The 57,671-nt window shown below is 39.2% G+C and carries 63 protein-coding genes, 1 pseudogene and 1 riboswitch; of the genes and pseudogenes, 48 read left to right on the forward strand and 16 right to left on the reverse strand.

Translation table 11 applies throughout. The features are described from left to right. Positions 1-64: 64 nt before the first annotated feature. Positions 65-268 (reverse strand): DUF1657 domain-containing protein, encoded by a 204-nt coding sequence (locus OSJ91_RS02230; protein WP_101224998.1) that lies wholly within the window; start codon positions 266-268, stop codon positions 65-67. 528 nt (positions 269-796) lie between these two features. Here OSJ91_RS02230 and OSJ91_RS02235 point away from each other — a divergent pair. Genes OSJ91_RS02235 through OSJ91_RS02245 form a run of 3 tightly spaced genes read left to right on the forward strand, consistent with a single transcriptional unit; the run spans position 797 to position 2,523 of the window. Next, complete coding sequence (locus OSJ91_RS02235; protein ID WP_241663407.1) at positions 797-973, forward strand: hypothetical protein; 177 nt, start codon at positions 797-799, stop codon at positions 971-973. Next, positions 970-2,247, forward strand: a complete 1,278-nt coding sequence (locus OSJ91_RS02240; protein ID WP_413015127.1) for an ammonium transporter — start codon at positions 970-972, stop codon at positions 2,245-2,247. Before OSJ91_RS02235 ends, OSJ91_RS02240 begins: the two co-directional genes overlap by 4 nt. A 48-nt stretch (positions 2,248-2,295) precedes the next feature. After that, the gene (locus OSJ91_RS02245; protein ID WP_350301032.1) at positions 2,296-2,523 is read left to right on the forward strand and encodes a hypothetical protein; all 228 of its coding nucleotides are present in this window, start codon (positions 2,296-2,298) and stop codon (positions 2,521-2,523) included. A 334-nt stretch (positions 2,524-2,857) separates the two neighbouring features. On the opposite strand, the gene OSJ91_RS02250 is transcribed toward OSJ91_RS02245, so the two are convergent. Beyond that, a complete protein-coding gene (locus tag OSJ91_RS02250; RefSeq protein ID WP_350302769.1) occupies positions 2,858-3,190 on the reverse strand; it encodes a hypothetical protein in 333 nt (110 codons plus the stop codon). Between the two features lie 354 nt (positions 3,191-3,544). Here OSJ91_RS02250 and OSJ91_RS02255 point away from each other — a divergent pair, with 354 nt between their 5' ends. From OSJ91_RS02255 to OSJ91_RS02275, 5 genes and pseudogenes are all read left to right on the forward strand, one after another. After that, a complete protein-coding gene (locus OSJ91_RS02255; RefSeq protein ID WP_350301033.1) occupies positions 3,545-4,201 on the forward strand; it encodes a 5-bromo-4-chloroindolyl phosphate hydrolysis family protein in 657 nt (218 codons plus the stop codon). Further along, on the forward strand, positions 4,198-5,370 hold the full coding sequence (locus tag OSJ91_RS02260) for a toxic anion resistance protein (RefSeq protein ID WP_309079306.1): 1,173 nt from the start codon (positions 4,198-4,200) through the stop codon (positions 5,368-5,370). Before OSJ91_RS02255 ends, OSJ91_RS02260 begins: the two co-directional genes overlap by 4 nt. 11 nt (positions 5,371-5,381) lie before the next feature. Then, positions 5,382-5,951, forward strand: coding sequence for a nitroreductase family protein (locus OSJ91_RS02265; RefSeq protein ID WP_350301034.1), 570 nt, complete (start codon positions 5,382-5,384; stop codon positions 5,949-5,951). A 622-nt stretch (positions 5,952-6,573) separates the two neighbouring features. Continuing rightward, positions 6,574-6,651 (forward strand): annotated as a pseudogene (locus OSJ91_RS02270) (SEC-C metal-binding domain-containing protein); the annotation flags it as partial. Positions 6,652-6,984: 333 nt separating this feature from the next. Then, the gene (locus tag OSJ91_RS02275) at positions 6,985-7,983 is read left to right on the forward strand and encodes a S8 family peptidase (RefSeq protein WP_034306043.1); all 999 of its coding nucleotides are present in this window, start codon (positions 6,985-6,987) and stop codon (positions 7,981-7,983) included. A 46-nt stretch (positions 7,984-8,029) separates the two neighbouring features. Here the strand turns inward: OSJ91_RS02275 and OSJ91_RS02280 are convergent, their stop codons facing one another. Next, a complete protein-coding gene (locus tag OSJ91_RS02280; RefSeq protein WP_350301036.1) occupies positions 8,030-8,692 on the reverse strand; it encodes a YcnI family copper-binding membrane protein in 663 nt (220 codons plus the stop codon). An 18-nt stretch (positions 8,693-8,710) separates the two neighbouring features. Continuing rightward, entirely contained in the window at positions 8,711-10,345 is a 1,635-nt protein-coding gene (locus OSJ91_RS02285) for a copper resistance protein CopC (RefSeq protein WP_485890911.1), read from the reverse strand. Positions 10,346-10,646: 301 nt separating this feature from the next. Here OSJ91_RS02285 and OSJ91_RS02290 point away from each other — a divergent pair, with 301 nt between their 5' ends. Next, positions 10,647-12,137 carry a cadherin-like beta sandwich domain-containing protein gene (locus OSJ91_RS02290; protein WP_485890912.1) on the forward strand — a complete coding sequence of 497 codons (1,491 nt, stop codon included), beginning with the start codon at positions 10,647-10,649 and terminating at the stop codon, positions 12,135-12,137. A 51-nt stretch (positions 12,138-12,188) separates the two neighbouring features. On the opposite strand, the gene OSJ91_RS02295 is transcribed toward OSJ91_RS02290, so the two are convergent. The 3 genes from OSJ91_RS02295 to OSJ91_RS02305 all read right to left on the reverse strand — a co-directional run bounded on the left by OSJ91_RS02295 (position 12,189) and on the right by OSJ91_RS02305 (position 15,200). Then, positions 12,189-13,820, reverse strand: coding sequence for a PAS domain S-box protein (locus tag OSJ91_RS02295; protein WP_485890913.1), 1,632 nt, complete (start codon positions 13,818-13,820; stop codon positions 12,189-12,191). A 114-nt stretch (positions 13,821-13,934) separates the two neighbouring features. Continuing rightward, complete coding sequence (locus OSJ91_RS02300) at positions 13,935-14,591, reverse strand: TVP38/TMEM64 family protein (protein WP_413015137.1); 657 nt, start codon at positions 14,589-14,591, stop codon at positions 13,935-13,937. A 123-nt stretch (positions 14,592-14,714) separates the two neighbouring features. Next, a complete protein-coding gene (locus OSJ91_RS02305; RefSeq protein WP_048686195.1) occupies positions 14,715-15,200 on the reverse strand; it encodes a QueT transporter family protein in 486 nt (161 codons plus the stop codon). A 6-nt stretch (positions 15,201-15,206) separates the two neighbouring features. Continuing rightward, positions 15,207-15,251, reverse strand: a riboswitch (PreQ1 riboswitch). Positions 15,252-15,421: 170 nt separating this feature from the next. Between OSJ91_RS02305 and OSJ91_RS02310 the strand changes: the two genes are divergently transcribed. Together OSJ91_RS02310 and OSJ91_RS02315 are read left to right on the forward strand one after the other, a co-directional pair. Beyond that, positions 15,422-15,943, forward strand: a complete 522-nt coding sequence (locus tag OSJ91_RS02310) for a YbaK/EbsC family protein (protein WP_413015139.1) — start codon at positions 15,422-15,424, stop codon at positions 15,941-15,943. 137 nt (positions 15,944-16,080) lie between these two features. After that, positions 16,081-16,893, forward strand: coding sequence for a hypothetical protein (locus tag OSJ91_RS02315; protein WP_485890914.1), 813 nt, complete (start codon positions 16,081-16,083; stop codon positions 16,891-16,893). A gap of 81 nt (positions 16,894-16,974) precedes the next feature. Here the strand turns inward: OSJ91_RS02315 and OSJ91_RS02320 are convergent, their stop codons facing one another. After that, complete coding sequence (locus tag OSJ91_RS02320) at positions 16,975-17,271, reverse strand: DUF3892 domain-containing protein (protein WP_101224982.1); 297 nt, start codon at positions 17,269-17,271, stop codon at positions 16,975-16,977. A gap of 312 nt (positions 17,272-17,583) precedes the next feature. Here OSJ91_RS02320 and adhP point away from each other — a divergent pair, with 312 nt between their 5' ends. Further along, complete coding sequence (gene adhP / locus OSJ91_RS02325; protein WP_342605667.1) at positions 17,584-18,597, forward strand: alcohol dehydrogenase AdhP; 1,014 nt, start codon at positions 17,584-17,586, stop codon at positions 18,595-18,597. Positions 18,598-18,639: 42 nt separating this feature from the next. On the opposite strand, the gene OSJ91_RS02330 is transcribed toward adhP, so the two are convergent. From OSJ91_RS02330 to OSJ91_RS02340, 3 genes are read right to left on the reverse strand one after another with little or no spacing between them, the layout of a single operon-like run. Beyond that, complete coding sequence (locus OSJ91_RS02330) at positions 18,640-20,070, reverse strand: sigma-54-dependent transcriptional regulator (protein WP_485890915.1); 1,431 nt, start codon at positions 20,068-20,070, stop codon at positions 18,640-18,642. Positions 20,071-20,074: 4 nt separating this feature from the next. Next, positions 20,075-21,688 carry a GAF domain-containing sensor histidine kinase gene (locus tag OSJ91_RS02335; RefSeq protein WP_485890916.1) on the reverse strand — a complete coding sequence of 538 codons (1,614 nt, stop codon included), beginning with the start codon at positions 21,686-21,688 and terminating at the stop codon, positions 20,075-20,077. A 12-nt stretch (positions 21,689-21,700) separates the two neighbouring features. Then, positions 21,701-22,849, reverse strand: a complete 1,149-nt coding sequence (locus OSJ91_RS02340; protein ID WP_350301045.1) for an iron-containing alcohol dehydrogenase — start codon at positions 22,847-22,849, stop codon at positions 21,701-21,703. Positions 22,850-23,120: 271 nt separating this feature from the next. Here OSJ91_RS02340 and OSJ91_RS02345 point away from each other — a divergent pair, with 271 nt between their 5' ends. The 26 genes from OSJ91_RS02345 (at position 23,121) to OSJ91_RS02470 (ending at position 41,563) form a co-directional block, all read left to right on the forward strand. After that, a complete protein-coding gene (locus tag OSJ91_RS02345; protein WP_485890917.1) occupies positions 23,121-24,524 on the forward strand; it encodes a M28 family peptidase in 1,404 nt (467 codons plus the stop codon). A 235-nt stretch (positions 24,525-24,759) separates the two neighbouring features. Beyond that, on the forward strand, positions 24,760-25,185 hold the full coding sequence (locus OSJ91_RS02350; protein WP_485890918.1) for a YwqH-like family protein: 426 nt from the start codon (positions 24,760-24,762) through the stop codon (positions 25,183-25,185). Continuing rightward, a complete protein-coding gene (locus OSJ91_RS02355; protein WP_034312186.1) occupies positions 25,185-25,472 on the forward strand; it encodes a YwqI/YxiC family protein in 288 nt (95 codons plus the stop codon). The genes OSJ91_RS02350 and OSJ91_RS02355 overlap by 1 nt, the downstream gene beginning before the upstream one ends. Next, positions 25,469-27,319: a ribonuclease YeeF family protein gene (locus OSJ91_RS02360; RefSeq protein WP_485890919.1), complete on the forward strand. Its 1,851-nt coding sequence runs from the start codon at positions 25,469-25,471 to the stop codon at positions 27,317-27,319. The genes OSJ91_RS02355 and OSJ91_RS02360 overlap by 4 nt, the downstream gene beginning before the upstream one ends. Before the next feature lie 25 nt (positions 27,320-27,344). Next, positions 27,345-27,821 carry a hypothetical protein gene (locus tag OSJ91_RS02365; protein ID WP_289321966.1) on the forward strand — a complete coding sequence of 159 codons (477 nt, stop codon included), beginning with the start codon at positions 27,345-27,347 and terminating at the stop codon, positions 27,819-27,821. Between the two features lie 215 nt (positions 27,822-28,036). Then, entirely contained in the window at positions 28,037-29,353 is a 1,317-nt protein-coding gene (locus OSJ91_RS02370; RefSeq protein ID WP_350301051.1) for a pre-toxin TG domain-containing protein, read from the forward strand. Between the two features lie 24 nt (positions 29,354-29,377). After that, positions 29,378-29,848, forward strand: coding sequence for an SMI1/KNR4 family protein (locus OSJ91_RS02375; RefSeq protein ID WP_350301052.1), 471 nt, complete (start codon positions 29,378-29,380; stop codon positions 29,846-29,848). A gap of 217 nt (positions 29,849-30,065) precedes the next feature. Next, positions 30,066-31,130: a hypothetical protein gene (locus OSJ91_RS02380; protein WP_350301053.1), complete on the forward strand. Its 1,065-nt coding sequence runs from the start codon at positions 30,066-30,068 to the stop codon at positions 31,128-31,130. An 11-nt stretch (positions 31,131-31,141) separates the two neighbouring features. Beyond that, complete coding sequence (locus OSJ91_RS02385) at positions 31,142-31,393, forward strand: hypothetical protein (RefSeq protein ID WP_350301054.1); 252 nt, start codon at positions 31,142-31,144, stop codon at positions 31,391-31,393. Positions 31,394-32,201: 808 nt separating this feature from the next. After that, positions 32,202-32,441 (forward strand): DUF2247 family protein, encoded by a 240-nt coding sequence (locus OSJ91_RS02390; RefSeq protein WP_485890920.1) that lies wholly within the window; start codon positions 32,202-32,204, stop codon positions 32,439-32,441. Between the two features lie 277 nt (positions 32,442-32,718). Further along, positions 32,719-32,787 carry a hypothetical protein gene (locus OSJ91_RS02395; protein WP_485891831.1) on the forward strand — a complete coding sequence of 23 codons (69 nt, stop codon included), beginning with the start codon at positions 32,719-32,721 and terminating at the stop codon, positions 32,785-32,787. Positions 32,788-32,903: 116 nt separating this feature from the next. Continuing rightward, positions 32,904-33,260 carry an Imm3 family immunity protein gene (locus tag OSJ91_RS02400; protein WP_350301058.1) on the forward strand — a complete coding sequence of 119 codons (357 nt, stop codon included), beginning with the start codon at positions 32,904-32,906 and terminating at the stop codon, positions 33,258-33,260. Between the two features lie 176 nt (positions 33,261-33,436). Then, positions 33,437-33,871, forward strand: coding sequence for a hypothetical protein (locus OSJ91_RS02405; protein ID WP_350301059.1), 435 nt, complete (start codon positions 33,437-33,439; stop codon positions 33,869-33,871). A 149-nt stretch (positions 33,872-34,020) separates the two neighbouring features. Then, positions 34,021-34,260 carry a hypothetical protein gene (locus OSJ91_RS02410; RefSeq protein ID WP_413015173.1) on the forward strand — a complete coding sequence of 80 codons (240 nt, stop codon included), beginning with the start codon at positions 34,021-34,023 and terminating at the stop codon, positions 34,258-34,260. Positions 34,261-34,570: 310 nt separating this feature from the next. Next, positions 34,571-34,726 (forward strand): deaminase domain-containing protein, encoded by a 156-nt coding sequence (locus OSJ91_RS02415; protein WP_485891832.1) that lies wholly within the window; start codon positions 34,571-34,573, stop codon positions 34,724-34,726. Positions 34,727-34,753: 27 nt separating this feature from the next. Then, positions 34,754-35,110 (forward strand): Imm3 family immunity protein, encoded by a 357-nt coding sequence (locus OSJ91_RS02420; protein WP_485890921.1) that lies wholly within the window; start codon positions 34,754-34,756, stop codon positions 35,108-35,110. Between the two features lie 285 nt (positions 35,111-35,395). Next, positions 35,396-36,418 carry an ADP-ribosylglycohydrolase family protein gene (locus tag OSJ91_RS02425; protein ID WP_485890922.1) on the forward strand — a complete coding sequence of 341 codons (1,023 nt, stop codon included), beginning with the start codon at positions 35,396-35,398 and terminating at the stop codon, positions 36,416-36,418. Positions 36,419-36,547: 129 nt separating this feature from the next. Further along, entirely contained in the window at positions 36,548-36,937 is a 390-nt protein-coding gene (locus OSJ91_RS02430; RefSeq protein WP_350301063.1) for a hypothetical protein, read from the forward strand. A 108-nt stretch (positions 36,938-37,045) separates the two neighbouring features. Beyond that, the gene (locus OSJ91_RS02435) at positions 37,046-37,321 is read left to right on the forward strand and encodes a hypothetical protein (RefSeq protein WP_350301064.1); all 276 of its coding nucleotides are present in this window, start codon (positions 37,046-37,048) and stop codon (positions 37,319-37,321) included. 247 nt (positions 37,322-37,568) lie between these two features. Further along, positions 37,569-38,591 carry an ADP-ribosylglycohydrolase family protein gene (locus tag OSJ91_RS02440; RefSeq protein WP_485890923.1) on the forward strand — a complete coding sequence of 341 codons (1,023 nt, stop codon included), beginning with the start codon at positions 37,569-37,571 and terminating at the stop codon, positions 38,589-38,591. A gap of 148 nt (positions 38,592-38,739) precedes the next feature. Then, positions 38,740-39,126, forward strand: coding sequence for a hypothetical protein (locus tag OSJ91_RS02445; RefSeq protein WP_485890924.1), 387 nt, complete (start codon positions 38,740-38,742; stop codon positions 39,124-39,126). A gap of 145 nt (positions 39,127-39,271) precedes the next feature. Then, positions 39,272-39,688, forward strand: coding sequence for a hypothetical protein (locus OSJ91_RS02450; RefSeq protein ID WP_377451240.1), 417 nt, complete (start codon positions 39,272-39,274; stop codon positions 39,686-39,688). Between the two features lie 113 nt (positions 39,689-39,801). Beyond that, positions 39,802-40,029, forward strand: coding sequence for a hypothetical protein (locus OSJ91_RS02455; protein ID WP_485890925.1), 228 nt, complete (start codon positions 39,802-39,804; stop codon positions 40,027-40,029). Between the two features lie 59 nt (positions 40,030-40,088). Continuing rightward, complete coding sequence (locus tag OSJ91_RS02460) at positions 40,089-40,574, forward strand: hypothetical protein (RefSeq protein ID WP_350301068.1); 486 nt, start codon at positions 40,089-40,091, stop codon at positions 40,572-40,574. A gap of 152 nt (positions 40,575-40,726) precedes the next feature. Beyond that, positions 40,727-41,056 (forward strand): hypothetical protein, encoded by a 330-nt coding sequence (locus OSJ91_RS02465; protein ID WP_485890926.1) that lies wholly within the window; start codon positions 40,727-40,729, stop codon positions 41,054-41,056. A 63-nt stretch (positions 41,057-41,119) separates the two neighbouring features. Beyond that, entirely contained in the window at positions 41,120-41,563 is a 444-nt protein-coding gene (locus OSJ91_RS02470; RefSeq protein WP_485890927.1) for a hypothetical protein, read from the forward strand. 134 nt (positions 41,564-41,697) lie between these two features. Here OSJ91_RS02470 and OSJ91_RS02475 read toward each other — a convergent pair whose 3' ends face one another. Next, complete coding sequence (locus tag OSJ91_RS02475; RefSeq protein WP_485890928.1) at positions 41,698-42,954, reverse strand: DUF445 domain-containing protein; 1,257 nt, start codon at positions 42,952-42,954, stop codon at positions 41,698-41,700. A gap of 290 nt (positions 42,955-43,244) precedes the next feature. After that, positions 43,245-44,222 carry a bile acid:sodium symporter family protein gene (locus OSJ91_RS02480; RefSeq protein WP_137018575.1) on the reverse strand — a complete coding sequence of 326 codons (978 nt, stop codon included), beginning with the start codon at positions 44,220-44,222 and terminating at the stop codon, positions 43,245-43,247. Between the two features lie 320 nt (positions 44,223-44,542). On the opposite strand from OSJ91_RS02480, the gene OSJ91_RS02485 reads away from it, so the two are divergent. The 4 genes from OSJ91_RS02485 to OSJ91_RS02500 all read left to right on the forward strand — a co-directional run bounded on the left by OSJ91_RS02485 (position 44,543) and on the right by OSJ91_RS02500 (position 48,468). After that, the gene (locus tag OSJ91_RS02485; protein WP_485890930.1) at positions 44,543-45,220 is read left to right on the forward strand and encodes a response regulator transcription factor; all 678 of its coding nucleotides are present in this window, start codon (positions 44,543-44,545) and stop codon (positions 45,218-45,220) included. Further along, complete coding sequence (locus OSJ91_RS02490; protein WP_485890931.1) at positions 45,217-46,596, forward strand: sensor histidine kinase; 1,380 nt, start codon at positions 45,217-45,219, stop codon at positions 46,594-46,596. The genes OSJ91_RS02485 and OSJ91_RS02490 overlap by 4 nt, the downstream gene beginning before the upstream one ends. Positions 46,597-46,687: 91 nt before the next feature. After that, positions 46,688-47,794 carry an ABC transporter permease gene (locus OSJ91_RS02495; protein WP_485891833.1) on the forward strand — a complete coding sequence of 369 codons (1,107 nt, stop codon included), beginning with the start codon at positions 46,688-46,690 and terminating at the stop codon, positions 47,792-47,794. Beyond that, the gene (locus tag OSJ91_RS02500; RefSeq protein ID WP_485890932.1) at positions 47,791-48,468 is read left to right on the forward strand and encodes an ABC transporter ATP-binding protein; all 678 of its coding nucleotides are present in this window, start codon (positions 47,791-47,793) and stop codon (positions 48,466-48,468) included. The genes OSJ91_RS02495 and OSJ91_RS02500 overlap by 4 nt, the downstream gene beginning before the upstream one ends. A 161-nt stretch (positions 48,469-48,629) precedes the next feature. Here OSJ91_RS02500 and bioC read toward each other — a convergent pair whose 3' ends face one another. From bioC to bioF, 3 genes are read right to left on the reverse strand one after another with little or no spacing between them, the layout of a single operon-like run. Beyond that, a complete protein-coding gene (gene bioC / locus OSJ91_RS02505; RefSeq protein ID WP_485890933.1) occupies positions 48,630-49,451 on the reverse strand; it encodes a malonyl-ACP O-methyltransferase BioC in 822 nt (273 codons plus the stop codon). Further along, entirely contained in the window at positions 49,441-50,190 is a 750-nt protein-coding gene (locus tag OSJ91_RS02510) for an alpha/beta hydrolase (RefSeq protein ID WP_485890934.1), read from the reverse strand. The genes bioC and OSJ91_RS02510 overlap by 11 nt, the downstream gene beginning before the upstream one ends. Further along, the gene (gene bioF, locus OSJ91_RS02515; RefSeq protein ID WP_485890935.1) at positions 50,187-51,386 is read right to left on the reverse strand and encodes an 8-amino-7-oxononanoate synthase; all 1,200 of its coding nucleotides are present in this window, start codon (positions 51,384-51,386) and stop codon (positions 50,187-50,189) included. The genes OSJ91_RS02510 and bioF overlap by 4 nt, the downstream gene beginning before the upstream one ends. 417 nt (positions 51,387-51,803) lie before the next feature. On the opposite strand from bioF, the gene OSJ91_RS02520 reads away from it, so the two are divergent. The 6 genes from OSJ91_RS02520 (at position 51,804) to OSJ91_RS02545 (ending at position 57,572) form a co-directional block, all read left to right on the forward strand. Further along, complete coding sequence (locus OSJ91_RS02520; RefSeq protein ID WP_350301079.1) at positions 51,804-52,643, forward strand: YitT family protein; 840 nt, start codon at positions 51,804-51,806, stop codon at positions 52,641-52,643. 154 nt (positions 52,644-52,797) lie between these two features. After that, on the forward strand, positions 52,798-52,983 hold the full coding sequence (locus OSJ91_RS02525; protein ID WP_034305959.1) for a hypothetical protein: 186 nt from the start codon (positions 52,798-52,800) through the stop codon (positions 52,981-52,983). A 362-nt stretch (positions 52,984-53,345) separates the two neighbouring features. After that, entirely contained in the window at positions 53,346-54,635 is a 1,290-nt protein-coding gene (locus OSJ91_RS02530; RefSeq protein WP_101224963.1) for an ABC transporter substrate-binding protein, read from the forward strand. A gap of 166 nt (positions 54,636-54,801) precedes the next feature. Continuing rightward, a complete protein-coding gene (locus OSJ91_RS02535; protein ID WP_098370419.1) occupies positions 54,802-55,662 on the forward strand; it encodes a carbohydrate ABC transporter permease in 861 nt (286 codons plus the stop codon). After that, positions 55,662-56,480, forward strand: coding sequence for a carbohydrate ABC transporter permease (locus tag OSJ91_RS02540; RefSeq protein ID WP_101224962.1), 819 nt, complete (start codon positions 55,662-55,664; stop codon positions 56,478-56,480). The genes OSJ91_RS02535 and OSJ91_RS02540 overlap by 1 nt, the downstream gene beginning before the upstream one ends. 57 nt (positions 56,481-56,537) lie before the next feature. Continuing rightward, positions 56,538-57,572, forward strand: coding sequence for a LacI family DNA-binding transcriptional regulator (locus OSJ91_RS02545; protein WP_413020213.1), 1,035 nt, complete (start codon positions 56,538-56,540; stop codon positions 57,570-57,572). Positions 57,573-57,671 lie beyond the last annotated feature (99 nt).

Genomic DNA, 57,671 nt, shown 5'->3' on the forward strand with positions numbered 1-57,671 from the left:
AGAAAAGAAATGAATGGATATAAAAAAGGCTGGTTGCCTTAACCAACCTTTTTTATATGAATGATTATTGTTTATATTGAGGTTCCTCGTTTTGTATCTCTTCTATGCGAGGAGTGATGCTGTCCACAATCGTTTGTGTTTGTTGGGCAGCTTGCTGGTACAGTTGTTTGGCTTGCTCGTTATCTGTTGAAAGGGCGAAGGTTTCAAAGCTCGCTTGAGCGCTTTTCAGCCCGGCTAAAGTTGTTTTGACATCATTTATTACCGTCATATATGAACCTCCCTAGTTTGTAACTGCTTTATTAGAGTAAGGAAAAAATGATTAAATATACCTTCCAAAATTTCTCTAGGAAATGAAGTGTAATTTCATTATAAAACTTAGTTCTTCAAGCTCATTCCATTAATCAAACGTTTGATTAATGAAGGGGAACAGGCAGAAGTGTTATTAATATTATCCGCGCCTTTTAGTTAAGCAAATCGGTTTTATTGTTTAATTATTGACTGAATTCAGAATTCTTAATATAATGAGAAAACATAACGTGATTACGTGAGGTGATATGACATTTATATTCGTGATGATTTATATAGTAGGGTTGTTTTTGAAATTTCATCTGAAGAAGTTGTAAAAGGACTGCTATTCCACAAAAGCAAACAAGAGTCGGAAATTGAATCGATCAAAGGTAAAATTCATAAATATGAGCAAAAACGGAGAGCTGAGGAAGCTTGGTATCAATCCCTATCACCATTTAAACGTTTTTTTACAGGGCGTGCCCCAAGTCATCACCAGGCAGTTGAGCATTTGGTGAATGTTAAAGATAGATATAAACAAATCGAGAAAATAAAACAGAAGGTCGCTTTTTTAAATGAGATGATCGGTTTACTTGAAGCTGAACCGGAAAAACGGGAAATGAATTTACCATCAGACATCATTAAAGAAATAATGGCCTGGCAGAAAGCGGAGGGAACGCCAAGATGACTCTAGAAACGTTAAACGCTGGCTTGGATACGATTTGGGTGGTTCTGACAGCAGCCATGATTCTATTGATGGAGGGCGGGTTTGCTTTACTGGAGGCAGGGTTCGTCCGTACGAAGAATAATGTGAACATCATCATGAAGGTTTTTGCCGATATTACGATTGGAACGCTTTGCTATTTCGTCGTTGGTTTTGGCTTAATGTATGGAGCGGATGTATTTGGTATTATTGGAGCAAGCGGCTTTCTGCTGAAAGGTGATTTGTCGCATATCGACCTTACGATTTCCATCGATGCATTTTGGTTATTTCAAGGGGCATTCGTCATCGCCGTCATTTCCATCGTTTCGGGAGCCGTTGCAGAAAGGATCAATTTTCGGGCGTATCTTATTTTTGTCGTAATGATGACGGCATTCATCTATCCGATTGCCGGTCACTGGGTATGGGGTGGTGGCTGGTTAAGCGGGTTGGGCATGCAGGACTTCGCAGGGTCTGCGGTCATTCATGCACTAGGCGGTTTTTCTGCACTTGCGGCTGCCATTGTTATTGGGCCGAGAGCAGGAAAATTCACTTCACGGGGGACTAGCTCCATTTCACTGCCGAGCAATCTCCCACTGGCATCAGTTGGGGCATTTCTTTTATGGTTTGGCTGGTTTGGGTTTAATGCAGGAAGCACCTTGCAAGCTACTGATGGACGCATTGGCCATATTGCCATTGTCACGATGCTCTCAGCTGCATCAGGGGGAGCGGCGACCTTGCTTTATACACTTTTTAGATATGGACGTTCGGATGCACCTTCCGTCATCAATGGCTCACTTGCAGGTCTTGTCGGGATTACGGCTGGCTGTGCATTCGTTAGTGATCTGGCGGCATTGTTGATTGGTGCAGTTTCTGGAATGTTGATGTTAGCTGCGACGAATTGGCTGGAAGCCCGAAAAATCGATGATCCGGTTGGTGCCTTTCCTGTTCATGCGGCATCAGGGATGTGGGGTACGATCGCGGTAGGGCTTTTCTCCACTGAAAACGGATTGTTCGCCGGTGGGGGATGGCATTTGCTCGGAGTTCAAACATTAGGATTAGCGGTGTTATGTATGTGGGGCTTTTCATTGACATGGCTCGTTTTTAAAATTATAAATGTTTGGCTGCCTATTAGATCCACTGAAGAAGAAGAAGAACTCGGATTGGATATCAGTTATCATGGCATCATGGCCACACACACCTCGCCGGAGTTCATCAAGGTAGAGGACTACTATAAGCAGGATGAAGAATTGACAAGGTAATGACTATAATACAAGATAGAATCAAGATAAGTAAGAGGTGAATTTTAAATGGGTGCATGCAATCTTAATCATTCGCAGCAAGATGTCAGGCTGAAATTTGAGAGTCAAAAGACATTTTTACCAAGCGAAATAAGTCAAACATTAGATCGATATCTGGAAAAAGGGAATTCGCAGGAAACATTGAATGAACTTTTTCATCTATTGAAGAAGTATGACTTGTCTCCCCAGGAGGAACAGGAATCAAGAAACGAAAAGTTGAAACGGATAATGTTGTAAACGGGAAAGAACGGGAGTGCAAGGATGACTTCCGTTCTTTTTTTGTTTTTTTTTTAAACGATTTAAGGGATTGGGACCGGGAATCTGACTCCTATTTACTTTTTATTCAGTGCCATTTTTAAAGAAGATAGCAGGAATCATATTTAAGGCAGCGAAAACATGATTGTAAACGAAAAGGTGTTCTTTTAAGAGTTTAAGTAACGCGGACAAGGGTTTAGCGGACCTTTAAAGATTTAATCAATCGTTTGATTAAATCTCATGAACTGACTACCACCTTCAATAAAAGCATGGAAAAAATAAAAAAGCGGGAGCCCATAATGAGCTCCAGCTATCTTTAAAAACCATCATCTGTAGCGGTGAAGGGGATGTTTAGGTTTCTTTCCACTGCCCGAAGTCTTTGATTAAGCCTGTTTAACCTATTCGTATGTCGCTGGTCTGCTTGACTTAGCCGGGAGATTTCCTGGTTAATGCGGTTCACTTCCCGGTTTATCCGCGTGATTTCTTGGTTTTGCCGATTGAGTTCCCTCGTTTGACGCTCATTTTGACGCTCAAGTTCCCGGATTCTTCTTTCAAGTTGTTGAGGCTGCCTTTCAATATCGAATTGCTCAGGCACCTGGCTATATGGATTTTCTTGTACCTGCTGAAAGTTCCAATCTTGCTGTGGCATATAATCAAATCGTTCAGGCTGTTGGAAATATGGGTTAAAATTAGGCTCAAAGTACTGATGATTTCCATTTTGTTGTGGATAAGGATAAAATCCGTATGAATTCATGGTCAACTCTCCTTTTTAAAATCAGGATGGATACCTTATAACTTATGTCAGTTCCGGTGAAGTGACTAGGCGTTAGCCCATATGAATGGGAAGAAGAGGTAATTAACAGAAAAAATTTCAATAAATTTGCAGAAACCATCCGGTTCCTATATCGTTTAGGATAGGAGAAATTCTTTTATCCATCTTGAAACCAATTCCAAGGATAATCCGTATATAAAGAAAAGAGTGTAAGTCAGGAGTGTAATGATAATGAATCGATTTCTTGCTGATTTTGTTCCGATATTGATTGCATTTCCAATGGTTTTGCCGGTTTGGATGATTAGCTATTTTGCATTGAATCAACCGTTTGCCCTGTCCGTTGTCATATCTTTAGCAGGAGGGGTACTTGCATACTGGCTAAGTTCCGTTTATTTTTCATCAAGATACCTCAAAAAACATGAATTGACGAGAAAAGAATATCAATATATAAAGAAAAATTTAACTGAAGCAAAACCGAAGATATGGCGGGTGCAAAAAGCACTAATCTCTGTCAGGCATATCTCTTCTTTCAAACAGAGGAAAGATATGATTAAAATGATCAGGAAAATATATAGTCTGACGAAAAAAGAACCGAAGCGGTTTTACCAGGCGGAACAATTTTATTACTCTCATCTGGATTCCGCCATGGAGCTTGCGGAGAAATATGTTTTTTTAGCACAGCAGCCAAAAAAGAATAGGGAACTCGAACTCTCCTTAACGGAGACTCGTAAAACCTTAAAGGAGCTCACTAATACGATAGAAAAGGATTTATATAAAGTGATTGCCGATGATATCGATAACCTTAACTTCGAATTGGATGTTGCTAAGCAATCTATTAAAACGAGAAAAGAGTCACAAGTAATTGATGAAAGCAGGAGGTTAAAATGAATAACAATGATCCAAACCTGTTGAATAAAACGAATAATGCCAGTTTGATCGATGACCTTTTAGCCAATCCATTTGATGGGGTGCAGGAGCTTGAGAAAGTATCTTCCCAGGAAGCGAAACCGGTTAAACTGATTGATGTTATTCCTGAAGAGAACAGGGCAAAGGCTTATCAGCTTGCCGAACAAATCGACCCAACGAATCATCAGGCGATGATATCCTATGGTACACCCGCCCAATCAAAGCTCCTGACCTTTTCTAATTCCATGCTTGAGCATGTCCAGAAAAAAGATGTGGGTGAAGTGGGCAACATTATCAATGATTTAATGAAAAAGTTAAACGAGCTGAGCCCGGATGAGTTAAAACCGGATAAGCCCTCATTTTTTGCGCGTATGTTCGGGAAGCTCTCGGGATCTGTACAGGAGGTGCTATCCAAGTATCAAAAAACAGGGGCCCAAATTGACCGAATCAGCGTAAAACTCGATCGGAGCAAGAATATCCTGTTATCGGATATCGTAATCCTTGAAAAGCTATATGAAACGAATAAGGAATATTTCCAGGCATTGAATGTATATATTGCAGCTGGGGAAATCAAACTCGAAGAAATTCATGAGAAAACGATTCCGGAGTTAAGGAAGTCCGCTGAATCAAGCAATGATCAAATGAAGTTTCAAGAAGTCAATGATATGCTGCAATTTGCTGAACGGTTGGATAAAAGGCTTCATGATTTGAAATTGAGTCGTGAAATCACGATTCAAAGCGCACCGCAAATCAGGCTGATCCAAAACACGAATCAGGCACTAGTCGAGAAAATCCAATCTTCGATCATGACAGCGATTCCGCTTTGGAAAAATCAGGTTGCGATTGCATTGACCCTAATCAGGCAAAGGCATGCTGTAGAAGCACAAAAACAGGTTTCCAAGACTACAAATGACTTGTTATTGAAGAACTCCGAGATGCTGAAAACGAATACCATTGAAACTGCAAAAGAAAATGAGCGCGGACTTGTCGATATTGAAACATTAAAGAAAACTCAAGCTAACTTGATATCCACGCTTGAGGAGACCATGCGGATTCAAGAAGAAGGAAGGCATAAACGCCGGCAAGCCGAACAGGAATTGGCATCAATGGAAAATGAACTGAAACAGAAACTATTAGAGATAAAGGGATAAGGGGAGATAACATGGAAACTATCGAAGCTATAAAAACGAGAAGAAGCATTGGAATCGTTAAGCAAGATCCGGTACCTAAGGAAATGATTGAGCAAATCATTGAAGCTGGAACGTATGCACCAAATCATCATCGAACGGAGCCTTGGCGTTTTTTTGTATTGACTGGAGAAGGAAGAAATAAACTTGGCCAGGTATTCGAAGAAATCACAAGAATGGAAAATGCTGATGATACCCCTGAAATTTTAATCAGCAAGCTCGAACGGCAAAAAAAGAATCCATTAAGGGCTCCAGTCATCATCGCGGTGGGCATAGAGCCTAGTGATAAGAATAATGTCCTTGTGGCAGAAGAATATGCGGCAGTGAACAGTGCCATCCAAAACATGCTACTTGCAGCACATTCTCTAGGTTTGGGAGCAGTATGGAGAACGGGGAAAATAACGTATCATGAAAAGGTCCGTGATTTTTTCAATTTATCCTCTAAGGGAGAGGTATTGGCTTTCATATACTTGGGTTATCCTGACATGGAGCCGAAACCTGCCAAGAGAACATCGATTGATGAATTGACCACATGGATCGGATGAAAGATTGAGAGGGCTGCATCAGTTTATAGATACTGATGCAGCTTTTTTTATTGCCTTCAATAAGGCTTCCTTAAATCTGCATTTAATGAAAGCGATTTGGCTTTGTCAGGCTTCGTTTCAAGTGACGATTGATGAATTAGGTTGTACAATACATAGGAAGAATAAATTTTGATGAATTAGGATGTGTCTATAGATGAGAACGATTGATCCATTTGAGATACTCGATGGAAAAGCGATAAAATATTTGGATGTATTTGGCGTTGAGGATGGCATTGCTTTAAAGAGTAAGTACGAAGATAAATCGTATTGGATATATGATTATTATTGCATGCATCAGACTTGTGATTGCCAGGAAGTATACCTTGAATTCGTTGAGGAGCTTAAAGGAAATAAACAGGCGGGACAGCATTTTGGAGTGAGGGTTTCTTTCGGGGATAATCAGTTTGTCCTGGAGGATTATAATATTTCCAAGCAAAAGGCGATGGATATCGCGGAAGATACGCTGAAGCACAGTAAAGATGTAATGGAGTTATTTAAACAGCGGTATCAGCAAATGAAGGAAAAAGGCACGCAAATTATCATGGAAAGTGCAAAGGCAGCTAAAATGCCGCATGTTCATGCAGAACCGATCATTGGCAGAAATGAACCTTGTCCATGCGGAAGCGGGAAAAAATACAAAAAATGCTGCGGTGCAGCTTAACATTTTGGAAGCTGACTCGATTCGGAGTCGCTTCTTTTTTAATTGGAAAAGCGCATGCTTGAAAAAAAACTGAATAATGAATAAAAAAACGTGGTATTTATAGAACGTTTGTTCTATAATAAGAGTACCAGATAATAACACAAAAAGAAATAAAAACTAGTTATTTAGACGGAATTTTCCGAAAACTTCTTTTTTATTTTCATAAATCTGGTATATATAAGAGAGAAGAGTTTTTTGATCTCATCTCTTTCAACGGTAGACGGCAACCAGACGGGATGAAAATCCCCACACTGATGGCAGTTTAACTTATTGAACGAAGGAAGGGGTAATCAAATGACAAGAGAAAAAAGATTAATACCTTACAAAGTTCTTGAAGTAATGGAAACGGTGAAAGAGAAGATTCCTGAGGGTGTCGAACTTGTGAAAGCACCGGCGATTTGGGAAAAAAGCAGTTATGGTGAGGGCGTGGTAGTTGCCGTCATCGATACAGGCATTGACAAGGGACATCCAGACCTCAAGGAAAGAATCATTGGCGGGAAGGATTTTACCAATACCGGGGATTATCAAGATGATAACGGACATGGGACACATGTCAGCGGTACGGTTGTGGCTGCCATTAATAATGCTGGTGTAGTGGGAGTGGCTCCGAAAGCAAGCATATTAGCGTTAAAGGCCCTAAATGGTCAAGGACAAGGCGATATAGATTGGATTAATGGGGCTCTAGAGTATGCAATCAATTGGCGGGGACCTAATGAAGAAAAGGTTTCGGTCATTTCACTTTCACTTGGCGGACCTCCGGATGAGACTGAACACAAACTCATTCAAAAGGCCCTTCAGAACGATATCCTTGTTGTTTGTGCAGCTGGAAATAGCGGTGATGGGCGTCATGAAACGGATGAATTGGATTATCCAGGAGCATATCCCGAGGTAGTGGAAGTCGGGGCTGTGGATTTAAGCAGAAATTTAGCGGATTTTTCAAATACAAATGATGAAATTGACTTGGTGGCGCCAGGGGTTGATATTCTCTCTACGTATCCAGGAAATAAATATGCGAGGTTGAGCGGAACGTCAATGGCTACGCCTCATGTAAGCGGTGCAGCAGCTCTCTTGAAAGTGATTGCTGAAAAGGAATTTGAGCGCAATTTAACTGAAGCGGAATTATATGCACAGCTGGTGAAAAGTACGGAAGATCTGGGAATAAGCAAAAAAGCACAGGGAAATGGATTGCTTAACTTAACGATAACGGAACAAAGAGCTGAAAAATCAATTAAGATTACGATAGAATCAGAAAACCTTAAGTTACCGAGTAAATCGGTTGTCATGGAATATTAGAAAAGAAAAAGGTGCCTCAATAAATTGGGGCACCCTTCCATAATGATTATTTTTTAGTTTTCCTTAGAGCTGCTAAAAGCGCTACAATGGAAAGAATTAGTGATATGACAGCCAGGGTGATGATCAGCGTTTGGTTGCTATCACCTTCTGTTGTTGCTGACTCCTTTGAATTGTCAGTTGTCGTGGAATCATTAGTGTCAGCTTCATCTTTGTGACCATGGTCCGCAGGTTCTGCATCAGCCTTGGGCGCAACCGTAATTTCCGTTACAGAATGCGGTAGGTCTGAGCCTTCTTCACCGCTCCATTCAACAATTTCACCATCTTCGTAATATTGAAATGCATCCCAGGCAACATTCGTTTCTTCTTTAGGATTTTGTGCTACGAAAGAGAATTGCTGGAATTGTCCAGCTGCTATTCCTTCGTCAGTTGCTGCCCAAGTTACCGTTTTTACATGCCCATCTTTGTCACCTTCTGTCGTTACTTTCCATCCCGGTACAGGCTGATAGCTTTCAAAAGTAACTCCTTCAGGTACTTTTAAAGTCACCTTTGTAGTGGCAGTTTCTTTTTCGACGGGTACTTTAATTGTATAAGTTTCCCACGCCTCAGGTGCTGATGAACTAGGCTTGACTGTAACGTGAGCATACGCTGAACCGGAAAAAATGAATAGTGCAGCAAATGTAAAAATAAGAAGCTTTGAAATGTTTTTCATTGGTATTAATCCCTCCTGTTATGAATTTCCTATGAAAATTATAAAATCAGCATTGATTGAATCCAGGCTTTCAGTTAATCCGTGAACATGGATACTCCACTTTCCTGGCATGGTTAATAAAGACTTTGATGTAAATGTACCTGTGTTTTTCTCCTTCATCTGCAGCTTTATTTCACCATTTTGCGTATCCAATGGCTGCATTGTGATTGTAAGCTGCTCTATATCAGCAATTGGCTTGCCTTCATTGGAAAGGTTTACTTGAATCAGGTTATCCCCGACTTCATTGGGGGTCACCATTAATGTAACCTCATTATTTTCTTCAGTCAGTAACGTCTTTTCGATAGGCCCGGGAGATGACATGGCAGTTTGGACATTTGTCAGCAGAGCTGCAACGACAAGTATGACGATCCCTAAACAAAACTCGATTCCCACACTATAACCAAGTTTTTTCGTTTGCTTTCTCCCTCGGAGAAAATGAAGGCCTCCTAAAACGATCATGACTAACATGAGACCGATTTTCGCTAGTAACAATTGACCATATGTTGTGTTAAACAATGAATGGATAGTCGGTATATGCTGTAAACTGCTATATATCCCGCTGACAATCAGTATGATTACAAACAGAAATGACCATTTGGAAAACCTTGAAATGATCGACCAGTAAAACGTTCTCTTATCTTCTTGGACTGCCTGACGATTAGCTAGCCCAGGCAAAATCACCAATAAGGCCATAAGGCCACCGAGCCATAAAGCCATGGACAATAAATGAAGGAAATCCATCAAAACGGCCAGAACCTGATTAGGAACGGCTGCTGTATGTCCAGTTAAAGCCTTACAAATCATCAAGCAGGCAATTATGATGAAAGAAAGGTAAGGTAGTGATTTATTCAGGGTGTTCTCGAGCATGAAATAAATCACTAAAAATAGAAGCAGCAATATTAGAATTTCAATGATCCAGACCGATCCAAAGTTTGTAGCATTCAATACTTCTTTAATATAACTAACTTTAAATGCATCAGTCCAACCTACGCCAGCATCAATCGTAACTTTTAAAGGCAGACTGCAGAAGATGGAAAATGCTAAACCTGCATATGAAAGCCAAAGGTATAGACGAGTTCTTCTGCTAGCTTCAAAAAGTCGAGAATCCTTCATTAACGATAATCTGAAAAAAAGGATTCCGGTTAGGGCAGCGAAGCATATGTATTGAAGACTTTGCAGGATTACATTGATGGAATTCGGAAAACTTGCACTCACTTCGGAATTTTCTTGGTCTGAAAGACCAGCTGAATCTCCGAATTGAAAGGGTATTGTTCCTTCGATGGGATGGCCATCACTCGAAACCACTCTCCATTTAATGTAGTAAATCCCTTCATCGATAGTGTCCTGCCACTTAGCTTCCAGTACTTTTTCACTTTGTTCCGAGATTGCACTGTCTTGGATTTGAATTTTGTCCCCATCTTGGCTGAATACCTCAAGCGAATGGAAGGCTGGTTGTATATTCTCACTGAATTGAATGCTGATTTTTTCAGGAAGAGCATCCATTGCTTCATTCGGGCTAGGATTAGAGCTTATTATTGTAGCATGACCAAAAGCCATTGCCGGGTTTAAAAGCAAAACGAACAGGCTGACTACCAGCCAAAAATATTTTTTCATCTTGGTGTGCCATCATCCTTTCATCAAATTATGTAAGCTTATTATAAAAGGAAAATGTGAAAAAACAGTGAAAATAAATTAGTTATCTAAAGGCAGTTTAAGAGGTTCGCTAGAAAAGTGATAACAATAAGGTTAGATGACCTGCCTCCCTCCCTCCATTATAACCATAGTATTGGTTGGGGATTCCGCTTTGCACCAAAGCATTAATAGGTATCCTCCGAAAAATACATTAAGAAATAATTAAGGTTCCTTTGGTAACCTGGCCCTATCATGTTTGCAGGAATTATAGGAGGGATAGGCTTTGCTAAAGAAGGGGTTAAAAGAAAAAAGCGTTAAGGTGATCTTGGTTGGTTCTCTTGTGGGGATGGGGACATCCACTTATATGCCCGAGGCATGGGCGGCGGAAGGCGCGTCTGTCATTCAGGAAGAGGCACAAACGGTAAATAGTCTTTCAAAGCTAGAAATAGAAGGGATAGAACTGGATCAAAAATTTTCGGAAGATGTACACGATTATAGTTCGGCAGTGGGGGATGATGTGGAAAAGATCACATTGCTTGCAGCAAGCCCTAACGAGAATGCAGCCATATACGTGAATGGGGTAAAAATGACAGATGGTAAAGTGAAGGATTTAACTCTTCAAACAGGTCTGAATACATTTGAAATCACTGTCAGCGATGGGGAAAATGAAACGGTTGCCTATACTCTCAAGGTCGAAAAACTTGAAAGTGATGATAACCTTTTAACATCGATTGGATTATCAAAAGGCTCATTAACATTCGATTCTAAAGTGACAGCTTATAATGCTTCAGTTGAAAATGAAGTCCAGTCCGTTACGGTAACTCCGACATTGAGTGACAGTACCGCAATTGTAAAGGTGAATGGAAAGGATGCTACCGGTGCCGGTGTAAAGGTTAGCCTTCCAGTCGGTAAGACAACGGTGAAGATTGTCGTTACAGCAGAAAATGGAGATGAAAAAACCTATACGCTTACGATTACACGGGCTGCAGCCAAGGAAACCGAATCGAATGATGCTCCTAAAGAGAGTGAAGTTCAAAAGGAGCCATCAACAGAAACAAGTAAAGCTCAACCTTCCTCGGATAAGGGGAATAAATCATCTTTAACATCAGCAGAATCCTCGGATAAGGGGAGTAAATCACCTTTAACATCAGCGGAATCCTCCAATAATCTAAAACCAAGCAGTGGTGTCAGCCAAGTGCCGAAAGCACAGCAAATTGAAAGTAATTCAACACAAAAACTTAAAACGGATTCTATAGAGAAGGTAGCGTCAGCAGATTCTTTAGGCGAGGAAGGCAATAATGCACCAGTGTTGAACAATCTGACTGTATCAACCGGAGTATGGAACAAATCTTTTGAATCTAATGAGCATACCTATCATATCGAGGTCGATAATGATATTTCTTCAGTCGAAATGGATGCATCGACAAATGCCAGCGGAGCAACGATTGAATATGACGGTGAGAGCAGTAAACAAGTGAAGATCAAGGATAAAGCGAAGACGGCCATTTCCGTTACCGTATCAAAGGATGGGGAGCGCCGGACTTACGTCCTGGTTTTCGAAAAGGATGTGGAGGTGGAGATGGATGAGGAAGAAACCGTGGATGATGTCAAAACAAAAGAGATGGAAGTTGAGCCAACACAAATGAGTACGGCTGGCAAGAAAGTGATCGATACATCCAATGATACAGAAGGCCAGGTTAATGTGGAACAGCCTGTCGAGACTGTGTCATTCTTTGGGAATATAAAGGATTTCTTCACCTCCCTGTTTAAATAGGATCGTTCTGAATCCTGCAAAAAAGGACAAGGTTTAGGCTTGTCCTCGGATTCATAATTTTATGGGCAAAATGATTTGGACCTCGGTTCCATGGTTTAGTTCGCTGTTAAAGCGGACCTTTCCCCGATGCGCCTCGATGATTCGGCAACTGACTGTCAGTCCTAATCCGGTTCCTTTTTCTTTAGAAGAATAGAAAGGTTCTCCAAGATGCTTTATCCGGTTTTTTTCAATTCCGCTTCCATTATCTTTGATGGTGATGGAAAGGTTATTGTCCATGCGTTCGAAATCAATCCAAATGTGATCGGCGGATGCCTCCATCGAATTCTTGAGCATGTTTATGAAAACTTGTTTTAATTGGTTTCCCTCACATAAAAGAAGCGGTATTTCGTTTTTAACAGATATTGATATTTGGGTGGGGTACGAGTCCGCCTCTGGTTTCAACAAGGTTTTGACATCATTCATCAGGTCGATGATTTGATGTTTGCTGAATGGAAGTTCCTGTGGTTTTGCCAGAACGAGTAACTCGCTTACAATAAGATTGATCCGGTCCAACTCACTTAACATGATTGTGTAGTATTGTTCATAGGGATGGTCGCTCTTTTTAAGCAGCTGGACGAAACCTTTTAAAGAAGTCAGCGGGTTTCGTACCTCGTGGGCCACACTTGCGGCAAGTTCGCCGACTATCGATAATTTTTCGGTTCTTCTTAAGCGTGCTTCGGTTTCCCGGATTTGAGTGACCTCTTTAGCATAAGTAATGATTCCGACTAAATCCTCGCCAACCATCATCGGGACAAACGTACAAGAAAGTAAGATGGACTTCCCGTACTTCGTCAGGAATTCTATATCTTTCCCTTTTTTGATCCCCTTATGGTTTTCCATGACATATTGGCAAGATGTACGGATCAATTCCGCGTCTTCTGCTGAGAAGTTCAAATTAATGAATGAGGCTCCATGTATTTCTTCCTGTTGAAAGCCTGTTACCGTTTCAAATCTAGGATTCACGGTCGTGATTATTCCGTTTAAATCAAGCATCAGCATCGGATATGGGTTGTGTTCAAACAATGATTTATAGCGTTGTTCACTTTCGAATAATTGATTCTCCGCGACAACCCTTTCAGAAATATCCCTGCCAATGACGACTAAGCCTTTTCGTGAACCATCCTCATTGAACAGGGGAACTTTGATTGTATCAAATGTCTTGTGATTGCCATCGGGAAGAGGGATGATTTCCTCACACCGTGTGATTTCCCCTTTTACCCACGTTTCTTCATCGGAAACTTCACAGTAGATCAACGACTCTTTATAAAATTCCGAGTATTCTGCGAGCTCACTGTCTCTTTTTCCCTTATAATCTACATGCTCCAATTGAAATAATTGCAGCCCGAAGGTATTGGATTCAAGCCATCGGCCATCACCATCCTTGAAGTTAACGAAATCCACCATTGAATTGATGAGTGTACGCCGGCGTTGTTCCGCTTCTTTTAATCGTTTGAATTCTTCCCTTTTAGCTAAATAAAGATATAAGACCAAGCCTATTGATAAAAGGAAAACAAAGCCTTCCACTCTTTGAAGTTGAATAAAGACCTCTTTATTTTGGATATTTGTAGTTAAAAAATAGTCGAACACGACTAATGTAAGAATCCCGGAAAGGATATATATTGCTAAGATGGAGCGTTTGGACATGGAGATTCTCCCTGATTTTAAGACATTTCAAAGGTAAAATTACATACACATTTTAACAAACTATCGGAAAAAAATATATGCAGAATCCTAAATAAAAAAACAGGGCCAATGTGGTCACCTGTTTTTTCTGAAGAAGGTAAGTTTCTTTTTCTTTTTTGCACGCTTATAGATAATGAAAAATAGTAAGAAGAGGAGTGCGAGTGCAGCTAGCGTATATTGGTTCATTTCAACAGATAGCAGTCCATAGGGAATCAGCGATAGGAAGAAAAAGTATATAAGGTTGCCAAGCCCCGTCGCTAATAAAAAATCCTTGAACGTGACAGTGCTGACTCCAGCTGCCAAGTTAATTAAGCTTGTTGGGATAAGCGGGAAAATCCTGCCTGTAAAAACGTACATGAAGCCATGCTCCACAACGGTTTCTTGCCATTTTTCGCCAACCTTCTTTAAGAGAAGCTCCTGAAACCAGTTTCTTGCTGCATAAAAAATGAATCCTGAGGCAACCACACTTGTAAACCAACTCCATAGATAGCCATATATGAATCCGAATATCGTGACATTGATAGTCAGGAGCAAAATTAAGGGGATGATTGTAAAAGAATTTTGTACAAACATCAATACGAATGTCACAATAAATGTAAGCAAAAGGTTTTCCTTCAATATGCTAATAACAGAATCTAGGTCACTTTTCCAAACTAATGTGAACAGCTCTGCATTAGAGTATATAAATATTGCAATTACAAGTAGACCGATTATGGTCAGGACTTTTTTCAAAGGGCCACCACCATTCTTACTAATAGTTTATCATTTTCGAGTTCATTGGTGAAAAAAAAGAGCTGCCGCATCATGCAGACAGCTCTTTTCCATTATAGTGGCTTAACGGCGCGAAGATTCCTTTTAAAGCCACTTTTCAAACTGAATTCTTTTGTTCATTCCATAAATGATTGGCGCTCCAATTAGGAGGACAACGAACTCACCGACAGCTGTAGTCATCCAGCTTAGCCAGAATGGCAAGCCAAAGGCAAGGTTCAGTTCAATTGCAATTAAAAACATTGTGAACGTGAAAAAGATAATCGTGGCGATCATCCGTCCTTTAATGCCTTTTATGAAACGAGATACATAAATGACAAGCAATAAGGCGAGCAGGGATTGCCCCACCCCAAAAATCAAATCATATGGTACCATCGGTGAAAAGAGCAGATTCGATATGAAGACTCCGCCAACGATACCGTAGATATACTTTTTATTGAATACAATCAGATGATTCAACATTTCCGGTACACGGAATTGGAACATCTCAAAAGCTATTGGTTTAAACACCAATGAGACCGCCACATACAAGGCAGCCAATAACCCGTTTATCACGAGTGTACGAACATTCATTTTACTCTCTCCCTAGTTTTTTATCGTGGGATGGTTACGAACCACGTGTAGGCGTTTACCCGATGTTTAATAGTATCTCATGTAAGCTTGTTTCGTCAATTTGTAAAGAATGGTTTTAATTTATTAGTTTCCAAGCAGGAGAAGTAGCACAATAGGATTTTGATTTATTGCAATGAAGGATGATATTATTTTAATATGTACGTCAAAGGAGTGAATATAAAATGTCGATCGAGAGTGTCAAAAGCCATTTTAAACAATGGAATCGGGAAGGCGACGTAAAGGAGTTCGAAACATCGAGTGCTACGGTGATTGAGGCAGCGGAAACCATCGGTGTTATCCCAGCGCGGATTGCTAAGACTCTTTCCTTTAAAGGGGAAGGTGAACCCGCAATTTTGGTAGTTGCCGCAGGGGACGCCAAAGTGGATAATAAGAAATTTCGTCAGACATTCGGTTTCAAGGCACGAATGCTTTCGCCTGAAGAAGTCCTTGCACAGACCGGTCATGCAATCGGAGGCGTTTGCCCGTTTGGTCTGGCAAACGATTTAGCTGTTTTTCTTGATGTATCGATGAAGCGCTTCGAGTCATTGTTCCCGGCTTGCGGCAGTGCGAACTCTGCAATAGAACTTACACTCGCTGAATTGTTTGAATATTCAGGTGCAAAGGATTGGGTGGATGTTTGTAAGGGTTGGGAAGAAAAGGAGAATGAGGAAACGGCGGTAGGCAATGCAGTTGATGGCATTTGATCAATGGGTGCCAAAAAATTAGATTAACATGATTGGGATTGAGTCCACTGCAGTGGACTTTATTTGTGGGGGCCGCATGCATTTCTATGATTAAAGCGGAAAACGGGCAGAAAGTGTTCCTGAGCGGAGGTTGAAAGATGTTAAATGGAAGCGAAAGAAAAAGCAATAGCAGCTATCTTAGTCTTAAAACTCTTTATGAAGAAAATATAACGGTTAAGAGCATTGCCCAGGAGCTTGAGTTTTGCCATAAAAATGATCTGGCTCTGGATATTCAGAAAGCATTGGAAAAAAAGAATTTTGATATATTGGCAGTCAAAGATCAAGGGGAAATCATCGGGTATATCGAAAGGGAAGAACTAGGTGAAGGAAGTATTTCTGAATATTTAAAAAGATTTTCACCAAGGGAAATGGTTTCGGATTCAACCCCTTTGATCCAGCTTCTCCATATTTTCAAGAATAAAACAAGGGTGTTCGTATTAGAGAATAATTCAATTAAAATGTTGATTACCCATGCCGACCTTCAAAAGCCTCCGATCAGGATGCTGATATTCGGATATATTACCTTATTGGAAATGAGGATGAGTGATATCATCCTGGATAGATTCGGCGATGGCAGCTGGTATCCAATGATCAGCGAAGACCGTTTAGAAAAGGCAACCGAATTATATAGAAGGAGAATCGATAAAAATGAGGATATCAATATAATAGAGTGCCTGCAAATCAGTGATAAATTCGATATTATACATAAAGATAAAGAATTGAGGTGCTTCTTCCAAATCCCTTCGAAAAGTAAAGGGAAGAAGGATGCGAACGCCATCCGGAAATTACGGGATAAGATTTCCCATGCTAATGAACTGGGTCTGGACATGTCATGGATGGAAATCATCGAGGTTGTCGAGTCCTGCGGCCGACTGCTCGAAATCTCTGAATCCTATCCTTACGAAAAATAAGATCCGGCTAATCATGCTGGTTCTTTTTTAGCTCATCCAGACAGAAAAAAACTGCCCATATCAGGCAGTCTCCCCGAAAATTCAAAACTCCGGCAGTTGATCCAGGTTATTTTCCTTTATCCCATCGGGCTCACTCCGCAATATGTCACGTCCATATTTATGAAAGACGTCAACATTGGCCAGGTTGCCCGCCTTTGCTTCCGCAAGGGCTGTGGGGTAGTCGAGTTCGCGGCCGGAGTTCGTCTTGATGGCGATAATATTGTCCTCTTCATTTTTCCTTACGGCGATGATTTCTTCTTTTCCTGCTGAATCAGGTTGGTTTGCTTGCGGTGTTCCCTGCTGTTTATATGATTCATAGGCTTTTTCAAATTGGTCCATGTTTTGGACACCTCCTATTTATAGGGTGAGCCATTTTTTCTGCAATATACAAACCGGATTTCGTCCAACTTGAGCCGTTATTTCGTCCAAATGGGCCGATTTTTCGGCACTTTTTTTAAGTGAATGCTGTCTTCTTGGCCTTTTTACAGTGGCATGGCACTTGCATCTATTTTAAGTAAGTAGTAGCAGGTTTAAGTAGTGCAAGTTTAAGTAGTAGCAAGAAATAATATCCACTGGATTAAGGGAGGAAAATGAATCATGAATGTAAAACAAGGGGCAAGCACTGTAAATGCAAAACAACAGGTTAAGACAATGAAAGCGGCGGTCGTCAATGAATTTAACCAAAAACTTGAGATTAAAGAAGTACCCATCCCGGAATTGGAGTATGGTGAGATATTAGTGAAAATTAAAGCCTGTGGCGTGTGTCATACCGATCTACATGCGGTACATGGTGATTGGCCGGTAAAACCCAAACTTCCGCTAATCCCCGGACATGAGGGTGTGGGCATTATAGAAAAGGTGGCAGAAGGCGTAACTTCCTTGAAAGTGGGTGACCGTGTTGGGATCCCATGGCTTTATTCGGCATGTGGCGATTGTGAATATTGTCTGACTGGAAGGGAAACGCTTTGCTTGGATCAATTGAATGCAGGTTATTCCGTGGACGGCGGGTATGCGGAATATTGTAAAGCACCTGCCAAATATGTGGTGAAGGTTCCTGAAGGGCTTGACTTTGCGGAGGTATCACCGATTTTCTGTGCAGGTGTAACGACTTACAAGGCGCTTAAGGTATCAGAAGCAAAACCTGGTGATTGGGTAGCGGTTTATGGAATTGGCGGATTGGGACATGTTGCCCTGCAATACGCAAAAGCGATGGGCTTTAATGTTATTGCTGTCGATATTCAAGATGATAAGCTTGATCTGGCAACGGAACTGGGGGCGGATTACACGGTTAATGGGCTTAAGACCGATCCTGTACAGGCCATAAAGGATAAGGTTGGCGGTGTGCAGGCATCCATTTCTGTGGCGGTTACGAAAAAAGCATTCGAACAGGCTTACAGTTCAGTCAAGAGGGGCGGCACACTTGTCGTAGTCGGATTGCCGAATGATGAACTTCCAATCCCGATTTTTGATACAGTGTTAAATGGGGTAACTGTAAAAGGGTCCATCGTCGGGACGAGAAAAGATTTACAGGAAGCTGTTCAATTTGCGGCTGATGGAAAAGTCAGAACGAATATTGAAACAAGAAAGCTTGATGAAATCAATGACGTGTTTTCCATGATGGAAAAGGGAGAAATCAACGGACGTATCGTATTGACGCTAGAATAGGAACAGAGGAGGAAGCCCTGGAACGGGGCATCCTTCTTTTTATTATGTCTGGCTCTTCTCATTTAATATATAGCGCAATTTCCTTATGGATATCTGCAAGCGTTTGGCAGCTTCATTCCGGTTGCCGTAGGTTTTTTGCAGTGCCTGCATGACGAGCTCCTTTCCAATTGTTGATTGAAGCTGTTTGATTTCCGTAAGGATTTCTTCAAGCATCAGTTCATCCTTCTCATTAAAGTCAGCCACCAGCCTTTTTCGCCACTCTTCAAGAAGGTTTTCAGTTGACTGAATCTCATTAGGTGACACAATTTTGTCAGGAGTGATCTGGCTGTTGGATAGTGAGATATCATTGGCGGTTATTACCGCCTTATTGTCTGCAAGAGTTAGCGTGCGCATGACCACATTAGAAAGTTCGCGTATGTTGCCTGGCCAGTTGTATTGCTGTAATTTTTCAATGGCTTCATTCGAAAAAGAAATATCTCCATGACCATTTCTCTCAACCAAGTGACGGACAAGCAACGGAATATCCTCTTTTCGGCTCCTTAATGGCGGGATATCCAAAGTCACGACGTTAAGTCGGTAAAATAGGTCTTCCCGAAATTTATTCTTGTCCACTGCCTGCTGCAGATTTTCATTGGAGGCCGCCACTAACCGGGCGTTCGTCCGTAATGTCCCGCTGCTGCCAACCCGCATGAATTCCCGTGTTTCCAAAACCCTAAGCAATTTGACTTGAATGGCGGGACTCGCATCCGCAATTTCATCAAGGAAAAGCGTCCCGTTCCCTGCAATTTCGAAAAAACCCTTTCGCAGCTGGGTCGCTCCTGTGAAAGCTCCCTTTTCATGACCGAATAATTCGCTTTCCAGCAGGGATTCAGAGATCGCTCCACAATTGATGCCGATAAAAGGTTCATGGTTCCGGGGACTGGCAATGTGGATGAAGCGGGAAAGCACTTCTTTACCGCTTCCAGTTTCTCCTTCAATTAATACATTGACCGATTTTTGGGCCACCTTGAAAGCCGTTTCAATCAAATTCTTCATTAAAGGACTTTCACCGACAATGAGTCCTGAATCCTCGGCTAGCTTATGGATGAAATGCTGATTCAAAGCTTCATTTTCATTCAATAGGTTGTCAATCTGCCTTTCCAGTACTTCAATATCCACGAAGGGTTTTTCCATGTAATCACTCGCGCCGAGCTTCATTGCATCAACAGCGGTCTTGACGGTGCTGTATCCGGTCATGATCAGTACCTTGCACCGCGGCTGCAGTTGTTTTAGATGCTGAAGGAGGGAAAGCCCATCACAATCCGGAAGCTTCAAATCTATCATTGCGACATCAAAACGCTGTTGATTCCAATCGATCTCATGAAACTCCTTGCCGCTATTCACAACTTGTACGAGGTAACCTTTCATCGTAAAAAGGCGGGATAGAAAAGTCCCAACCTCTTTCTCATCGTCTACCACAAGTAAATGAACCACCTTATCATCCCCTTTCCTCTCCTTGTAAGGGAAGCCTCAGGAAAAAAGTGCTTCCTTGTCCTGGTGTGCTCAAAACGTCGATCTTTCCGCCATGGTCTTTGGCGATGCCGAGGCTTACAGACAGCCCCAAACCTGTACCTTTTTCACGGTCTTTAGTCGTATGAAAGGGATGGAATATGAAGGGCAGGCGTTCTTTTTCAATCCCCGTTCCGTTATCAGTCACCTGAACCACCATGAACTTGTTTTCTGTATAGGTAGTGATCGCAATTGATTTTTCCGTTTGGGCGGACTCATCCAATGCGTCCTTGGCATTCAATAGCAAGTTGATGATGATCTGTTCTATCTGCGGCTGGCTGCCCTTTATGAAAGGAAGGTCTTCCTGAAGGGTAAGATGGAGGGAGATTTGCTTCTTCCCAAGTTGGAACTTCAATAGGTTCAGAACCTGGTGAATGGCTTCGTTAATAGAGTAATAGTGGAATCTATACTCATCCTGCCTTGAAAAGGTAAGCAGGCTTTTCACTATTTGCCTGCATCGGTCCCCACAAATCTTGATATCGTCCAATAGCATATAATCCGGATTGTCCTTTGGGGTTTTCCGTAATAAAATTTGCGAGTTACCAAGAATGGCCGTTAATGGGCTATTCAATTCATGGGCAATCCCTGCTGCCATTTCACCAATCGCCCCAAGTTTCCCGGCATGCAATAGCTGGACTTCCATCTGTCTTCTTTCGGTGACATTTTTATAATAAGCAATGACCCCATATACTTGATGCTCCTTATTCTGAATCGGGTAGGCATGCATTTCCAAGATGGTATCATGCTGAAGGAGAATTTCCTGAAACCCTGGCTTATTACACGTAAAGGTATCTTGAATCAGAGATTGGGATTTTTCAATTAAAGCAAGCAGGTCGGAAAATTCCCTAGCTGAATCATTGGATTGATAGACCGTTCCTTTGTGATCAAAGACGATGATCATATCCTCAACTGCCTTGAATGTATCCTCCCACTCCTGTTTGGAATGAAGAACTTCCTTATAAAGCTGGGCATTCTCCAAAGTTAACGCAAGCTGGTTGGATAGTTGCTCAAGAAATTCGAGTTCATCTTCATGCCAAGTTTTCTTTTTCTTCCTGCCGAAAGTCCAAATTCCGATTTTTTTACTTTTTCCGTATAAAGGGACTAATAGAAGTGATTCGATTTCAAGGGATAATAGACGTTCCTTTTCTGGGAATTCCGGTAGCCGTTTAACTTCCACCTGAATCGGCTGTTTGTCCTTCAAGGCCGATGAGAAATCCTGAAAAGGGTGTAACAAGTTTTTGGGATCCATTTCAAGTTCGCAGTGACCATTAGGGCAGATGTGAAGCAGGGCAGGTTCTTCCTCATACAGTATGACAAAATGACTGTCATCGAAGGTAATGAGCTGCTTAAGTTTTGCAATAACATTTCGGAGAGTCTCTTGGATGTCGATGTCCATATTCATATTTTTAGTGATGTCATTCATGATTTCAAGCTGCATATTCTTCTTCTTCAGCTGATCCACGGTTTTCTTAAGTTCCGTGTAATACGTTTTCTTTGAGGATTTAACGCCTGTCATTAAATCTATCATTTCAAGTTTGTTCATACTTTTCACCTCTTATAGGGCTGTAAGAAGCAGCTGATTTATCTGATCTAATGACATATCACGAGGATTTGTGATCATGCAGGCATCCTCAAGAGCGGTCATCCCAATGGGATCTATCATTTCTTTCGTAATGCCGACATCACTTAAAGTTTTGGGAGCCCCTATATCCTGTGATAATTCCCTTACGAAGCTAATGGCTGCCATTCCTGCTTGCTGCTCGGTCAATGCCCGTGTATCGATACCCATGATGTCGGCAATCTCGCGGAATCGCCTTGGTGAGGCAATTCGATTGAAATCCATGACATGGGGAAGGAGTATCGCATTGATTTCACCATGCGGAAGGAGGTACTTGCCGCCTAGGGCATGTGAAATGGCATGGGCAGCTCCCAAAATGGCATTGGAAAAGGCCAGTCCAGCCTGCAGGCTCGCCATCGCCATCGCTTTTTTTGCTTCCTCATTATGCCTGGATGCAACAGAGGGGCGTAAGTGACGGGAAACGATGGAAAGCGCGTTTTTAGCTTGTACATCTGTCAAAGGTGTCGCAGCGATTGAAACATAGGATTCAATGGCGTGGGTTAAAACATCCATTCCCGTAGCTGCTGTCAAATCCGGTCCCAAGGTGGTTAAGGTACCAGGGTCGACTATTGCAATATCGGGGACGAGTGATTTTGAAATGATCGTCATTTTTTTCTCGCGGAATGAATCGACGATCACCGAAAACTGGGATACTTCCGAACCCGATCCAGCAGTGGTCATGATCATCACCATGGGCGGGAGGGGAGAGTGGACTTTATCAACCCCTTCATAATCACTGATGATGCCGCCATTCGTTACTAAAAGGGCAACCCCTTTGGCGACATCCAAAGCACTGCCTCCACCCAACCCGATGATGGCATCACATTCTTGTTCTTTAAATGCCAAACAGCCAGCCTCGATCTCCCTGTCCTTCGGATTGGTCGTCATTTCAATGAAGGTAGCAAAAGCAAGGCCTGCATCTTGGCAGGATTTAATGACTTTATCTAACCAGCCAGCATTGGCCACCCCGGAGTCGCTTACTATCAGCGCCTTTTTGGCACCCAGCCGCAAGCAGGCCTCGCCAGCTTGTTCAATCGAACCTTTTCCAAAAATCACTTCCGGCATCACGAATTTAGTTATCGGCATCTTTGCGCCTTCTCCCTGTAGAAATTCTATCTCTTCTGTATTATTTTCCCGAAAAAGAGCGAAAATCCTGTTTGGATTACAGGTATTTTTATATAATATGACAAAATATCGAATGATAGGGAACTTTCGGCATGAGTCAAACATCCTGTTAATTTCTTTAATTTGTAAATTCGTTACTTTAGACATGCATGAATAGGGATAAACCTACCTAGTTAGTATTTTCTATGTATTGTAAAATTATGGAGGAATCTATTAAACTGGGAGGCAATCTATGAAAAAACAATTTCTGTCGGTAACCTTAATCGCAGCACTGACACTCGGGACAGCCGGGACAACCACCGCATTAGCAGCGCCACATTCATCGCCGGTGCTATCAGCGCCATCCACGGACAAGCAAGTCATTAAAAGAATCGATGCCGATAAAATCTACAAGAATATTGAATACCTCTCACAAACACCTCGGGTGGCCGGTACGGATTCTGAGTATAAAGCCGTCCAATTCATCAAAAAGCAATTTCAATCTTATGGCTATAAAGCCGATATTGAAGAGTTCAATTTTTTATCTTATACAGACCCAAATCTGGTCGAACTGTCCGTTGCCGGATTTGATGGGGAAATCCAAGCGAACCATTTAACCTATTCAGTTAATGGGGACCTATCCGGTGAAGTGGTATATGCCGGTTTAGGAACGAAAGAAGAGCTTGAGGAAACCGACGTTGCAGGGAAGATTGCCCTTATACAAAGAGGAAGCCTCACTTTTGCAGAGAAAGTATTGAATGCAGCGGAAAAAGGGGCAGCGGGAGTCATCCTATTCAATAATGCAGATGGGGAATTAAACGGGACACTCGGAGAGGATAATGACAAGTATATTCCATCCGTCACTATCACCAAAAAGGATGGAGAAGCCCTTCTGGAAAAATTGAATGCTGAAGTCAAATTGACAGCATCATTAAAAATTGAAGGAGCCTATTCCGGAGAAAAAACCTCTTATAATGTAGTGGCAACGAAAAAAGCAACAAAGAACAATAAAGCAACAAAGAACGATATCATTTATATTACTGGCCATCATGATTCCGTCGCAGGAGCACCCGGAGCGAATGATGATGCATCAGGAACATCCGTCACCCTTGAACTTGCCCGTGTTCTGAAGAATCTTCCTACAGATACGGAAATTCGCTTCGTCACCTTTGGGGCAGAGGAAAATGGATTGCTGGGTTCAAAGCATTATGTGAGCAATCTCCCTGATGATGATATCAAGCGGACCATTGCCAACTTCAATCTCGATATGGTGGGAAGCAAGGATGCCGGAGATTTGGTCATTTTGACTAATGATGGAGAAATGAACCTTGTAACCGAGCTTGCCCAGGCATCAAGTACGAGACTGAATGGTGAGCCGACTCCATATGGACAAGGCGGGAGAAGTGACCATGTATCCTTTTCTGAGGCTGGGATTCCCGCTGCTTTATTCATCCACAGTCCATCAGAGCCTTGGTATCATACTCCTGATGATACCATTGATAAAATCTCAAAAGAAAAGCTTCAAGATGTTGCTGAAATTGTCGGCACCGCTGTCTATGACCAAGCAAAAATTGAAGCTAAAAAACCTGATCTCAATCATAAAAAAGGGAAAAAGGTGAAAGTTCCGCATTTATTTGACGAAAAGGAATTCAAATAATGCAGTAAATATTCAGAGGGTGCAGCATGCACCCTCTTTTTATGTTTAAAAATGGAAAATTAGGGGTGAAAAGTCTAATCTGGAATTGGTGCGTGTGGGATGAATTCCCTAAACACCTAGCATAAATAGCTTATTTATCCCTATTTAACTCTAAGACTATAATCCTTATAATAAAAATTATGAAAAATATGACAGTCTACAAAATGAGAATAGTATGTTTGAGGTGATTTTTTAAGTGTATGCAAATTCATTGAGTGAAATTCACTCAGCCCTTTCCAGTAAAATGTCCGATGTGAATGAAAAAATCAACCGTTTGGAGCAGGCAAAAAGACAAATCAAAGAAGAACAGAATGCTTGTCTTGGTGAAATCGCTAAAATTAAAAATCCGGACTTGGCAAAAAGCTGGACTGGAAACCGTGCAGAAGACTTTCAAGATGCCCGCAGTGATGCATACAAGGCAATGTCAACGATCATTCAAGATGATTATGACGACTATCAAGAGAAAATCGACGGTAAAATCATGATGCTTAATATAGAGAAAAAGGCTCTGAGTGCAGCAGGTACGATAGCACATGAAGCGGATGTTCTTTTAGGCAAAGGAGAAGCCTTCATAGATCAATTGGAAAGCAAAATATCATATTTAAAAGGGTGGTTGTTTTAATGACGACAATCAAACTGAATCATCCTGCCGTAATGAAGCAAGTCGATCAGGTGAAGACGGCACTTGGTACAGTCACGCTTGGAAATTTGCCGGCGGGCGAGCTTGGCAATAATAAATTGGAATTCACCTCGAAATGGATCGACCGCGAAACGAACCTGGAGAAGGTCTTCGAGCAATATATCAAAATCGTCCAGAAAAATGTGGAAGATACCCGTGCCAACATTGACTTATTAAAAGAACAGGATGAAGCCATCGCCCATACGTCTTCACATGGGTATCAGCGATGAAGATATATGAAGCCGAGACATTGACGGCCGCAACCAAGTCGCGCGCCAAGCAATATGAAGAACTAAAGAAGGAAGTCACAGCCCTGAAAAAGGAATTTCAGGGCATCGTCGGCCTGGATAACGAGTTTCAGGGAGCCGGTGCTACTGCCATCAAAAGCTTCTATGAAGCGCAAATCGAGGTGGCGGACGCCTGGATGGAACTATTCACTACCCAGATCAGTTTTTTGGAAGGCATTCCAGCCAGTCTGGAAGAGGCGGACCTATCCGGAAATACGGTGGTCGAGGTTCCCTTTTTAGATGGTGAAGTCTCAAACGGAATCAACCAAGCGAAGTCGCTTGTCGATGAACAAGCGAACGATCTCCAAAGGATCCTGAACAGCATTGACGATATCCTGCCTCTTGATATGTTCGACCAAAAGGACTTTAATGAAAAAATCACGCTGGCAGGGCATAGACTGGATGACACCGTGACAAAGGTCGAGAATGTCGACCGGCAATTGGTCGAGGAATATGATGTGTCCATCGGGCAGGAAAACGTGGCCGTCGGCCTCTTCCGCGCCTTGCTTGATGCCACCAAACAGGACGGCAACGTTTCGCCGATGACATTCAACCAATCGGCATTCAAAAATAGTGACGTCTATCAAGTGAAGGATGAAGTCGCCAATCAGATGAAAGACTATCAGACCTTCAAAAAGCAGCAAGCAGAAGCCCGGAAAATCGAACAGGAAATGGAAGAACTCGAAAACAGCCCATGGTACGAAAAAGCCTGGGATACGACAAAAACCTTTACAGGGGAATTCACGGGATATTATGATTCAATCAGGGCCTCGACCGGAGTCGATCCAGTAACGGGCCGCAAGCTGTCCGATGCCGAACGAATCGCCGCAGGCGCCATGGCAGCCGCTGGATTCATCCCCGTCGTCGGCTGGGCCGGCCGGGCCATCAAGGGCGGCAGCGCCATCTACAAAACCGCCAAAGGACTCAACGCAGCGAACCACGCGCTCGATGCCTATAAAACGACAAAAGGCTTTAGCCTCCTCCAGAAAACCGAATACGGGATATACGGACTCCTCGCAGCCAACGGCCTCGGCGAAGCAGCCACAGGCAAAGACATGTTCGGCAACCAGCTAACCGAGGAACAGCGCCAGAACGGACTGTTGATGGCACTCGGAATCGGCGGTGTGGCAGGTGCGGCCAAAGTCGCTGATAAAGTAGCGAGTGGTACAAAGTTCATCCCTTACAGCAAGGAATTTGCGCAAAAGCAGGTACAGAAGGTTCAAGCCACAATAACAGACATAGCGAGATCAGGAAAAACCACGTTAAAAAATATAGGTGAAGAACTAGGTAAAAAGGAAATTCCTAAAAGTATAAGTGTGGAACAAGTATCCCTCGCAGGAGGTCCAAACCTTCCCCACGTTGTAATGGAAAAGCAGACAATTAAGGAAGCCTATCAGAAATTCACGGTGAAGGATAGCAAAGTAGAGGGTGTTTCAGGGGAGAGTTTTTCTAAGGGGATAGACAAAGGCAAAAATATTAAGGACTATAAAAAGACATTCTTTGATGAATACCCAGACCTTAAAGGTAGTGTAGTAGTTCATCATGCTATAGAGCAACAAATTCTAAAAAGGCACCCGAATTTATTTTCACTTGAGGAAATACATGCTCTAGAAAACCTGAGAGGTATACCAAAAGAAGTAAACAGTGATATACATTTATCAAAAATAAGAATAGATTGGAATAGATTTTATAGAAATAACCCTAATCCCACAAAAGAGGAAGTAATAGGCTATATGATTGAGTTAGATCAAAAATATGGTGAAAATTTTAATCCGCCAGTGAAAAGGTGAGAATGTGATAGGAAGGATGTTACTAATGAAATTATATTTTTTAGAACCAGAAGTATCAGGGGGTCATGGTGAACATACCATTTATGGAACAGAAGAAGATATTGCAACTGAAGGTATTTCAGGAAAGGTAAAATATTTACATTATGAGTTTGAAGGATGGCTAGGAGATGACCTGTTAGAGTCAACACCAGCCTTTATTGTGTCAAGTAAACTTGAAACAGAATTAAAGAATAGTGAATTTAAAGATTACAAATTAGAAAAGTGTTTAATTACTACATCTGATGAATTTAAAGAAATGTATCCAAATAAGGAATTACCTAAATTCAGCAGATTTATTCCGCTTGGTAAAGTTGAAGTAGAAGGAGAGAACTTCAAAAATTGGTCAGGACATCACTTCTGTTTATCACCAAAAGGTGAGTTAGTTGTAACTCAAGAGGTTATGGACTTTTTTAAAAGAGTTTTAATAGATAATTGTTATATTACAACCCTAACACAGGAATAAATAATAAAACCTTAGAGATATCAAAATCTCTAAGGTTTTATTATTTGAAGGGAGAGCCGAATTCTTTTTTATAGTATTGAGATTAACCTATTGTTAGACCTACACAGCATTTTAAGAAGATATAAAGCCGTACTTAAAGTTAAAACGTATGTACAATATACCTTTTTTACTATGCCGTAAAAGGCTACTCTACCTTAATTAATTTCTGAATGTCGATGTCTAATACTTTTTTTCCTAAGATTAATAGAAAAAATATAAAGCTAAGCCTAGAAAACCGGCCATGGTACGAAAAAGCCTGGGATACGACAAAAACCTTTACAGGGGAATTCACGGGATATTATGATTCAATCAGGGCCTCAACCGGAGTCGATCCAGTAACGGGCCGCAAGCTGTCCGATGCCGAACGAATCGCCGCAGGCGCCATGGCAGCCGCTGGGTTCATCCCCGTCGTCGGCCGGGCCATCAAAGGCGGCAGCGCCCTATACAAAACGGCCAAAGGACTCAATGCAGCGGACCACGCTCTCGATGCCTATAAAACGACAAAAGACTTTAGCCTCCTTCAGAAAACCGAATACGGGATATACGGACTCCTCGCAGCCAACGGCCTCGGCGAAGCCGTCACCGGCAAAGACATGTTCGGCAACCAGCTGACCGAGGAACAGCGCCCGAACGGGCTGTTGATGGCACTCGGAATCGGTGGTGTGGCAGGTGCGGCGAAGGTCGCTGATAAAGTAGCGAGTGGTACAAAGTTCGTCCCTTACAGTAAGGAATTTGCGCAAAAGCAGGTACAGAAGGTTCAAGCCTTCGGCAGGGAAATCGGTAAAGTGAAAGTGCCTCTCCGTATAAGGGTCGAAGAATTAGCGACGGCCTATGGAAATAACTACAAGCATGTTACTTTTGATAATACGACGGTTAAGGATATTGTACAGAAGTTTGCGGTGAAGAGTGATGGTGGTAAGGGTGTAAACTATCAGAAGTTCATGGTGAAGGATAGCAATGTAGAGGGTGTTTCAGGGAAGAATATTACTAATGGTATAGATAATGTTAACTTAAAGAACATTGATGAGTTCATTGCAGGTACTAAAACTTTTGAAGATGTTATTAATGATTTTGCAAAACTATACAGTGAAAAAATTCTAACAAATAAAACTTGGTCATGGAATAAGTCATTCCATGGTGGAGAATATTTGACTGCTCGCCAACGAAAATTGATAAAGGAAAAAGCGATTGAAAATGGCGTGATTCCTAATGTAAATGTTATTAAAGTTGAGGGAATGAGGTATGGTTTTGCAGATTTCAAGACTGCTGGAGTTGTTGTTGAGATTAAGGAGTTACCAGAAAGGCTTTGGTTATCATCGGACGATGAACAATTTGATTGGCTGGATAATGCAATAGGTGGAAGACCAGAAGGGATGACATGGCATCATACTGAAATACCGGGTAAGATGGAGTTAGTTCCTTTTAAAATACACAATATTACTATTCACAATGGTGGTAGATCTACTGGAATGTGGGCAGACGCTCCGAGATAGTATAGTAAAGAAAGGGGTAAAACTATGAAAATAATACAGGACACTATAGTAAAACCATTACCTTCAGAAGAATTAATCAAAAAACATGAAAAGTTTTGGCGACTAACATTACCAGAGTCTTTCTTAAACTTTATTAAAACGTATAATGGAGCAGAGGTTAAGGAAGCTACATTTGAGAGTAACAATCGTAGTTATGCGTTAGAAAGGTTTTTGTGTATGCTGGATGACATTGAGAATAATCCGAAAGGAATCTATGATATAGATGTTGTATTTTCGCAAATAGGAGAAAGGTTATCTGATAACGAAGATTTATTAGGTGCAGATGTATTGCCAATAGCTAGTATATTTGCAGGTGACTTTGTTTGTTTAGATTTTAGAACCAATAAAAATAACCCATCTGTAAGTGTATGGTCACATGAAGAGTCGGGTGAGTTTGAACCTGTTTTTTACAATGTTGCAGATAGCTTTAATGAATTCTTAGAGTTACTAGAATAGAAACAATGAATTTTGATTGGGCAAAAAACGGATAATTACTTTGTAAATTGAGAATCCATGAGTTGGACCATCGAAGCTATAACGATATTTATTTAAGAAAATAAGAACGATAACTAGGCGAGATGACATTTTAAACGATTGAAGTATTGTCACAGGGAACAATCAAAAAATTAACGAGATGAAACAATCTCGTAGGTTTAAACATAAGATTAAGCACTTGTTTGTCTTTTTGGCAACAAGTGCTTTTACATTTTACGCTGAAATTTTTCCCCCTACCAGTAAGAAATATATACAAAAGCAGGTACAGAAGGTTCAAGCTACAATAACAGACATAGCGAGATCAGGAAAAAACACGTTAAAAAATATAGGTGAAGAACTAGGCAAAAAAGAAATTCCTAAACGGATAAGTATGGAACAAATCTACCTCGCAGGAGGACCAACCCTTCGCCAAGTTGTGATGGAAAAGCAGACAATTAAGGAAGCCTATCAGAAATTTACGGTTAAGGATAGCAAAGTAGAGGGTGTTTCAGGGGAGAGTTTTTCTAAGGGTACGGATGATCTAAAGTTTAAGAATGTTGGGGAGTATTTTAATAGTATCAATAATATTGGAAAACGAGATGATTTAACGAGTGAACAGAAGCTTGTAAAGATTCACGAAGCATATGCCGCATTAGAAGTAAAAGGTGATGTTACTGTTGTTAAAGGCACAAAATTCCTTCGTCCAGAAGGGTTTGGTCGAAATGGTAGAATGATTGTGGATTGGCCAGATAAAATGGGGTTTGTAGAAGAATCCATCCAGCCAATTGATAGAAATAGTCCGTTACCAGAAAGATGGGATAGAGTAGGTGGAAAAGGTGGAGAGAATTTCACCACTTTACCTCATAATGGTATTCCATACACATATGATCAAAGTGCAATACCGTATATAGAAAACCCTGCTGCAAGGCACGTTGGGCATTTTAATAATGAATCTTATTTTGAATCTATTGATGCAGTCAAAAGTGGAAATCTTGAAGAGTTAAATCGAATTGTAGTGGCCAATGGAAGAAGAGCAATTTCTGATTCAGAATTTGCTGATTTTAAGGCTTATTATGACGATTTCCAAGATAGAGTACAAAAATTTATTGGAAATACAGATACTACTTACGGAGTGAAAGGTACTGCTGCTTCCTGGACTAGTAGCTCTACAGGTGAGAAGTTAATGAATGGTGGAGCAGAACAAATTGTAACGCCATTAAATGGTGAGATGCTAGAGATTATAGGAGTTATACCTAAATACTAGGAGGGCTAGACGTGACAAAACAAGAGTTCTTAAATAGATATGAAGCTGAAAAACTAAATATTGGTGAATATATTATGGTACTAGATACTATAACGGATGAGTCGCTAGTAATAGGATGTGCACATGATCAAGGAGTGTGGAAAGTTTATAAAACAAGAGAGAGAGGAGGTCACTATATAATTAAAGAAATTTCTAGTGAAAATGAAGCATTTGATTTTCTTTATGAGTTAATATTAAGTAGACATAACAGAATTAATAATTAAAATTTGCATTAGCTGGGAAAGTGTAAAAACACCACTTATTATTCAATTTATATTTTGCATACAGGAATGACCGAACTTGTAGCAAAACATGTACAGGTAATTGAAAAACAAAGCATATTTGAAGTGTACAAAAAAAGAAAAGGCCATTTTGAAGAATCGACTCTATGATGGTTGTACCATCATAAGCTAGTGTTTGCACCCCCATATCTCGACAAGATAAAATAAGACACACGAGCTTAGGCGAGATGACATTTTATTGTATGGCGGGTACAAAGACATGGAATGTATAGTAAACTAACGAATGCACACAAGCTCGTACGTTTTAAAGGTATTACTTGTCAGGAGACACAAAAGCTGTCATACTTTTTTTACAATGCAATGAAACTTACAAACTTAAAACGAACATTGAAAATTATAAAATTTACAAACTTAAAGCACTTGATTGTCACTTATGGCAACGAGTGCTTTTTTGCGTTTTGTTTTAGAAACAAGTAGGTACACGTATAATTTTATAAGTGTACTAAGTGTTAAATTTATACACTGTAATTGGCTTTATACAGTGTACGACACTACTAGAGAAAAAACGATAAAAAAAATTAAGGGTTGTATTATTTTTTGAAGTCATCGTACAGTACGTTTTAACGGATTTACGTTACGAACACGTTATCCGCAAAAAACGGGTAAACGTTACAGGGACTGTAATTGCTGTAACGGAATGAGAGAATAACAACTGTTAAGGACCAAAATGGAATATTTGAGTGGATTGTTGAGCCGACCAAAGGAGTTACACATAGGAGATTTATTCCTAATGGGCAAATTACAGGTTCTCCAAATCAAAGACCATAAAGTTAAGGTGGTTCAAATGGATATTTCTGTAGATATTTTCAAGCAAAACAAAATAAAGTACGATTGGAGAACACTATATGTGGGATTAGAACTTAATCTAATAGAATATAGTGACATAGTTAATTATGCAGTTGAATTTTTAGCTAACCATCCAGAAATTAGCAATCAAAACATTATTCTGCTAGCTTGGGGTGTGGATTGAAACAAAGCAAAGTCTAGAAAGTTGATAATACGTACTATAATGCAATTTTATAAATGATTTTTGTATTGATAACCCAAGAGGTTCTGTAAACAAAATAAATTCTATTAATCAATTTAAAAAAAGTAGGGAACAAGCAATCCTCATAGTACTGAAAATGCTATTGCTAATTGGTATTCTCAATATAAAGCTTTTCAATCAAAGCCTGAATTGGTTGCTTTATGCAATGAAATAGGAATGGCTATGGTGTTATAAAATACTAAATGACATTGCTTCTAGGATTGGAGAGAATACAAAAGCTAATGGGGAAATTAAGTTATTTACAGAATTAGATACTTGTGACAGTTGAGGTAAAGTCATAGCAGAGTTTGCTGGCTAAATTTAAAAATATTGAATTAGAAGTCATACACAACAATGGTAATAGAATTATTTCTTAAACTTAATTTTTATTGGAGGAGAAAACTAATGAAAGATTGGGAGTATAATGAATTATTTGATGCAATTCAGGAGACATATGAAGAGTTGTTAGATGAAGATAGGGGATATAGGTATGCTATAGCAAAACTAGCTGATGAATTTGATAACTTAGGCAAGATAGAAGATGTTATTGTTGATACAGCTATTGGCGAAATTGCAATCGGCCATGAAAAAGTTTTTGTTGGGCGCATTGAAGGTATAACAAAGAGGTTAAGCATGTTTAACCCACAAGAAGCAGAAGATGAGTTAACATTAGAGGAAATAAAAGACTTATCGAGACGAATAAATAAAGTAATAGAAGGATTAAGAAATGCAGAGGTTGATTATAATCCTTCAGCAGAATAGCGATATTTATAAAGGATTGATTACATTAGCAGGTTATATAAAAGTAAAAAGCTCATGGTGGTTGAACCATCATGGAGTATTGTGTGCAATGATAGAAAAACCATAAAACTCTGAAATCTCCTTTGAAGAATATAGTAAAATAATGAATTCAATTAAATGAAAATGAGGTGTTTAATTTGGATGGATTAACAGGTGATATTTTAGTGAAAGGAAAAATACTTAATGGAAATACAAATAAACAGGCTTTTTGTATAAATTTTCAAAATGAACTACTATCAAGCGATATACTGAATGCTATGTTTGTTTTTAAAGACGCAATTATGTTAGATGGAATTTATTTTTGGGTTGTAGTTAACTTTCAAAATGATAAAGTTTCTCGTATTGAACTCGACAATGCTGATGAAAGTTTGAAAAATATTTACAATAATTGGTCTGATTATAAAGCTAAAAAAAAGAAAGCGATACATGATAAATGGGTAGAAGAGATATTAGGAAAACCAGATATTAAAAAAGGAGACTCATTAATTTATAATAGAACTTGGGGAGAAGTCACTTCATTTGAAGATAAGAAAAGTGGACAAGTAGAGATCTGGATCAGTTATAAAAAATGACACAGAAAACTGAATCTAGCTATAATAAAATAAAACCTTGAGTGGCCAAAGCCATTCAAGGTTTTTTAATGAATTGAAATGATACTCCAATTAACGTGAAAGCCCTGGAGGATATCAGGGATATTACTTAAATAAAGGAGGTTGGTAAAATGACACGAAATGAATATGAAAATAAGATAAAAGAGTTAGGTATAGATTTGCAAGAACTTAATATTGTTATTGGAAGAAAAACTAATGTACCATTTTCAACAGGTTGTTACTTTGAAGATGGAGATTGGATATTGTGTGATGTGGATGAAAGACAAAATATTTCAATTATCGAAAAGAGTAATGAGGATCGAATTTTCAAATATTTATATATGATAACGTTGGGGAAAATAGGGAAGTAGAATTATAGGTGATAACAATATTAATTTTAATCCCTAGTCTAGTCTAATCATCCAAAAGCTCCAATTGCATGGGTAAAGGATTCAAAGAGAACATGAGCTTTGAATCCTTTTTATAATTTTAATTAGATTATGACTGGGTTATAAGACAGATGCATATCATTTAAGCGAAATAAGGCGGTATCGTTCCTGATATTTATTTACAATCTGATACCTTTATTTTTAAGGCATCAGAAGCTACAAGTCAAGATGGTAAACATATATAAGAGATTCTGATACTGAATATAAAATTCTAAATGATATTGCTTTTAGGATAGGTGATAATACTCAGGTTTCTGGGGATATAAAATTATTTACTGAATTAGATACTTGTACTAGTTGTAATAGAGTTATTGAGGAAGTTTCAGCTAAATACCCTAATATAAGTTTAGAAGTTATACACAACAATGGGGAAAGAATTAAACCATAAAAATCAATTTTTATAGGAGGGATTTGAGTGGAAGATTGGGAGTACAATGAAATATTCGAGGTAATTAATGAGGACTATAATGACTTTTTATCCCTAAATAGAGGATATGAATATGCAATTGCAAGGACGAAAAATGAGTATGTAAACCTTGGGAAAACAGAAGATTTTATCGTTGATACTGCTGTAGGTGAAATATTGCTATCACAAGACAAGGTTTATATTGGATATATTGAAGGTATTACAAAAAGGTTAAGCATGTTTAATCCACAAGAAGCAGAAGATGACTTAACATTAGAGGAAATAAAAGACTTATCGAAACGAATAAAAAAAGTAATAGAAGGACTAAAAAATGCAGAGGTTGATTATAATTCCTCAGCAGAATAGCATATGAAAGAAAAATATTTAATAATGCAGTGTTAACCTTGAGTGGCTAAAGACATTCAAGGTTTTTGAATAATGGACAGTTTTAAATCTTTGTATGATACCTACGATGGTTAGCGGGTAATTTGGAAATGCGAACTGATTTTGCTCTTGTATTTAAATGGAAAGATATTATAGTGGTTGTAGTATAGGTGTTAGCATACATAAAAACAAAGTATGAATTTAATCAATCAGTAGGGCAATTGTTAAGCAAGGAAAGGGTACTTAAACAAAAAGTAGGTGTAATGAATGACAGGCAGAAGAATGGTAGACAGATGGGAAGACGATAGTAAAAGTTTTTTGAGATTTAATCTAAAAAAAAGAATGTTACCAAGTCTGTATGGCGGTATTGTTGGAGACTTGCTTGGTGTTCCAGTTGAATTTAAAAAAAGAGGGACTTTTGCTATTAATGGTATAACGGGATATGGAACCTATAATCAGCCGCCAGGCACTTGGTCGGACGATACTTCATTAACTTTATGTTTAATTGAAAACTTAATTGAAGAAAGCGATTCAGCAGAGCTAATGCAAAAATTCGTTCAATATATGGAATCTGGCTATTGGACACCACATCATGAAATGTTTGATATTGGCAGAACGACCAGTGAAGCCATAATCAAGTTTAAAAATGGAACGCCAGCGCCAGAATGTGGCGGAAATGCCATGTTTGATAATGGGAATGGGGCGTTGATGAGGATCGCTCCAGTGGCATTTATCCTCTTTAATAACTTTAATTTCATTGAAAAAATCCAAACCATTAAAAAATATACGGAAGTTACACATTCTCATCCGCGTTCTGTGGTAGGTTCCATTATTTATGTCGAGTTTTTACTTAGACTTTATTATAATAATTCTCCTGAAGTTTCAAAAAGGGAGATAAAAGAACTTTTTGATGAGAATTTTGAAAAAGATCATATATACCAAAAAGAGCTGCAATCCTATTCAAGAATTTTTGAAGAAGATTTCTTTTCATTACCACAAGAAGAAATTCAGTCAGGTGGTTATGTCGTTCATACGTTGGAAGCAGCCATTTGGTGCTTAGGAAATTCAGATTCGTTTAGCGATGCCGTTTTAAAAGCAGTGAATCTAGGGGATGATACGGATACAGTAGGTGCCATTACGGGAACATTGGCAGGTATGTACTATAAAATGGACGACATTCCTAAAGAATGGCTTGAGAAAATCACCAGAAAAGAAGATATTGATCAATTAATCGAGAAATTCCTTAGTTTTTGTGCAGATAAAGCAATTAAAGAAGAGTATGGGGATTGATGTAAATCACCCACCCTATAAAAGTCCTTTATAGGGTTTTTTTATGTCCAGAGTCCAGTTTATGCTATGTTAAACGGGAAGCGAAGCAGTTTATTTTTGGTGATGGAAAATTAATAATGGAGTGGGAAAATGATAAGAAAAGGTGAGTATACGATCTATAATGGGAAAGAGTATAGATTCATAGAATCTGATACAGTGGAAGCTATTGAATTAATTAGTAATGATAAAAATGAAATGAACAATGGCTTTACTTATTACAAAAATAATATATACACGAAAATAGTAGGTGTAGATGAAGTTAAAGAATTATATTCTATTAATCCCTATGCTGTATATAAGGGAGAGATCTTTCCAGCATCTGAAGAAAGAAAAAACGGAAAATTATTGTTGGATACAACAAACACTGAACTTGCTAAAAAGATGGGGTTTGAACGAACAGATAAATATATGTACTCCAAATCTGTGGAACGGGATGAAGTGGAGATAATCGAGGAGAGGAAACCCTATTCATTAGATTAGTTTCCTCATTTCAAACACGATTAATATTTATTGCACTATACCCTCTAATGAGCTTTGGAACTGTTTTGTTAAGGGTCTTCTTTATAGGCGAGTAGATAGGAGGATAAAATGGATAAGAAAAAGCAGTTAATCGATCAAATAAAAGTTGTAATATATAATCTTGAAAAAGAATTTTGTAATGAAATTACTAGCGGCGTTTTACAACTTATATTTAAAAGATATAAGAATGCATTGGATGTAATGGAGAATAATGAAGATATAAGAGAATTAAATATTATTGGTGGCGTGAGGGCTTATATGGATAGTTATAGTGACTATCAAAATCCGTTATTAGGAGAATTACATAAAGCTGAAAAATTAAATATAGAATTATTTAATACTTGATAAAGTTAATTAAAATTAGTTTATAGGTTGAATCTATGATCCGTGAGTTGACAATTTTAAGGTTGTAAATAGAATAACAACTTATTATATAAGTAGTTGTTAGCTGCTTACTTTTGAAAAATTAGTGAATTCCCTGATGAGGCCGAATTACTTCTCAATGCAGGTCAAGAATTGTTCATTAAAGAAGCGTGAAGATGCAAATGGTATGCATCTTATACTAGACTTTATTAAAAAGTAGGTGTAATGAATGACAGGCAGAAGAATGGTAGACAGATGGGAAGACGATAACAAGATTTTTATGAGTTTAGCTATTAAGAAAAGAGTATTACCGAGTCTGTATGGCGGTATTATTGGAGACATGCTTGGTGTCCCAGTTGAATTTAAAAAAAGAGGGACGTTTACTATTGATGATATAACGGGATATGGAACGTATAATCAGCCACCAGGCACTTGGTCGGATGATACTTCGTTAACTTTATGTTTAATTGAAAACTTAATTGAAAAAAGCGATTCAGCGGAGCTAATACAAAAATTCGTTCAGTATATGGAATCTGGTTATTGGACACCACATCATGAAATGTTCGATATTGGCAGAACGACCAGTGAAGCCATAACCAAGTTTAAAAGTGGAACGCCAGCGCCAGAATGTGGCGGAAATGCAATGTTTGATAATGGAAATGGGGCGTTGATGAGGGTCGCTCCAGTAGCATTTATCCTTATTAATAACTTTAATTTCATTGAAAAAATCCAAACCATTAAAAAGTATACGGAAGTAACCCATGCACATCCGCGTTCTGTGGTAGGTTCCATTATTTATGTCGAGTTTTTACTTAGACTTTATTATAATAATTCTCCTGAAGATGCAATAAGACAAACAAAAAAACTTTTTGATGAGAATTTTGAAAAAGATCATATATACCAAAAAGAGCTGCAATCCTATTCAAGAATTTTTGAAGAAGATTTCTTTTCATTACCACAAGAAGAAATTCAGTCAGATGGTTATGTCGTTCATACGTTGGAAGCAGCCATTTGGTGCTTAGGAAATTCAGATTCGTTTAGCGATGCCGTTTTAAAAGCAGTGAATCTAGGGGATGATACGGATACAGTAGGTGCCATTACGGGAACAATGGCAGGTATGTACTATAAAATCGACGACATTCCTAAAGAATGGCTTGAGAAAATCACCAGAAAAGAAGATATTGATCAATTAATCGAGAAATTCCTTAGTTTTTGTGCAGATAAAGCAATTAAAGAAGAGTATGGAGATTGATGTAAATCACCCATATTACATAAAAAAACCCCTATAAAAGACTTTTATAGGGGTTTTTTATGTCCAGAATCCAGTATATGCTATGTTAAACGGGAAGCGAAGCAGTTTGAATTTGGGTGATAGAAAAATTAAATAATGGAGTGGAGAAATGATAAGAAAAGGTGAGTATACGATCTATAATGGGAAAGAGTATAGATTCATAGAATCTAAAAGCAAAGGATTTATAGAACTAATAAGCAATAACAAGGAAGACATGAACTATGGATTTACCCAATATAAAAAGAATATTTTTACAAAAGTTCTTTCTTTAAATGAAGTAGAAAAGCTATTTTTAATTCATTCTTTTGCAAAATATAAAGGAGAATTATTTGGAGCTTCTAATGGTGGAAATGGGAAAATTATTCTAGCAACTCCTCATTTAAAACTAGCTGAAAGATATGGCTTTAAACGTACAGATAAATATCTTTATTCTAAAAATGTAAATTTAGATGAAGTTGAAATAATAGAAGAGCGAAAACTGTTTTCGTTAGATTAAAAATAAATCGTAACAATCAGTAAGACTTACGAAGAGATACAGGATACAAGTGTTATCAAAATGAAAAATTTAAAATAACTTAAGAATAAGATTACAGATCAAAAAATTTTGATTTTTTTGGAAATAAACGGAAGGGGATTAAGGGATGAGTAATCTGAAAAAGGGAGAGTTAGAAATAGAAGGTGTTTTTATTTTTCCTAACTGTAAATTGGATGATATAAAAACAAAAGAATCTTCAAGTATGTTTAAATCTATAACCCTTGATAGTCATAATAAATCTTTAAGGTTTTTAAAGGCACCTAAATTAGGTAGCAAATATTTTAATGTCCGATTATCATTTGAAAATAATTTAATATCGGGAATTAATTTGAAAGTAAATGATCCATCCATTAACCAATGGGACTATGAAGAAAAACTATCGCAGCATGGTGAATGGCTTACAGAGCAAATTGGGTATCCAGATGGCATATTGTCTGAAAATGTATTTGAATGGGGTAAGATTACCCAGTGGTATGATCCAAGGTCATGTGATGCAGGAATCAGCATAGTATATTTCCAATGATAAACTGTGAAAGAATATAACTGAAGCGGGTAAGATGATAACTCGAATTATATATTTCTTGAGGTGAAGCATCTAAAAGAAAATGTACATAATTTGAGGGGGAGGAAAGCAATTTGAAAAAAACAGAATTGGAGAAATTATTAATTAAAGATAATGTTCAAAAAAATCTATATAGCCTTAATGGTGGACTACCTAATGAGGTGCTTTGCTTAAATAAAAGAGATAATATTTTGGAAGTCTATTATAGTGAACGTGGGTTGAAATCACATTTAAAGAAATTTGATACAGAAGATGAAGCATGTGAATATTTTTATAAAACAGTTTTGGAACTTCTGAATTAATATTCATTTTTCAATACAAGATATTAAATGAGAACAAGTTAGACGAGGTGAAGCTAAAGATGAAATATGCCATATATAATCATAAGGATTACCTCTTGAATATCCGTAACGACAGGTTAAGACTAAGAACCCATGAACCTGAACAAGGATTTCGTGAACTTATTGATCAAACAGGGAATATGACAAATCTGTTTATCAAGGATGTGACTAAAGAGGAAGTTGATTTAGTTTATGAACTAAAGTTTTTGGTAGCTTACAAAGGTAAAGAGTTTGAGCCATATTCATTGGGCAGGCATATCTTGGATGAAAATGAGATTTCGTTATTTAGTATGGATAGTAATGATGTAGACTGCTATGGATTCGAAAAGCAAGAGCAATTTGTTTTTAAAAAGGACGTGCCTCTTGACGACATAGAAGCGATTATTGAGATGAAAAAACCAATATTAATATTTGAAGATTTACCTGAAACCAGGAAGGTTATACCAAGGGGAGAAACTAGAGACTATATAATGAAGCTGGATAGTTTATACAATGGAAATTCCTAAAGAACTAATATAAATAAGGGTCTAGCGGGCTTATTAAGCTGGAATCTATTCAGGTGGAGAGAATCAAATTTTTGTGTCGGAACCTTGGGAAGTAAGTATTTAAAAGTGGTGGATGAAGTTCCAATAAAATGACTGTATTATGGGGGATAAACTTGGAGCAAACTTTATTAGTTATTAAAGATGCTTATGTTCGTTTGGTGAAAATATTAACAAAAGAAAAGAATGATATAGAATATTTATTACGAAAAGCTAAAGCCTCAATTGAATTGATTGATATATGCTTATTGGATTGTGAATCAGCAGAGCAATATCGTAAAACTATGATGGAATTGAGTGGCATCTATCATGATATAAATAAACCTAGAGTGGGTTTATCTGATTATTTTATTTGGGATGATAACTATGACAAGAGAATCGTTGCTAATAACGAATTAGATGGAATAAAAGATATTTTATTAAAAGAATTTAAAAGGGACAATTAATTTTATCAAGAGTATTTCCCGCTAATAAAAGACTTTAACATAAGTTGAAATGATTGTTTCCCGATGAATGAAATGCAATTTAATTTTGATGATAATTACTACCTCAAAATGGAGGAACCTATGATAAGAAAAGGAAAGTATGCAATACATAATGGTAGCGAGTATAGTTTTAGTCTACTGGAAGATAAGTCTATAAAGTTAATAAGTAATAAACATGCTGATCTATCTCAAGGTTTCAAACATTTAGATGAAAAAATCTATATAAAAAATGTTTCTGTAGAAGAGGTAGAAAATTTATTTAAGATAAATTCGAAGGCAAAATATAAGGGAGAGATGTTTCAAGCATCTGAAGATAGAAAAACAGGTAAAGTGCTTTTGGATACCACCAACACTGAACTTGCCAAAAAGATGGGGTTTGAACGAACAGATAAATATATGTACACCAAATCTGTGGAATGGGATGAAGTGGCGATAATCGAGGAGAGGAAACCCTATTCATTAGATTAATTTCCTCATTGAAAAGCCCTTAAGGTTAAGGGCTTTTTAATGAGGAGTATCAAACTAAAGGCAACGAATCAGCACCAGTTGATTTGGTAACGACAAGTATACTGCCGTTACCAAATCGCCCGAAGGTGCCTGGATTATAATAGCCTAAGCAGAGCCTGTGCACCTGTTAGGATAAGCCCTATTATAAAACCGCAGACCGCTCCGTTCACACGAATCCATTGTAAATCTTTTCCTACACCATTTTCCATCATATCAATCAGCGTTTCGTTGTCTAGCTTATCTAAATTTTCTTGTACAAGATTGCCGATCTGCGTATGATTATTTTCAATGAGAACAGTAATTTGTTTCTGTATCCAATTATCGATGTGGGTGCTATTTTCTATTATGTTGTCCAGTACGTGATGAATCATTGGAGTCAGATAAGTATCCATGAAATGTTCATCTTCGACGAAATCCAATGCTTCTTGTTGAATTTGTTGTAGACTTCCCTTTATTGCCGCCTCAGGCTCCCATTTTGTCAGAAGTTGTTTTTTCCATTTTTCAACTCCTTCTAACAGTTCCGGGTTATGGTTAATGCCTTGTATCTCTTTCCTGATATATAAGATTAAAGCCTCTCTATTTGGTTCTTTCTCGTTTTGTAAATTATTTACGACACTTAATAATAGGTTTTGTATGATATTCCCAAGTTTCTCTTCGTTAAGTAGACTTTGAATGGACTTAACGGCGAACTGAAGCATACCTTCCAGTTCAATCTTACTGAGTACATCCATGGAAACAGTGCCAAGTCGGTGACTGGTTTCTTTTTTTCCTAACCAATCTTCAGCTTTTTTCAAAACATGATCCAAAGCCTTCTTATCAAACTCTTCGTTAAGTAACTGTGAAGTTACTAAATGTAGCATCTTGCTCATGTCTATGCTAGAAAGTGATGATTTAATTTTTTTTGCAACGAAAGGTGTAATCTTTTCTATATCTATATAACCAATCATTTGCTTGATTAGTTTAATCAGGACTTTTCTAAAAGTATCACTTTGAATCTCTTTTCCTAAAATAGGGATCAATTTTTCAGTAAAAGGAATATGTTTTACTTTGTCCTGAATGCTTTCCTTAGAAAGCCAGTCGTTTTTTAACATCGAAACAAGTGCATTTGTCATTCTTTTACGATTGTTGGGCAAAAGCGCTGTATGGGGGATTGGTAATCCAAGCGGATGGCGGAATAATGCAGTGACTGCAAACCAATCTGCCAATCCGCCGACTAAACCAGCCTCAAACCCTCCATGTAATAAATCTAAAGGCAATGAACCTTGAAATGGAGTGGTTGCAATATAACCCGCCCCCATGATAATTAGTGAATATCTAGCTATTTTTCTTGAAGATTTTATTTTTGGTGACATTATATTCCCTCATCCTTAAAATGATAGTCAATTACTATAACCCGAATCATTAGCAAATTTTATAACTTACTTTCATCTAGTAGTATAGCAGGTAGTTCAAAAAAATAACCACAACAAGGCAGTAAGTTCATTAATTTTGGGCATTGAATATTTGTTATTCCCTTGAATGTTCAATATTCGGATGGTTAATGCACAAAAAAAGCCGATTCACTCAATCGGCTCAATTTACTAATTTAATTAAGGAGGCAAAAAGCTCTCCGGATTATTTGTTTTGGTTCATCTCCAACATATTATGATGCGTCTGTTTTTATCGAATTATTTTTAACGGTCCCTACTTTTTTCTTATCTTTCATGCGACTGAAAATAAAGGCTAGAACGGAGCCTGATATATTATGCCAAACACTGAAGATGGCACTAGGTACAGCGGCCAAAGGCGAGAAGTGGGCTGTGGCTATAGCTACACCTAAACCAGAGTTCTGCATACCAACCTCCATTGCAACAGCTTTCTGTTTGGCTAAATCCATTCCGCATAAACGAGCAAAGAAAAAGCCGAGTAAAAAGCCAAGAACATTATGAAGAACGACTACTGCAAAAATCAGCAAACCTGTTTTAGCCAGCTGAGCTTGGCTGCCAGCTACTACGGCAGATACAATCAGGACGATTGAAATGACTGATACTAGAGGTAAAGCCTTTGCACCGGCCTCTGCCTGTTTGCCGAAAAACTTTTTAACGATGAATCCAAGCAGCAGTGGGATGATCACCACTTGAATGATCGAAATGAATAATGATCCAATACTGATATTGACCCATTTACTTGCCAAGAGCAGAATAAGCAGGGGAGTTACGATAGGTGCTAGAATAGTGGAAACAGAAGCAATGGCAACTGCAAGCGCAACATTTCCTCTCGCAAGAAACACCATGACATTTGAAGCTGTTCCACTAGGGCAACATCCTACCAAAATGACACCAACAGCCACTTCTTTGGGCAAATCGAACCCTATTGCTAATACAAATGCCAATAAGGGCATAATGATAAAATGTCCTGCTACCCCTAGTGCGACTTCTTTCGGCCGTCGGAAAACTTCTTTAAAATCCGATGCTGATAATGTAAGTCCCATGCCAAACATGACAATTCCCAATAATGGAACAATATAGGCTCCAATCCATATAAAATGATTAGGTAAGATATACGCAATAACTGCAAATAAAATGACCCATAAGGTAAACGTTTTACCAGCAAATCCGCTGATTTTCTCTACTACTCCCATAGTGACCTCCTAGATGTTTTAAAATAAAACAATTATAATTTATATTCAGAATATTTAAAACCCTTTTGAGCAATAAAAATATCATTACGGCTGAACTAGTATGAATATGACGATTTACTATAGGAAAAAAGCGGACAGGGTTTTTAGATTCTGTTCGCTTTTTTACTTTATCTTTTTAAAAAAATAAGAGGGTGCTGTATATTAGTGGCAAACTAGTTTATAAGGAACTGAGTTAGAATTAGTATTTGTTGTTTTACATGTTTAATTATTGCTATTGTATGTTTAGCCAGGGCTATAAAAGAAGTGGAGATGTGGTTTCTTTGATACATATATTAATTGCGGATGATGATCGGCATATTCGGGAGTTGCTTAAATTTCACTTGGAAAAGGAAGGGTACATGGTATTCGAAGCGAAGGACGGGAATGAAGCTTCCTTGCTACTGGAGAAGGAACGGATCCATCTGTCTGTTGTCGATATTATGATGCCGTATAAAAACGGACTGGATCTTTGTAAGGAAATCCGGGATCAATATGATCTGCCCGTCATTTTATTGACAGCTAAAGATCAACTTATCGATAAGGAAAAGGGGTACTTTGCAGGTACGGATGATTACCTAGTAAAGCCGTTTGAGCCAAGGGAACTTCTATTTCGGATAAAAGCGCTAATGCGAAGGTACCGTCTGGTGAATTCTGAATCGATATCATTGAATCAAACTGTGATTGACCGTAAAAGTTACGAAGTGCGAATAAAGGGGAATACGCTGCTCCTGCCGCTTAAGGAATTTGAGCTGCTGGCTCAGCTGGGGAGTTTTCCAGATCAGGTCTTTACGCGTGAGCAGCTTATTGAACTGGTTTGGGGTGCTGATTTTGCAGGGGATGATCGAACGGTTGATGTCCATGTTAAACGGTTGAGGGAACGTTTTGCCGGGCGGACCGATGACTTTGTCATAACGACTGTCCGTGGATTAGGTTATAAACTGGAGGTCAACAAGAAGTGAAAACACTCTATTTCAGGATAGTTATTCAAACCATTTTGATCATGGTGCTTGCCAGTGTCATCGCTTTTTTAATTTCCAATGTTTATTATCATCAGGTTCAAAAACCCAACAATGGTGAGAAAATAAGCAAAGTCGCAAGTGAGATCGTCTCCTTATATGAGGAGAATCCTCATCAGGATATTGATGCGTATTTAAACCATATTGCAGGTTTGCACTATCAAATGTATCTATTTAATGAGCAGGGTGAAGGAACTTTATATGGTGAGCCGTTTCGGGAAGCGAGTTTGGATCGCGACACGATTTCAGGAGTTTTGAACGGGAAAACCTATCAAGGGATCGCCAATTATAATAATGGGTTATTTATTACCGGATTTTTTGAAGATGTTTTAATTAATAGCATTGGGGTCCCAATTAATGTGGATGGCGAGAAATATGCCTTGTTTGTAAGGCCGAATATAGAGCTGCAGTTTGGAGAGTTCCGCTTTTACCTTTCTGTTTTGCTCGTACTTACGCTCCTGCTCAGTTTTTTATTTGTTATTATTAACACGCGTTTCATCGTTAAGCCAATTACGAAATTAACAGAAGCTACAAAGAGAATCGCTGATGGGGATTATAGTAGTGAATTGAATGTCACCCGCAGTGATGAAATTGGGGATTTGGCTCAACATTTCTCGAAAATGACTCAAAGCATACAGCGGTTAGATGATATGAGACAGGAATTCGTTTCAAATGTTTCTCATGAAATTCAATCTCCGCTTGCATCCATCCAAGGTTTTTCTCAAACCCTCCAATCGGAGGAATTAACAAAAGAACAAAGAAATCAGTACTTGTCCATCATTGAAAAAGAAAGCAGGCGCATGTCATCGTTAAGCAAACAGCTGCTCATGCTTGCTTCGTTGGATAAAGCAGAAGATCCGCTGCAACGGACAAATTTTGATTTAGCGCAGCAAATCCGGCAAGTGTTGTTCATGCTGGAATGGAATTGGCGGGAAAAAGATATGGTGATCGAAATGGATTTGCCGTCAACCGTCATTTCTGCAGATGAAAAACTTTTAAATCAAGTTTGGACGAATTTGATAACCAATAGCATTAAATACTCGGAAAGCGGCAGTTCGATCGATATTCGGATTAAAAGAATAGGCAGTGCTGTTGAAGTGATTATCGCGGATACGGGCATCGGAATTCCAGAAGAAGACCTCCCTTATATCCTTGATCGCTTTTATAAAGTCGACAAAGTGAGGAACAGGAGTGAAACCGGAAGCGGCTTAGGACTTTCGATTACGAGGAAGACGGTTGAACTTCATGGGGGAATGATCGAAGTTCGAAGCGAACTTGGTAAAGGGACCACTTTTTATATACGGCTGCCCCTTATGTAATCAGTTGTTCATCTTCCATTCATATTGATTGTTTACAATCGGGTCATACCGATTCAATGATCGGTAAACAAAAGGAAAGGGAGATGAAATGATGTTTTTGGCAATACGTGAACTAAAGCATTCAAAATTACGTTATCTGCTGATTGGACTGATCATGATATTGGTCGCTTTGCTTGTGTTTATCATTTCAGGATTAGCTAATGGACTTTCTTCAGATAATGCTTCATCCATACAAAACATGAAGGCCGACTATTTTGTTATGGAGCATGACTCTAAAAATAAATTGAACCGATCGATCATATCGATGGAAAAGCTAGATGAAATCCGGGCTTCATCGGATGTTAAAGCAGCCGAAGGACTTGGGCAAATGATGATCACATTGAATAAAGTCGGCTCTTCGGAGAAAACGGATGTCACTATTTTTGCGACCGATGCCAGTGGTATTTTAGCACCGAAGGTCATAGAAGGAACGAGCTATGACAATAAGAAACAAGGTGAAGTCGTTGCAGATCGTTCTTTAAAGGAAGTTGGTTATAAATTGGGTGATTCACTCAAAGATGACCTATCTGGTAAGATTTTCACCATTGTTGGTTTTACTGAAAAGCAGTCTTATAGCCATACACCGGTAGTTTACATGAATGTTACGGGGTGGCAGGAGATTAACCCAGCATTGAAAAATCAAGGAAAAGACTCAATCAGCACAATAGCCGTGCAAATGGATTCGAAGTCAGAAGAGAATGTACGTGAATCATTGCCTGAAGGCGTAACGCTCATTTCGAAAGAAGAATCACTTCAAAGTATACCAGGGTTCAAAGAGGAACAGGGTACACTGACGATGATGATTGTCTTCTTGTTTGTCATTGCGGCTTTCGTTTTGGCAGTATTCTTTTATGTGATTACCTTACAGAAGACGAATCAATTTGGTGTCCTTAAGGCACTTGGGGCAAATACGGGCTACCTGGCAAAAAGCATCGTTGGTCAAGTAACGCTGCTTGCCGTGACATGCATCGCCATCAGTGTTGCACTGACATATATCGTCACTTTAATCATGCCAGAAGGAATGCCATTTGAATTGAGTACCGATTTGGTCATTAAATATTCCGTGTTACTTTTGGTTGTATCCGTATTGGGTTCGCTGCTATCACTATACCGAGTAGCGAAGATAGATGCGATCGAAGCAATTGGGAGGGTATCATGATGGGGGATAAACTATTATTTGAAAACGTCAGTAAGATTTATGGGGAAGGCGTTAATAAGGTGATAGCCCTTGATAATATTTCCCTGAATGTGAGAGCGGGGGAATTCGTCGCCATCGTGGGTCCTTCAGGCTCAGGAAAAAGTACTTTTCTTTCAATAGCGGGTGCGTTACTTTCCCCGAGCGAAGGTCGCTTACTGTTGAATGGTGGGGATATTACAACACTATCCCCAAAAGAATTGACTCGAGTGCGCCTTGAAAAGATCGGGTTTGTATTCCAATCGTCGAATCTTGTGCCATATCTCTCCGTACGAGATCAGCTTCTGCTACTTTCTGAACTGATTGGCAAGCGAGATAAAAAAACTGTGAAAAAAGCGGACGAATTGCTTAGCCACCTTGGACTTGGACATCGGGCAGATCACCTGCCAGAAGCACTGTCGGGCGGTGAGCGGCAGCGTGTAGCCATCGCCCGTTCGCTAATGAATGATCCAGAAATCATTTTAGCGGATGAACCAACGGCAAGTCTTGATTCCAAAAGAGGCAGGGATGTTGTTGAAATGCTTGCACATGAGGTGAAATCAAGAAATAAAGCGGCCATCATGGTAACGCACGATGAAAGAATGTTAGATTTATGTGATCGAGTGGTCAATATTACAGATGGCAAGGTATTTGGATGAAGTTATACGTAAAAGGCCGCCGCCTCTCCAAAGGAATTAGGAGTGGCGGCGGCCTGAATTGCTTGAAGGGAATGGTTAATACAGTAAGCGGTTGGAATACTAGTCGTTACTTTATATAAACGATTTGCGATTATGTATAATCCCAGATGGTTATCTGCGGATTAATCATGTTTTTTTATTTTAAAGAACAAGCAGTGATAGGTTGCTTTCACACCTGAATCATTTCGGTATTCTGTGTCGTATATGTTGATTAACTCTCGAAAAAAGGAAGGGCGCTGGCAGTAGTTTTCTTTGTTGCTGTTAGCAGCGCCAATCTTTTTGATTGAAGTGAAAAATTCACGTACTGTCTGAAAGTACTCCAGTTCAAGCTTTTCTATTTTTGTAATCTCGATTGGAGCTGCTGCTGAATAGGGGATTGCTGCTTCGCAAACTTGGGATAATTCTTCCAGAGTGTAAAACGTTTGGCCTGGTGAACTATCCATGGAAAGTTGAAGCTTTTCTTTCGCTTGTTCATATGATCTATGAAGCTCTTGAAAGGTATCTATTCCGAACGTTGAAAATATCAGGCTTCCTTCCGCCGTTAATCGTGTAAAAAGTTTTTCAAGGGTTGCAGGAATATCATTCAGCCATTGAAACGTTGCATTGGAAATAATCAAGTCGTAATTTTCATTTAGCGCCATTTCTTCGATGTCCGTACATAAAAATGTAACACGGTCTTCCTTTGTCAATCCTTTTGCCACTTCAACCATACCGGGTGCCAAATCAACAGCCGTAATGGCGGCATTAGGGAATGTTTTGACGAGTAACCTGGTTAAGTAACCGGTGCCGCAGCCGATTTCAAGAATATTGATTTTATGATTGGTGTTTTTTTGAGGAAGCAAATCCACTAATTGCTTTGCCATTTTTTTTTGAACATTGGCATACGCATCATATGTTTGCGCGTGTTCACTGAATCGCTTGCTTAACAATCTTTTATCTATCATGAACGTACTCCTTTTGAATAAATGTTTTTATATGCTCCATACATTCCTCTGGTTTTGTGAAAAATGGAATATGACCAGCACCTTCGATAATACGAACCTCGGCTTTCCCACCCAGATTCTCTTTAATGAAAGATGAAGCTTCAAGTGGACAAATTTTGTCTTCCCTCCCATGAAGCATTAAAAAGGGGGCTTCAATCCGGTCGAGTCTTGCTCGAGCATCTTTCTGAAGTAAATAATCCAAACCAATCAGAAGCGAAAACACATCATCTCCATGAAACTCATGTTCAATTGTCTTGGTGAATTGATGATAAAAACCTGCTTCTTTTTCAGCATCGGAAAACATGGCTTCATAGAAGGAAGTCAAAGTCTTCTCTTTATTGCGCGGCAGTTGTTTCTTCATGCGCTCGACCATTCGCGGATCCCAGCCAAATGAATAATTTTCTCCTGTAGTGAACCGACTTGTTGCGCCAAAAAGGATAAAACCTTTTATTCTTTCTCGAAAAGAACTTGAAAGTTCAAGTGATACTAGTGATCCTAATGACCAGCCCAATAAATAAACAGGACCATCGATGGAAGCGATTGTGTTTATGACCCGTTCTTCAAAGTCATTTAGTGCCTTCATATCTTTCCAATCTATAAATGAAAGGTGAAATAGTTCTGACAGCGGTTTGATTAACGGTTGAAACGCCTCTTTTTCCATTCCCCAGCCAGGAAGCACGACTAAATTCGGCTGCTTCATTCAACAACACCCATTTCTTTTCCAATGATCGAAACTTTTTGAACTGCCCAATCAAGATCTTTTTTATCGTGGAGAGCCGTTACGGTAAAACGGATTCTCGCTTCATTTTCAGGAACGGTCGGCGGCCTGACAGCAATAGCGGCAATTCCTTCTTTTTGCAAACGTGCAGCAAATTCCATCGCTTTTTCGTTTTCCCCGATGACGATAGGAACAATTTGTGATCGGCTTCCGCAAATGTTAAACCCGTAATTTGTGAGTTCTTCTCTAAAGTATTCTGAATGTGTTTGGAGCAGTGAGCGGCGTTCTGGTTCTTGCTGTACAAGTTCAATCGCTGTTTTTATAGCACCAAGTATGGCAGGGGGAAGTGCAGTTGAATAGATGAATCCGCGCATGCGATTTTTTAAATAGTCGATGAGCCATTCTTTCCCGACAACATAGGCCCCGAATGAACCAAGTGCTTTACTGAATGTTCCCATTTGGATATCTATTTTATTTTGAAGATGGAGGTGACCGGCATAGCCTTCACCGTTTTTACCATAGATACCGCTTCCATGTGCTTCATCTGTCATTAACATTGCGTTATAACGTTCCTTTAACCGGACAAGGTCTTCAAGAAAAGCAAAGTCACCATCCATACTGAAGACCGTATCCGTCACGATTAATTTACGTGCTTCAATCGGTGATTTTTTCAAAGATGCTTCTAAGTGGTCTAAATCATTATGACGATAGCGTATATGCTTTGCACGGCTTAAAAGAGCTCCATCGACAATGCTTGCATGATTCAATTTATCGCTATAAATAATATCGTTACGGGACAGCAGGGTGGAGATTATTCCAAGGTTCGCGTTATATCCACTGTTGATGATGAGTCCTGCTTCGGCTTTCTTCCAATCGACAAGAGCTTGTTCCGCCTGCTCGTAAAGAGGATGATTGCCAACAATTAAACGTGAAGCCGTTGCTCCTGCACCATATGTAAGTACTGCATCAACCATAGCCTTTTTCAGCCGCTCATCTCCTGCATATCCTAAATAGTTATTAGAAGCCAGATTAAGCATCCTGCACCCGTTGATCGTAAGCCAAGGCTGCTCGGCACATACGGTTGATACGAGTTCACGCTTTTGCGAAATCTCTTCTAAATGAGCCAGTTCATTTTTTATTTTTTCTTCCCAACAAGGTAATTGTTTTTCACTGTGCATGGCCATTCTCCTTTTTTATATGTCAACTAAAATTAATATAAGTTAACATATAAAACATTCTAATCATGACTCAATGAAACTGTCAAGCTTTGAAAAGGAGCATGAGAATAAATTAATAATCCATTAATCTCGGAGAAATCAAGGGTCAAAAAAAGCTGGTTGGTTATTTTGATCCAAGCCAGAACATTTAAGGAGAATCGGGCAGCGGCTTTGTTAAGCTAATGAATAAAAAAGCTTAGTGAAAATAGTGACTTTGTATGTATTAAGCTCGTTCATTGAAGATAATCTAACTTCCAAGGTAGTCTTTTTGTTAAACCTTCAAATCTTTGAAGGATTAAATGGAATTCCATGTTACTATAGAGCAGTGAAATTTAACAGAATTCACATTAACCATTAGATAAAGGAAGGGTAATAAATATGAAAAAGATTTCTTTGGATGTTTTCTTTATATTAATAGGAGCTTTTATTTTTGCTTTGGCAATAAATCTTTTCGTCATTCCCAATGAGCTTGGTGAGGGAGGAGTCACGGGGATAACCATCATTTTGTTTTATCTTTTTGAATGGTCACCAGGGCTGTTAAGTTTGATCATTAACGCTTTCCTGCTCATTGTCGGTTATAAATTTTTGTCGAAATTAACAACGGTATATACAATCGTAGCCGTTGCATTTAATTCACTTTTCCTTCATTTAACCGAAAGTTGGACGATATCTTCAGATGAATTGGTCATCAATGCAATATTTGGCGGGGTTTTTGCCGGTGCAGGAATTGGCATGATCATTCGTGTTGGGGGCACTACTGCCGGTACGACGATCCTGGCCCGAATTACGAATAAGTATTTGGGATGGAGCTTAAGCTATGGACTTCTGTTTTTCGATTTAATCGTTGCGTTCTCATCTTATTTCATCATTGGTGCAGAAGGTCTGATGCTCACTATCCTTATGCTTTATATTGGAACAAAAACGATGGAATTCATCATTGAGGGATTGAACCCGAAAAAAGCGATTACCATCATTTCAAATGAAGCGGACCAGATTGCAAAACAAGTAACCGAATTGATGGACCGGGGGGTCACTGTTTTTAGCGGTCATGGATACTATACAAAGGCATCCAAGGATATTTTATATATCGTTATAAGTAAGCAAGAGGTGCTAAAGTTAAAGAGAATAGTGCAGTCAACGGATAGCAATGCTTTTATAGCCATACATGACGTTCGGGACGTATTTGGTGAAGGATTCCTGGATATCTCGAAGTCCTGATGCTAGTAAGGTATAAGCGAAATGAAAAGGCCTAATTAGGCTTTTTTATTTTGCAATGCAAAAAATCTGTAAATTCGGAATAATTTGTTATATTATGTAAGTAAGAAACCACACACCCTGAGGAGTGCAGCCATTAAATGTGGAGGTGTCCAAGATGATCCTTTTAAAAGTGGATGACAGAAAGTTTGGGAAAAGCAATATCAAGTACAGTGTCGTTGATAAGGAAACAAATGAATTGATCATTAGCGGTGTGTTTAAGGAATTTGGACAAGCAAGCGATAAATATTATGAATTGAAGGATGAATACGGTCCTTCCAATGTGAAAATGATATTGAAGTGAAAAGAGGGGGACCGACGGGTTTCCCTTTTTTCGTATAATGCCAGGAATGAAAATGGCCCGTACGATAAATAATCGGATAAAGGAATAATCAAAGGTTTCTGAATCATATAATTAGATTAAGAGAGTTCTTAACATCCTTTTTTTACAATATACTACAATTTTATTGTAAAGTATGGAATTTGGTGGTAATATTAAGCGCATAAATGTAAACGTTTGCAACGTTTTTTTGTGAGGAGGTGATGTAAAAGAAGTACGCTAGACTATGAATTTTATGGAATTAAAGGCTTTTATTTTACTAATTTTATGCAAACGTTTTCTTAAAATTGCATGAATATTATGAGAAAAAGGGAGAGTGGGTAGGCATGAGGCGTAAAAAATGGTACGGGGGAATTCTTACTGTTTTATTAATTTTTAGTGTAATTTTGGCAGGATGCTCTTCTTCAACTGGCGGAAACAGCGACTCAAAGGATGTCGTGACGCTCGATATATTTCAATTCAAGGTAGAATTCAAGTCGCAATTCGAGACATTGGCAAAACAATATGAAAAAGAAAATCCAAATGTGAAGATCAAGGTATCGACAGTCGGCGGCGGTAATGATTATAAATCTGCCATAACGGCAAAGTTCGCTTCAGGTGAGGAGCCAGCGGTTTTTAACATTGGCGGACCGGTAGATGTCGCACAATATAAGGATAGATTAACAGATTTAAAGGACACGAAAGCTGCTGCTGCAGCGCTTGACGGTACTTTGGATGGCGTGGAAGAGGACGGGCAAGTCCTTGGACTTCCATTTAACCAGGAAGGATACGGCTTGATCTATAACAAACGAATATTTAAAGAAGCTGGAATTAATCCTGATGAAATTACAAGTTATGAAGCCTTAGAGGCGGCAGTTAAGAAAATCGATTCACAAAAAGACAAATTGAAGCTCGAAGCAGTTTTCGCATATCCGGTAAAAGAGAAGTGGGTGACAGGAAACCATTTATCCAATGTATTCTTATCACCGGAGTTTGATGGAAATGTGTTAGAAGCAAGTAAAGCACCTACGGTTAAATTCACGGATGGTGACAAGTTTAAACAATTGGTCGATATCCAAAATGAGTATTCCGTCCAGCCGACAGCAAGTCTTGATTACTCCCAACAAGTGGAGGAGCTGTTCTCGCTTGAAAAGGTTGCGATCATTCAGCAAGGTAACTGGGTGTATAACACAGTCTATGATATGGACCCTGAGTTAGCTGAAAAGGGAATTGGCATCATCCCGATTCCAAATGGAGACAATGCAGGCATGCCGGTCGGCGTACCGAACTATTGGGCAGTGAACAAGAAATCGGATGAAAAGGTACAGGAAGCGGCGAAGAAGTTCCTCGACTGGATGTATACATCCGAAGCAGGGAAAAAAGCCGTTTTGGAAGATTTTAAATTCATTCCTGCTTATGAAGGATATGATGTAGAAAAAATTGCAGATCCAATTTCAAAAGAAATTTATAAATACTCTCAAGAAGGAAATACGATTGGTTGGGTGTTTAATGGATATCCGGTCGGTTGGAACGATGATCTTGGTGCAAGTGTCCAAAAATACGTAACTGGTAAATTGACTTGGGAGGAACTTGTCCAACAGAACATAGAAAATTGGGAGAAGATTCATAGCAAATAAGTGTTGGGAAATGCAAGTGACCAATCGGCATGAAAAACGTGTCGATTGGTTGTTCCTTATTATAGAAAAGCCGCTGAGGTAATTTGCCTCAACAAGGGATTCATCAAATAACACAGTATGATCTAAACCCATTAACTATTAAATCATTTCAAGGAGGTCGGTTTCGTTGAGAAATCGGGATGCCGCATATTGGCTGTTTTTGACACCTGTTCTTGCTGCACTCATTTTGGTTGTGATCGTGCCGCTCATATACGGATTTTATTATTCCTTTACGAACTGGAACGGTTTAGGGACTCCGGATTTCATTGGTCTTAAGAATTATATAGACTTGTTTACGGATAAAGGGTTCCTTGATACATTTTGGTTCACCATTAAATTTTCCGTAGCGGCAATTGTGGTAATCAATATCATCGGATTAAGTTTGGCCCTCATCGTGACTTCGAAAATTAAATCAAGCAACATATTGCGGACAGTTTTCTTTATGCCCAATTTAATTGGCGGCTTGATTCTCGGCTTTATTTGGCAGTTCATTTTTATTAAGGTCTTCGGTGCGATTGGTGATTTGACTGGGATCGAAGCATTTAATGGGTGGTTATCAACGACTGATACAGGTTTTTGGGGATTGATCATTTTAACGTCTTGGCAGATGGCCGGATATATCATGATCATTTATATTGCCTATCTGCAGGCTGTTCCTGAAGACTTGATAGAAGCGGCAAAAATTGACGGAGCGAACAGCTTCCAGCGTTTTCGCCATATAACTTTTCCACTAGTGGCACCTGCTTTTACCGTCAGTTTGTTTTTGACGCTTTCCCACTCGTTCAAGATCTATGATCAAAACCTTTCTTTGACGAATGGAGCTCCCTATAATTCAACTGAAATGGTTGCGATGAACATTGTAAAATCCGCCTTCACCGAAAACGATATGGCATATGCACAGGCAAAAGCCGTTATCTTTTTCGTAATCGTGGCGGTCGTTTCGCTGACACAAGTCTATTTCAATAAAAAACGGGAGGTTGAGCTGTAATGAGGGGAAAATGGAAATTGTGGCTGATTGGATTCATCGGATTCATTTTGGCCATATTATGGCTCACTCCGTTTTATTTAATGCTTGTCAATGCTTTTAAAATGAAACGGGATATATTTGCCGATACACTGGGACTGCCTGAAACCTGGACATTCGAAAACTTCACTCAAGCTTTCGAGCAATTGGATTTCCTCCGGACTTTATTCAATTCTTTATTGATATCGGGCGTAAGTGTAGTCATCATCATCATCTTTTCTGCGATGGCAGCATACGCTCTTTCCCGAAACAAAAGTAAAATAAGTTCCCTGCTTTTCTTTGTGTTTGTAGCAGCCATGCTGATCCCGTTTCAGTCTGTGATGATACCGCTCGTTGCCCAATTCGGACAGCTGGGGATGTTGAACAAGGCCGGACTGATTTTCATGTATTTAGGTTTTGGCTGCAGTCTTTCCATATTCCTGTATCATGGTACTTTAAAAGGGATTCCCCTCTCACTTGATGAGGCAGCAAAGATTGATGGTGCAAACCGCTTTCAAGTATTTTGGTATATCATATTTCCATTATTAAAACCGATGTCCATTACAGTTGGGATCTTAAATGTCATTTGGATATGGAACGACTATTTGCTGCCATCCCTTGTTATTGGCGGCGCAGGATCGGAGACCATCCCACTTAAATTATTCTTCTTTTTCGGTCAATATACGAAGCAATGGCATCTTGCCTTGGCTGGACTTACTTTATCCATCATTCCAGTCATCATTGCGTACTTTTTTGCTCAGAGGCAAATTATCAAAGGAATTGCAGATGGAGCAGTTAAATAACTATTTAAATATAGGGAATATTAAACCATGTGCGGTGAACGGGGAGTGTTGATGAATTTGTCTGTTACTATAAAAGACGTTGCCAAAAAAGCAAATGTCGCTCCATCAACGGTATCGCGTGTAATCCATAACAGCCCGACAATCAGTGAAAAGACAAAGCGTAAAGTACGCAAGGTATTAAAGGAAATGGGCTATCATATGAATGAAAATGCCCGGAACTTAGTCACGAAGTCAACTAAGGCCATTGGGATCGTCATGAAAAGTTCGGCAAGGGAATCACTTTATAATCCCTTTTTTCCAGAAGTGATCCGAGGCATCGGGGATTTCTGTAATAAAGAAGGGTACAGTCTTTCCCTGACAACCGGCGAGACGGAGGATGCCATCTTTGAGGATGTCGTGAAAATGGTTCAGGGCAGAAGAGTGGATGGCATGATTGTTTTGTACTCTAAAAAGGACGATAAAGTGGTGCCGTATTTATTAAAGCAGGGCTTCCCGTTCGTTTTGATCGGGAAGCCAAGTACGAACATGAGCGGAATCACGTTCATTGATAACGATAATGTTCAAGCGGCCAGGGAAGTATCGGAGTTTGTAATAAGTCTTGGACATGAGCGAATCGCCTTTTTAGGGGGCAGTCCCGAGTTTGAGGTGATCCAGGACCGCTTGACAGGTTTTCAACAAGCGATGGAACAGGCGGGGCTAGATGTGCGACAGGAATATATCAAATTGATTCCTTTAAATCGAACGGATGGAATAAAGGCCATTGACGAATTGCTGGAATTGAAAGAGGCACCAACCGCATTTTTGGTTATGGATCTTTTATTGGGTGTTCTCTTGCTTGGAGTGTTAGCTGAAAAGAACTTGAAAGTGCCGCAGCAAATAAGCGTCGTCTGTTTTAACCACTCAGAATTCATAGAATTTTTAAGTACGCCGCTGACAACGGTTGATATCCATACGTATCAGTTAGGGTATGAGGCGGCAAAATGCGTGTTCGATCTAATTGCAAATCCGGAAATGATGGAAAAGAGTATCAGTATTCCTACCAAAATCATAAAGCGGGAGTCGCATTTTGTTGCCGAAAAGGAAATTAAATGAAAAATGTAGAAATGTTTTACCAATTAAAGCTTGATTTTTGCTAACATAAATTTACAATATAGATTATCACTATTATTTTTGAAAATTCATACTTAGAAG

Source organism: Bacillus sp. T-10(2022) (genome assembly GCF_056502895.1).

Coding starts and splice junctions, on each gene's coding strand:
- OSJ91_RS02260 (WP_309079306.1), top strand. CDS start 4,198: ATGAATAACAATGATCCAAACCTGTTGAATAAAACGAATAATGCCAGT.
- OSJ91_RS02360 (WP_485890919.1), top strand. CDS start 25,469: ATGAAGATATATGAAGCCGAGACATTGACGGCCGCAACCAAGTCGCGC.
- OSJ91_RS02495 (WP_485891833.1), top strand. CDS start 46,688: ATGTTTTTGGCAATACGTGAACTAAAGCATTCAAAATTACGTTATCTG.
- OSJ91_RS02375 (WP_350301052.1), top strand. CDS start 29,378: ATGAAAATAATACAGGACACTATAGTAAAACCATTACCTTCAGAAGAA.
- OSJ91_RS02470 (WP_485890927.1), top strand. CDS start 41,120: ATGAATGAAATGCAATTTAATTTTGATGATAATTACTACCTCAAAATG.
- OSJ91_RS02320 (WP_101224982.1), bottom strand. CDS start 17,271: ATGGACCAATTTGAAAAAGCCTATGAATCATATAAACAGCAGGGAACA.
- bioF (WP_485890935.1), bottom strand. CDS start 51,386: ATGCACAGTGAAAAACAATTACCTTGTTGGGAAGAAAAAATAAAAAAT.
- OSJ91_RS02525 (WP_034305959.1), top strand. CDS start 52,798: ATGATCCTTTTAAAAGTGGATGACAGAAAGTTTGGGAAAAGCAATATC.
- OSJ91_RS02370 (WP_350301051.1), top strand. CDS start 28,037: ATGTCTAATACTTTTTTTCCTAAGATTAATAGAAAAAATATAAAGCTA.
- OSJ91_RS02315 (WP_485890914.1), top strand. CDS start 16,081: ATGTTAAATGGAAGCGAAAGAAAAAGCAATAGCAGCTATCTTAGTCTT.
- OSJ91_RS02540 (WP_101224962.1), top strand. CDS start 55,662: ATGAGGGGAAAATGGAAATTGTGGCTGATTGGATTCATCGGATTCATT.
- OSJ91_RS02250 (WP_350302769.1), bottom strand. CDS start 3,190: ATGCCACAGCAAGATTGGAACTTTCAGCAGGTACAAGAAAATCCATAT.
- OSJ91_RS02460 (WP_350301068.1), top strand. CDS start 40,089: ATGAAATATGCCATATATAATCATAAGGATTACCTCTTGAATATCCGT.
- OSJ91_RS02280 (WP_350301036.1), bottom strand. CDS start 8,692: ATGAAAAACATTTCAAAGCTTCTTATTTTTACATTTGCTGCACTATTC.
- OSJ91_RS02480 (WP_137018575.1), bottom strand. CDS start 44,222: ATGGGAGTAGTAGAGAAAATCAGCGGATTTGCTGGTAAAACGTTTACC.
- OSJ91_RS02475 (WP_485890928.1), bottom strand. CDS start 42,954: ATGTCACCAAAAATAAAATCTTCAAGAAAAATAGCTAGATATTCACTA.
- OSJ91_RS02450 (WP_377451240.1), top strand. CDS start 39,272: ATGAGTAATCTGAAAAAGGGAGAGTTAGAAATAGAAGGTGTTTTTATT.
- OSJ91_RS02345 (WP_485890917.1), top strand. CDS start 23,121: ATGAAAAAACAATTTCTGTCGGTAACCTTAATCGCAGCACTGACACTC.
- OSJ91_RS02440 (WP_485890923.1), top strand. CDS start 37,569: ATGACAGGCAGAAGAATGGTAGACAGATGGGAAGACGATAACAAGATT.
- OSJ91_RS02340 (WP_350301045.1), bottom strand. CDS start 22,849: ATGCCGATAACTAAATTCGTGATGCCGGAAGTGATTTTTGGAAAAGGT.
- OSJ91_RS02355 (WP_034312186.1), top strand. CDS start 25,185: ATGACGACAATCAAACTGAATCATCCTGCCGTAATGAAGCAAGTCGAT.
- OSJ91_RS02400 (WP_350301058.1), top strand. CDS start 32,904: ATGAAAGATTGGGAGTATAATGAATTATTTGATGCAATTCAGGAGACA.
- OSJ91_RS02310 (WP_413015139.1), top strand. CDS start 15,422: ATGTCGATCGAGAGTGTCAAAAGCCATTTTAAACAATGGAATCGGGAA.
- OSJ91_RS02230 (WP_101224998.1), bottom strand. CDS start 268: ATGACGGTAATAAATGATGTCAAAACAACTTTAGCCGGGCTGAAAAGC.
- OSJ91_RS02335 (WP_485890916.1), bottom strand. CDS start 21,688: ATGAACAAACTTGAAATGATAGATTTAATGACAGGCGTTAAATCCTCA.
- OSJ91_RS02520 (WP_350301079.1), top strand. CDS start 51,804: ATGAAAAAGATTTCTTTGGATGTTTTCTTTATATTAATAGGAGCTTTT.
- OSJ91_RS02390 (WP_485890920.1), top strand. CDS start 32,202: ATGGGCAAATTACAGGTTCTCCAAATCAAAGACCATAAAGTTAAGGTG.
- OSJ91_RS02445 (WP_485890924.1), top strand. CDS start 38,740: ATGATAAGAAAAGGTGAGTATACGATCTATAATGGGAAAGAGTATAGA.
- OSJ91_RS02365 (WP_289321966.1), top strand. CDS start 27,345: ATGAAATTATATTTTTTAGAACCAGAAGTATCAGGGGGTCATGGTGAA.
- OSJ91_RS02530 (WP_101224963.1), top strand. CDS start 53,346: ATGAGGCGTAAAAAATGGTACGGGGGAATTCTTACTGTTTTATTAATT.
- OSJ91_RS02410 (WP_413015173.1), top strand. CDS start 34,021: ATGACACGAAATGAATATGAAAATAAGATAAAAGAGTTAGGTATAGAT.
- OSJ91_RS02275 (WP_034306043.1), top strand. CDS start 6,985: ATGACAAGAGAAAAAAGATTAATACCTTACAAAGTTCTTGAAGTAATG.
- adhP (WP_342605667.1), top strand. CDS start 17,584: ATGAAAGCGGCGGTCGTCAATGAATTTAACCAAAAACTTGAGATTAAA.
- OSJ91_RS02500 (WP_485890932.1), top strand. CDS start 47,791: ATGATGGGGGATAAACTATTATTTGAAAACGTCAGTAAGATTTATGGG.
- OSJ91_RS02285 (WP_485890911.1), bottom strand. CDS start 10,345: ATGAAAAAATATTTTTGGCTGGTAGTCAGCCTGTTCGTTTTGCTTTTA.
- OSJ91_RS02240 (WP_413015127.1), top strand. CDS start 970: ATGACTCTAGAAACGTTAAACGCTGGCTTGGATACGATTTGGGTGGTT.
- OSJ91_RS02265 (WP_350301034.1), top strand. CDS start 5,382: ATGGAAACTATCGAAGCTATAAAAACGAGAAGAAGCATTGGAATCGTT.
- OSJ91_RS02435 (WP_350301064.1), top strand. CDS start 37,046: ATGGATAAGAAAAAGCAGTTAATCGATCAAATAAAAGTTGTAATATAT.
- OSJ91_RS02430 (WP_350301063.1), top strand. CDS start 36,548: ATGATAAGAAAAGGTGAGTATACGATCTATAATGGGAAAGAGTATAGA.
- OSJ91_RS02245 (WP_350301032.1), top strand. CDS start 2,296: ATGGGTGCATGCAATCTTAATCATTCGCAGCAAGATGTCAGGCTGAAA.
- bioC (WP_485890933.1), bottom strand. CDS start 49,451: ATGATAGATAAAAGATTGTTAAGCAAGCGATTCAGTGAACACGCGCAA.
- OSJ91_RS02425 (WP_485890922.1), top strand. CDS start 35,396: ATGACAGGCAGAAGAATGGTAGACAGATGGGAAGACGATAGTAAAAGT.
- OSJ91_RS02295 (WP_485890913.1), bottom strand. CDS start 13,820: ATGTCCAAACGCTCCATCTTAGCAATATATATCCTTTCCGGGATTCTT.
- OSJ91_RS02305 (WP_048686195.1), bottom strand. CDS start 15,200: ATGAATGTTCGTACACTCGTGATAAACGGGTTATTGGCTGCCTTGTAT.
- OSJ91_RS02255 (WP_350301033.1), top strand. CDS start 3,545: ATGAATCGATTTCTTGCTGATTTTGTTCCGATATTGATTGCATTTCCA.
- OSJ91_RS02510 (WP_485890934.1), bottom strand. CDS start 50,190: ATGAAGCAGCCGAATTTAGTCGTGCTTCCTGGCTGGGGAATGGAAAAA.